At 59.9% G+C, this 57,103-nt stretch carries 53 protein-coding genes (2 of these 53 running past the window's edge); 22 read left to right on the forward strand and 31 right to left on the reverse strand.

Annotated elements, in window-relative coordinates:
• A protein-coding gene (locus D6201_RS04540; RefSeq protein WP_165853491.1) for a polysaccharide biosynthesis protein crosses the window boundary here: on the forward strand, positions 1–1,238 show its 3' portion. The gene continues 649 nt to the left of window position 1, outside the view; the window shows 1,238 of its 1,887 coding nt (coding positions 650–1,887); its start codon lies off the left edge, out of view; its stop codon occupies positions 1,236–1,238.
• Positions 1,239–1,286: 48 nt separating this feature from the next.
• Here D6201_RS04540 and D6201_RS04545 read toward each other — a convergent pair whose 3' ends face one another.
• The gene (locus D6201_RS04545; protein WP_120047735.1) at positions 1,287–2,549 is read right to left on the reverse strand and encodes a nucleotide sugar dehydrogenase; all 1,263 of its coding nucleotides are present in this window, start codon (positions 2,547–2,549) and stop codon (positions 1,287–1,289) included.
• A 180-nt stretch (positions 2,550–2,729) separates the two neighbouring features.
• Between D6201_RS04545 and D6201_RS04550 the strand changes: the two genes are divergently transcribed.
• Positions 2,730–3,905, forward strand: coding sequence for a glycosyltransferase (locus tag D6201_RS04550; RefSeq protein WP_120047736.1), 1,176 nt, complete (start codon positions 2,730–2,732; stop codon positions 3,903–3,905).
• On the opposite strand, the gene D6201_RS04555 is transcribed toward D6201_RS04550, so the two are convergent.
• Both D6201_RS04555 and D6201_RS04560 read right to left on the reverse strand, forming a co-directional pair.
• Positions 3,906–4,466: a sugar transferase gene (locus D6201_RS04555; RefSeq protein ID WP_120047737.1), complete on the reverse strand. Its 561-nt coding sequence runs from the start codon at positions 4,464–4,466 to the stop codon at positions 3,906–3,908.
• 50 nt (positions 4,467–4,516) lie between these two features.
• Complete coding sequence (locus D6201_RS04560) at positions 4,517–5,440, reverse strand: NAD-dependent epimerase/dehydratase family protein (protein ID WP_165853492.1); 924 nt, start codon at positions 5,438–5,440, stop codon at positions 4,517–4,519.
• Between the two features lie 179 nt (positions 5,441–5,619).
• On the opposite strand from D6201_RS04560, the gene D6201_RS04565 reads away from it, so the two are divergent.
• The 3 genes from D6201_RS04565 (at position 5,620) to D6201_RS04575 (ending at position 10,539) form a co-directional block, all read left to right on the forward strand.
• Positions 5,620–7,014 (forward strand): O-antigen ligase family protein, encoded by a 1,395-nt coding sequence (locus D6201_RS04565; RefSeq protein WP_165853493.1) that lies wholly within the window; start codon positions 5,620–5,622, stop codon positions 7,012–7,014.
• Between the two features lie 237 nt (positions 7,015–7,251).
• On the forward strand, positions 7,252–9,384 hold the full coding sequence (locus tag D6201_RS04570; protein WP_120047740.1) for a GumC family protein: 2,133 nt from the start codon (positions 7,252–7,254) through the stop codon (positions 9,382–9,384).
• A 6-nt stretch (positions 9,385–9,390) separates the two neighbouring features.
• Positions 9,391–10,539 (forward strand): hypothetical protein, encoded by a 1,149-nt coding sequence (locus tag D6201_RS04575; protein WP_120047741.1) that lies wholly within the window; start codon positions 9,391–9,393, stop codon positions 10,537–10,539.
• A gap of 22 nt (positions 10,540–10,561) precedes the next feature.
• On the opposite strand, the gene D6201_RS04580 is transcribed toward D6201_RS04575, so the two are convergent.
• Genes D6201_RS04580 through D6201_RS04590 form a run of 3 tightly spaced genes read right to left on the reverse strand, consistent with a single transcriptional unit; the run spans position 10,562 to position 14,543 of the window.
• Positions 10,562–11,818, reverse strand: coding sequence for a glycosyltransferase (locus tag D6201_RS04580; protein ID WP_133303940.1), 1,257 nt, complete (start codon positions 11,816–11,818; stop codon positions 10,562–10,564).
• Complete coding sequence (locus tag D6201_RS04585) at positions 11,815–13,395, reverse strand: O-antigen polymerase (RefSeq protein WP_133303941.1); 1,581 nt, start codon at positions 13,393–13,395, stop codon at positions 11,815–11,817. Before D6201_RS04585 ends, D6201_RS04580 begins: the two co-directional genes overlap by 4 nt.
• Before the next feature lie 14 nt (positions 13,396–13,409).
• Positions 13,410–14,543, reverse strand: coding sequence for a glycosyltransferase (locus tag D6201_RS04590; protein WP_120047744.1), 1,134 nt, complete (start codon positions 14,541–14,543; stop codon positions 13,410–13,412).
• Between the two features lie 507 nt (positions 14,544–15,050).
• Here D6201_RS04590 and D6201_RS04595 point away from each other — a divergent pair.
• The 5 genes from D6201_RS04595 to D6201_RS04615 all read left to right on the forward strand — a co-directional run bounded on the left by D6201_RS04595 (position 15,051) and on the right by D6201_RS04615 (position 20,447).
• Positions 15,051–16,352, forward strand: a complete 1,302-nt coding sequence (locus tag D6201_RS04595; RefSeq protein ID WP_199798174.1) for a UDP-N-acetylglucosamine 1-carboxyvinyltransferase — start codon at positions 15,051–15,053, stop codon at positions 16,350–16,352.
• The gene (gene murB / locus D6201_RS04600) at positions 16,349–17,341 is read left to right on the forward strand and encodes a UDP-N-acetylmuramate dehydrogenase (protein ID WP_120047745.1); all 993 of its coding nucleotides are present in this window, start codon (positions 16,349–16,351) and stop codon (positions 17,339–17,341) included. Before D6201_RS04595 ends, murB begins: the two co-directional genes overlap by 4 nt.
• Positions 17,338–18,459: a glycosyltransferase family 4 protein gene (locus D6201_RS04605; protein WP_120047746.1), complete on the forward strand. Its 1,122-nt coding sequence runs from the start codon at positions 17,338–17,340 to the stop codon at positions 18,457–18,459. Before murB ends, D6201_RS04605 begins: the two co-directional genes overlap by 4 nt.
• A gap of 79 nt (positions 18,460–18,538) precedes the next feature.
• Positions 18,539–19,513: a UDP-glucuronic acid decarboxylase family protein gene (locus D6201_RS04610; RefSeq protein WP_120047747.1), complete on the forward strand. Its 975-nt coding sequence runs from the start codon at positions 18,539–18,541 to the stop codon at positions 19,511–19,513.
• 130 nt (positions 19,514–19,643) lie between these two features.
• Positions 19,644–20,447, forward strand: a complete 804-nt coding sequence (locus D6201_RS04615; protein ID WP_133303942.1) for a hypothetical protein — start codon at positions 19,644–19,646, stop codon at positions 20,445–20,447.
• A 332-nt stretch (positions 20,448–20,779) separates the two neighbouring features.
• Here the strand turns inward: D6201_RS04615 and D6201_RS04620 are convergent, their stop codons facing one another.
• Entirely contained in the window at positions 20,780–21,685 is a 906-nt protein-coding gene (locus D6201_RS04620; RefSeq protein WP_120049202.1) for an IS1595 family transposase, read from the reverse strand.
• Between the two features lie 367 nt (positions 21,686–22,052).
• On the opposite strand from D6201_RS04620, the gene D6201_RS04630 reads away from it, so the two are divergent.
• On the forward strand, positions 22,053–22,469 hold the full coding sequence (locus tag D6201_RS04630) for a class I SAM-dependent methyltransferase (protein WP_120047750.1): 417 nt from the start codon (positions 22,053–22,055) through the stop codon (positions 22,467–22,469).
• Positions 22,470–22,538: 69 nt separating this feature from the next.
• Here the strand turns inward: D6201_RS04630 and D6201_RS04635 are convergent, their stop codons facing one another.
• From D6201_RS04635 to D6201_RS04650, 4 genes are all read right to left on the reverse strand, one after another.
• Complete coding sequence (locus tag D6201_RS04635) at positions 22,539–23,669, reverse strand: glycosyl hydrolase family 28-related protein (protein WP_120047751.1); 1,131 nt, start codon at positions 23,667–23,669, stop codon at positions 22,539–22,541.
• 81 nt (positions 23,670–23,750) lie between these two features.
• Complete coding sequence (locus D6201_RS04640; protein ID WP_120047752.1) at positions 23,751–24,254, reverse strand: serine O-acetyltransferase; 504 nt, start codon at positions 24,252–24,254, stop codon at positions 23,751–23,753.
• A gap of 35 nt (positions 24,255–24,289) precedes the next feature.
• Positions 24,290–25,318, reverse strand: coding sequence for an ATP-grasp domain-containing protein (locus D6201_RS04645; protein ID WP_120047753.1), 1,029 nt, complete (start codon positions 25,316–25,318; stop codon positions 24,290–24,292).
• 34 nt (positions 25,319–25,352) lie between these two features.
• Positions 25,353–26,657 (reverse strand): lipopolysaccharide biosynthesis protein, encoded by a 1,305-nt coding sequence (locus D6201_RS04650; RefSeq protein ID WP_120047754.1) that lies wholly within the window; start codon positions 26,655–26,657, stop codon positions 25,353–25,355.
• Positions 26,658–26,965: 308 nt separating this feature from the next.
• Between D6201_RS04650 and D6201_RS04655 the strand changes: the two genes are divergently transcribed.
• The 4 genes from D6201_RS04655 (at position 26,966) to D6201_RS04670 (ending at position 30,876) form a co-directional block, all read left to right on the forward strand.
• Positions 26,966–27,964, forward strand: a complete 999-nt coding sequence (locus D6201_RS04655) for an SDR family NAD(P)-dependent oxidoreductase (protein ID WP_120047755.1) — start codon at positions 26,966–26,968, stop codon at positions 27,962–27,964.
• Positions 27,965–28,198: 234 nt separating this feature from the next.
• On the forward strand, positions 28,199–29,689 hold the full coding sequence (gene purF / locus D6201_RS04660; protein ID WP_120047756.1) for an amidophosphoribosyltransferase: 1,491 nt from the start codon (positions 28,199–28,201) through the stop codon (positions 29,687–29,689).
• Position 29,690: 1 nt separating this feature from the next.
• Entirely contained in the window at positions 29,691–30,422 is a 732-nt protein-coding gene (locus D6201_RS04665; RefSeq protein WP_120047757.1) for an SDR family NAD(P)-dependent oxidoreductase, read from the forward strand.
• Between the two features lie 106 nt (positions 30,423–30,528).
• On the forward strand, positions 30,529–30,876 hold the full coding sequence (locus tag D6201_RS04670; RefSeq protein ID WP_120047758.1) for a PilZ domain-containing protein: 348 nt from the start codon (positions 30,529–30,531) through the stop codon (positions 30,874–30,876).
• A 17-nt stretch (positions 30,877–30,893) separates the two neighbouring features.
• Here the strand turns inward: D6201_RS04670 and wecC are convergent, their stop codons facing one another.
• Genes wecC through D6201_RS04705 form a run of 8 tightly spaced genes read right to left on the reverse strand, consistent with a single transcriptional unit; the run spans position 30,894 to position 41,236 of the window.
• On the reverse strand, positions 30,894–32,165 hold the full coding sequence (gene wecC / locus D6201_RS13015; protein ID WP_199798175.1) for a UDP-N-acetyl-D-mannosamine dehydrogenase: 1,272 nt from the start codon (positions 32,163–32,165) through the stop codon (positions 30,894–30,896).
• Complete coding sequence (wecB, locus tag D6201_RS13020) at positions 32,162–33,334, reverse strand: non-hydrolyzing UDP-N-acetylglucosamine 2-epimerase (protein WP_277949477.1); 1,173 nt, start codon at positions 33,332–33,334, stop codon at positions 32,162–32,164. Before wecB ends, wecC begins: the two co-directional genes overlap by 4 nt.
• Before the next feature lie 46 nt (positions 33,335–33,380).
• On the reverse strand, positions 33,381–34,622 hold the full coding sequence (locus D6201_RS04680; RefSeq protein ID WP_120047760.1) for a serine hydrolase domain-containing protein: 1,242 nt from the start codon (positions 34,620–34,622) through the stop codon (positions 33,381–33,383).
• On the reverse strand, positions 34,619–35,857 hold the full coding sequence (locus D6201_RS04685) for an SAM-dependent methyltransferase (RefSeq protein ID WP_120047761.1): 1,239 nt from the start codon (positions 35,855–35,857) through the stop codon (positions 34,619–34,621). Before D6201_RS04685 ends, D6201_RS04680 begins: the two co-directional genes overlap by 4 nt.
• 41 nt (positions 35,858–35,898) lie before the next feature.
• On the reverse strand, positions 35,899–37,299 hold the full coding sequence (locus D6201_RS04690) for a cryptochrome/photolyase family protein (protein WP_120049203.1): 1,401 nt from the start codon (positions 37,297–37,299) through the stop codon (positions 35,899–35,901).
• 31 nt (positions 37,300–37,330) lie between these two features.
• Complete coding sequence (locus D6201_RS04695) at positions 37,331–38,254, reverse strand: metal-dependent hydrolase (protein ID WP_120047762.1); 924 nt, start codon at positions 38,252–38,254, stop codon at positions 37,331–37,333.
• Positions 38,255–38,300: 46 nt separating this feature from the next.
• Complete coding sequence (locus D6201_RS04700; protein ID WP_120047763.1) at positions 38,301–39,317, reverse strand: 2-oxoacid:ferredoxin oxidoreductase subunit beta; 1,017 nt, start codon at positions 39,315–39,317, stop codon at positions 38,301–38,303.
• Between the two features lie 2 nt (positions 39,318–39,319).
• Entirely contained in the window at positions 39,320–41,236 is a 1,917-nt protein-coding gene (locus D6201_RS04705) for a 2-oxoacid:acceptor oxidoreductase subunit alpha (protein WP_120047764.1), read from the reverse strand.
• A gap of 157 nt (positions 41,237–41,393) precedes the next feature.
• On the opposite strand from D6201_RS04705, the gene D6201_RS04710 reads away from it, so the two are divergent.
• The gene (locus tag D6201_RS04710; protein WP_120047765.1) at positions 41,394–41,894 is read left to right on the forward strand and encodes an RNA pyrophosphohydrolase; all 501 of its coding nucleotides are present in this window, start codon (positions 41,394–41,396) and stop codon (positions 41,892–41,894) included.
• On the opposite strand, the gene D6201_RS04715 is transcribed toward D6201_RS04710, so the two are convergent.
• The 6 genes from D6201_RS04715 to D6201_RS04740 form a co-directional block, all read right to left on the reverse strand.
• A complete protein-coding gene (locus tag D6201_RS04715) occupies positions 41,837–42,268 on the reverse strand; it encodes a hypothetical protein (RefSeq protein WP_120047766.1) in 432 nt (143 codons plus the stop codon). The genes D6201_RS04710 and D6201_RS04715 overlap by 58 nt on opposite strands.
• Before the next feature lie 64 nt (positions 42,269–42,332).
• Positions 42,333–42,830, reverse strand: a complete 498-nt coding sequence (locus D6201_RS04720) for a tetratricopeptide repeat protein (RefSeq protein ID WP_242447424.1) — start codon at positions 42,828–42,830, stop codon at positions 42,333–42,335.
• 62 nt (positions 42,831–42,892) lie between these two features.
• Positions 42,893–44,071: an RsmB/NOP family class I SAM-dependent RNA methyltransferase gene (locus tag D6201_RS04725; protein ID WP_120047767.1), complete on the reverse strand. Its 1,179-nt coding sequence runs from the start codon at positions 44,069–44,071 to the stop codon at positions 42,893–42,895.
• Entirely contained in the window at positions 44,068–44,307 is a 240-nt protein-coding gene (locus D6201_RS04730; protein WP_120047768.1) for a hypothetical protein, read from the reverse strand. The genes D6201_RS04725 and D6201_RS04730 overlap by 4 nt, the downstream gene beginning before the upstream one ends.
• A 2-nt stretch (positions 44,308–44,309) precedes the next feature.
• Complete coding sequence (guaB, locus tag D6201_RS04735; RefSeq protein ID WP_120047769.1) at positions 44,310–45,785, reverse strand: IMP dehydrogenase; 1,476 nt, start codon at positions 45,783–45,785, stop codon at positions 44,310–44,312.
• Positions 45,786–45,862: 77 nt separating this feature from the next.
• Positions 45,863–46,618, reverse strand: a complete 756-nt coding sequence (locus D6201_RS04740) for a 3-hydroxybutyrate dehydrogenase (protein ID WP_120047770.1) — start codon at positions 46,616–46,618, stop codon at positions 45,863–45,865.
• 106 nt (positions 46,619–46,724) lie between these two features.
• On the opposite strand from D6201_RS04740, the gene ypfJ reads away from it, so the two are divergent.
• Positions 46,725–47,573 (forward strand): KPN_02809 family neutral zinc metallopeptidase, encoded by an 849-nt coding sequence (ypfJ, locus tag D6201_RS04745; RefSeq protein WP_120047771.1) that lies wholly within the window; start codon positions 46,725–46,727, stop codon positions 47,571–47,573.
• A gap of 12 nt (positions 47,574–47,585) precedes the next feature.
• On the opposite strand, the gene D6201_RS04750 is transcribed toward ypfJ, so the two are convergent.
• Both D6201_RS04750 and D6201_RS04755 read right to left on the reverse strand, forming a co-directional pair.
• On the reverse strand, positions 47,586–49,463 hold the full coding sequence (locus tag D6201_RS04750; protein ID WP_120047772.1) for a M56 family metallopeptidase: 1,878 nt from the start codon (positions 49,461–49,463) through the stop codon (positions 47,586–47,588).
• Positions 49,460–49,858: a BlaI/MecI/CopY family transcriptional regulator gene (locus D6201_RS04755; protein WP_120047773.1), complete on the reverse strand. Its 399-nt coding sequence runs from the start codon at positions 49,856–49,858 to the stop codon at positions 49,460–49,462. The genes D6201_RS04750 and D6201_RS04755 overlap by 4 nt, the downstream gene beginning before the upstream one ends.
• 124 nt (positions 49,859–49,982) lie before the next feature.
• Between D6201_RS04755 and D6201_RS04760 the strand changes: the two genes are divergently transcribed.
• Both D6201_RS04760 and D6201_RS04765 read left to right on the forward strand, forming a co-directional pair.
• Positions 49,983–50,522, forward strand: coding sequence for a sigma-70 family RNA polymerase sigma factor (locus D6201_RS04760; RefSeq protein ID WP_165853494.1), 540 nt, complete (start codon positions 49,983–49,985; stop codon positions 50,520–50,522).
• Positions 50,523–50,530: 8 nt separating this feature from the next.
• Positions 50,531–51,148 (forward strand): DUF1109 domain-containing protein, encoded by a 618-nt coding sequence (locus tag D6201_RS04765; protein WP_165853495.1) that lies wholly within the window; start codon positions 50,531–50,533, stop codon positions 51,146–51,148.
• Positions 51,149–51,204: 56 nt separating this feature from the next.
• On the opposite strand, the gene creD is transcribed toward D6201_RS04765, so the two are convergent.
• Positions 51,205–52,626 (reverse strand): cell envelope integrity protein CreD, encoded by a 1,422-nt coding sequence (creD, locus tag D6201_RS04770; protein WP_242447425.1) that lies wholly within the window; start codon positions 52,624–52,626, stop codon positions 51,205–51,207.
• Between the two features lie 90 nt (positions 52,627–52,716).
• On the opposite strand from creD, the gene D6201_RS04775 reads away from it, so the two are divergent.
• On the forward strand, positions 52,717–53,328 hold the full coding sequence (locus D6201_RS04775; protein ID WP_120047776.1) for a peptidylprolyl isomerase: 612 nt from the start codon (positions 52,717–52,719) through the stop codon (positions 53,326–53,328).
• Positions 53,329–53,356: 28 nt separating this feature from the next.
• Here D6201_RS04775 and D6201_RS04780 read toward each other — a convergent pair whose 3' ends face one another.
• Together D6201_RS04780 and D6201_RS04785 are read right to left on the reverse strand one after the other, a co-directional pair.
• Complete coding sequence (locus tag D6201_RS04780; protein ID WP_133303943.1) at positions 53,357–53,986, reverse strand: polysaccharide biosynthesis/export family protein; 630 nt, start codon at positions 53,984–53,986, stop codon at positions 53,357–53,359.
• A 246-nt stretch (positions 53,987–54,232) separates the two neighbouring features.
• On the reverse strand, positions 54,233–54,922 hold the full coding sequence (locus D6201_RS04785) for a DUF998 domain-containing protein (RefSeq protein WP_165853496.1): 690 nt from the start codon (positions 54,920–54,922) through the stop codon (positions 54,233–54,235).
• A 47-nt stretch (positions 54,923–54,969) separates the two neighbouring features.
• Here D6201_RS04785 and D6201_RS04790 point away from each other — a divergent pair, with 47 nt between their 5' ends.
• Entirely contained in the window at positions 54,970–55,257 is a 288-nt protein-coding gene (locus D6201_RS04790; RefSeq protein ID WP_242447426.1) for a type II toxin-antitoxin system ParD family antitoxin, read from the forward strand.
• On the forward strand, positions 55,257–55,562 hold the full coding sequence (locus D6201_RS04795; protein ID WP_120047780.1) for a type II toxin-antitoxin system RelE/ParE family toxin: 306 nt from the start codon (positions 55,257–55,259) through the stop codon (positions 55,560–55,562). The genes D6201_RS04790 and D6201_RS04795 overlap by 1 nt, the downstream gene beginning before the upstream one ends.
• A 4-nt stretch (positions 55,563–55,566) precedes the next feature.
• Here D6201_RS04795 and sdhA read toward each other — a convergent pair whose 3' ends face one another.
• On the reverse strand, positions 55,567–57,103 hold the 3' portion of the coding sequence (gene sdhA / locus D6201_RS04800) for a succinate dehydrogenase flavoprotein subunit (RefSeq protein WP_120047781.1). 293 nt of this gene lie beyond the right edge of the window; 1,537 of the gene's 1,830 nt are visible here — the last part of the coding sequence; its start codon lies beyond the right edge, outside the window — the gene reads right to left on this strand; it ends in the stop codon at positions 55,567–55,569.

The raw sequence follows: 57,103 nt of genomic DNA on the forward strand, positions 1-57,103 counted from the left end.
ACATTTTGCTGGCGATTCCTTCCGTCGGCCGAAGCCGTCGACGCCAGGTCGTAAGGGAGCTTGCCGGACTCGGCGTAAAGGTTAAGACGCTGCCGCCAGCACGGCACATCATTGATGGCCAAGTGTCTGTCGACGACATTCGGCCCCTGCAAATCGGTGATCTGCTCGGTCGTGATCCGGTCGCGCCCGATCAAAAGTTGCTGACGCGTACTGTGCTGGAAAAGACTGTCATGGTCACGGGCGCCGGCGGCTCTATCGGCAGCGAATTGTGCCGCCAAATCTGCCAAATCGGCGCCACCAAGCTTCTTCTCTTCGAAATGTCGGAATTTTCGCTGTACGCAATCGAGAGAGAACTCAAACTTTCTTCCGCAGCCAAAACATGCGAGATCGTACCATTGCTGGGATCGGTGCGCGATACAGAGAAATTGGCTGATACCTTCCGAGACCACCGCGTCGACACAGTTTTTCACGCTGCCGCCTACAAGCATGTTCCACTCGTCGAAGCCAACCCCCTGGAAGGGCTCAGAAACAATATAGTCGGAACTCATCATATAGCGACCGTCGCGGAGGAAGCCGGCGTCTCCGACTTTATCTTAATCTCCACCGATAAGGCAGTGCGGCCCACGAATGTGATGGGAGCGAGCAAACGCGTGGCCGAGCAAGTGGTCCAGGCGGCCGCTCATCGCAGTCGCGGGACGCGCTTCTCGATGGTCCGCTTTGGAAACGTGCTTGGTTCGAGTGGTTCCGTGGTTCCCTTATTTGACAAGCAGATTCGTGCCGGGGGGCCCATAACGGTGACGCACCAAGATGTTACTCGCTATTTCATGACCATTCCCGAAGCGGCAAATCTTGTCATTCAAGCGGGTGGCATGGCGAAGGGAGGCGAAGTGTTCGTACTAGACATGGGGAAGCCGGTGCGCATTGCTGACCTTGCGCGCACTATGATCCAATTGTCTGGTCTGACAGTTCGCAGTGAGAAAAACCCCGATGGCGATATCGAAATTCGGGAGGTAGGATTGCGTCCGGGCGAGAAGCTTTACGAAGAGCTTTTGATCGGGAACGCGCCATCGAAAACGCGTCACTCGCGGATCATGATGGCCAGTGAGCACTTTCTGGCGTGGGATGAAATGCGGCCGTTGCTAGAAGATTTAAAGATCTGCCGGGACCCGGCAGAAGCCTTTGTCATGCTGCAGACACTGGTACCCGAATTTGAGCATTGTCGAGACAATGAAGGCTAATGCGGCGCATCGTCACGCGCGGCCTACCTCTTATAGGCGCTATGACGGTCATAGCCTCCAGAAAGCGGGATGACGCAGCGCATTCTTGAGGTCGGCAGCGACACCGTGCTCGTTAATTAAGTCAAGAAGCCGATCGGCACCCATTTCGAGATATTCGCCATGCGGAACGGCGAGCAAAACCAGGTCGTAGGTGCGATCCAGCGCATGGTCATCAAGCTCCACGCCGTACTCGCGCATCGCTTCGGCTGGATCGGCGAGTGGATCATGCACCGTTACGTCTAGGCGATAGGATTTCAATTCAGAAATCAGATCCACCACCTTGCTGTTTCTGAGATCGGGTACGTTTTCCTTGAAAGTCATTCCGAGAACCAGGGCGTTGCGCGCGTCCTGCCCTGCCGCCTTTGACAATTGCGAAGCAATATAGCCCGGCATCGTGTCGTTCATCGTTCGTCCTGCGAGTATCACTGCCGGATCATGACCGACCTCGCGCGCGCGATGGGCAAGGTAATAAGGATCGACACCAATGCAGTGCCCGCCGACTAGACCAGGCGTAAATTCAAGAAAATTCCATTTGGTTTTTGCGGCATCGAGTACATCCCACACCGATAGGCCCATCATCCCGAAAATGCGTGTCACTTCGTTAATGAAGGCAATATTGATGTCGCGTTGTGCGTTCTCGATAACTTTGGCCGCTTCGGCTGCGCGGATGGAAGCAGCTCTGAAAGTGCCGCCACTAGTCACGCAATCATAAAGCCTCGCGACGGCGTCCAGAGTCTCTTCGGTATCGCCCGAAACGACTTTGGTAATTTTGTCGATAGTGTGTTCGCGATCACCCGGATTAATTCGCTCCGGGCTGTAGCCTACAAAGAAATCCTTTTTCCATGCCAAGCCTGACCGTTCGCTCAAAATGGGTGCGCAGATCCGTTCGGTTACGCTCGGATATACTGTGCTTTCAAACACAATTATCGGCTTTTTGCCCGCTTGCGCAGCATCCTTAAGCAGATCACCGACAGTCTCGCTCGCTTTGCGAACCAGCGAGAGATCAGGATTTTTCGCGTCGTCGATCGGTGTCGGAACAGTAACGATATAGAAATCCGCGGGCGGAATCTCAGCAATCGAACTGGTGCAGACGAGCGACGTATCGCGCATCCGTTCATCCTCGATTTCATTTGTCCGATCATAGCCTCCACGCAGTTCCTCGACACGTGACTGATCAACGTCGAAACCATAGGTTTCAAAGTTCTTCGACAAAGCTACGGCCAGCGGCAGACCAACATACCCTAAGCCGATCACACAAATCGTTTGTGACATCACTCATATTTCCGATAAGTTGGAGAAGGCTGCTGGCGGCGGATATATGGTGATGTAGGATCAATCAAGCGCTGCTCGCTAGACGAGCAGACCTTCCGCTCTGAAGCCACGCCTCTGTTTCGTTCATTCCGATCCTGCGCTACCGACAATGCATTTCTCGAGGGAAACTCGGCCAATTTGATGTCAAATAACAAAGCCATTGCCGTCGGTCTGCGCCGCAAGTCGCGGATCGCGCTGATTGTGACGGACGCCTATGCGTTTAACACGCTAAGCCGCGGACAACTCGAATATTTCCGCGATATCGGAATTGATCTCGATCTGTTCTGCTATGGAACTCGCAAGCAGCTTGACTTGCTACGAAGCCGGAATGTCGGGCGGGTGATCCCTGTCCCCTTCCGCCGACAACCGCACCCAGCGATGGATTTGGTGGCGCTGATCGTCGTGCTTTGGCACCTTCTGCAGCGCCGTTACACATCGGTGGTTTATTCAACACCGAAAGCCATGCTGATCGGCTCGATTGCGGCATTCATGTCTTTCCAGGCTCGAAGGATTTGCTTTGTGCGAGGTCGCGCTTACGAAACGATGAAGGGACGTATGCGCCGCATATTTCTGCTGATGGACCGCGTCAGCTTCCGGCTTTCTCATGAAGTCATCTTTCTCAGCCGATCGTTGGCCCAGGCCTACCGCGAAGACGGCGTCGATCTCGGAGAAAGATTCCGGGTACTCGGCCACGGGTCTTCGAATGGCGTTGATCTCGATCGGTTTCGCGTTCTTGATGAAGGGCAGCGGGCGGCTTTGCGCAAGACAGAAGGTGTGTCAGAAACAGACTTCGTTATCGTGATCGCCGGCCGCATCGTGCCCGACAAGGGCGTACATGAAGCGCTTGCACTGATCGAGCGGCTGAAGGATCGCTCGGACCTACATTGGTTTTTCATCGGATGGCCCGAGTCGGACGAACTGACAGCGGCGATAAAGGCGCTGGCCCATTACCGTGTATCCCACCTCGACCACTCGACGGATCTGCAGAATTGGCTGGGCATGGCCGACTTGTCTTTCTTGCCTAGCCATCGCGAAGGATTCGGTAATGTCGGCATCGAGGCCGCCGCGTGCGGTATACCAACGCTCGCTTTCGACGTTGTCGGGCTACGCGACAGTGTCGCGGAAGGACAAACCGGCACGCTCGTTGAATTTGGAGACCTCGAAGCCTGCGAAGCTTTCATCCGCGCCGCCGCCGCCGATCGAGCCGATTTCGCGTCTCGATATCCGGCAACCCGCGAATGGGTTGCGGAGCGATTTGAGAAGGAAACGGTATGGAGACGTTACGCCAACGCATTTCTTGGCGTCGATATAGCATGATTAATGAGCGATACCGTCGTTCCGCACTGCCCGATAAACTGTCAGAAAGAGGATTTTGAAATCGAAGAAGACTGATTGCCGTTCGAGATATTCACGCTCCAGCGCAACCTTGCGTTCAAGCGATAGTTCGTCTCGGCCATTGATTTGTGCCCAACCTGTAATTCCCGGTCGAAGACCAGCAACGCCCGCCTCCACACGCATCGCCATGAGATCATGTTGATTGAAGAGCGCGGGACGAGGGCCCACCAAACTCATGTCGCCTTTTAGAACGCTCCAGAGTTGCGGCAGCTCGTCAAGCGAAGTGCTGCGCAAAATCCGGCCCACCCTGGTGATGTAAGCCTTAGCGTCAGTCAGAAGATGCGTCGGCAACTCAGGCGTATCTGTCCGCATCGAGCGAAACTTCGGCATCGCGAATAATGATTGATCCCGACTGAAGCGTTTGGAAAAATGCAGTGCGGGACCCTCGCTGTCGAGGCGGACCAACAGACCCGCAACTAACATCAAAGGTAGCAGGGCGATCAGACCGGCGAGACTACCGGTAATATCGATAAGACGTTTCATGAGAGGCTAGTTGAAAAGGTTTCATCGCGATGGAAAGTGGCCGCGGGGTTTTAAATCGTCGCCATCATTTCGTCTACAGCGCGATTTATCGACATCGGCGGACGCCAGCCGGTTTCCGCTGCGAAGCGAGAGCCGTCATAAGCTGCATTGCCTAGAAGACTGTCCTTTCGCGCGCCGAGCGCCGCAGCAGCAGCGATCTCTAAGAACTTCTGAGGCACGCGCAAGGCCCGATCCCCGTAGCCGGCGCCACGCAGCATATCGCGGTAAAGTGTGCCTATGCTCATAGGCGAACTGTCGGTCACAATGTAAGCACCGCGCACACCGTGGGATAAAGCGATTAGGGTCGCATCGGCTAAATTGTGCACTGCCATAAAGCTGCGTGCGTTTTGAACGCCACCAATTGGCAGAGGCACACCATGAGCGGCTGCGCGCGCGAACTTGCGGATGAAACCAATCGGCTTCGGTCCAAGCAGCGCGGGCGGACGCAAGCAGGCGATCGTCATCTCTTCCTGGTCCTCGGCTATCAGTGCCTCATCGGCTTCCAGCTTGGATACGCCATATGTGCGATCGGGCTCGGGATCTGTCTCATCGTCAATCACTTCGCCCGGACCGGTAGTCGATCGGACCGCTGCGACGGAACTGATATGCACGTAGCGCGAAACGCCTGCCATTCGAGCCTGTGCGGCGAGTTCAATCGCGAGATCGTGATTGATCGAGCGAAACGCCTTCATCGACGCCTGAGGATCCTCCTTCGCCAGCACATGCGCGCGTCCGACGCAATTGACCGCCCAGTCACTGTCGCCGAAAAGATCCTCTGTATCGCCGAGGTCAGCGTGAATAAATTTCCGGACACCGGGCGATGTTTCCCAGTCTCGCCTGGCAACGGCGCGAACGCGGTGCCCGGCAGAAATCGCGGCATCACATAGCCTGCGCCCCACAAATCCATTTGCGCCCAAGATGGTGAGAGTCTTCACAAAATGGCCCAGTCTCTCACTTGATTGTGAACGATTTTTGCCCGCGCGCAGAGAGCTGCGAGCGGTTTAACGCGCAATATCACCGCCATATCTCGAGCACCCATCTAATTTCGATTTTTGATCTGTCATAAACAGAAGGCTCTGCCTATAGGGGCCGCATGCCGCGTACCGGGAGAAGCATGAGCGCTCAATCTCAGAAATTGGGCACTGACCTGCTCGCCCCCCGTCTGATGTTTGCGCTTTTCGTCCTATTCGCATTGTTCGGTGGTGCTTCACGCGGCGATGAGTTCGTTTTGGTCCTGCTACGGCCCGTGATTCTTGTCATGGCTGCCGTCGCACTTTGGACCTGGGAGATCGACCGCTTCAAGGTCGGTTGGCCCATTATTTCTCCAATAGTCGCGATCGCCTTTTTGTGCATCCTGCAATTGGTCCCCCTGCCGCCATCGATCTGGGCTGATTTGCCTGGGCGAGAGGCGATTGTTGGCATCGATCAATTGCTGTTCGACAATCTGCCTTGGCGACCGATCACCATGTCGCCGTCGGCAACATACAATGCACTGTTTTATAGCCTGACGATGGTTGGCGCATTCCTCGTTTTTAGCGCGGCCGCCAAAGATCGCGAGGCTACGATTCTTCGAGCCATTCTCGCCATTGCGACCATAAGCGTCGTGATTGCGTTGATCTCAGCGCAAATTGGCATGAGGCTTTATCGCCCCTATGACATCATGTCGGTCGGTCCAAGTGGTCTGTTTAGCAACGCCAACCATTTTGGGGTGTTTTGTTCGGTCGGGATGCTCGTCGCATTACGACTCGTGTCGATCGATCGGCTTGTGGGCGGTCAAGCGACGCAATGGATCGCATTTTCTGGTCTTGCCGTACTCATGCTCGTCGGAGCGGTGCTTTCGACTTCGCGATTGGCATTCGCCACCGCAGGAATCGCGGTGGCTTGCAGTTCACTGGTTTTTCTGCGTCACGTCGTTTTCGCGAGCGCTTCTGAACGAGGGTCGAGAGTTTTGAAAACGAAAAAACAGCAATGGATTATAGGCGGTTCGATCGTGATCGCTGCCGTATTGACGATAGCGCTATTCATTTATGTGGCATTCATTCAGCGCGAAGCTAGCCTGGGTAATTTTGAGGAAGTTGAATTGACAGAAAGCCTGCGCGTCCGGCTAGCGCCAATATTGTTGACGATGGCTGCCGATCAATGGCTGGCAGGCATCGGATTCGGCAGTTTTGCCGATTATTACGCTATAATCGAGCCGACTGAATTCGTCGGACCTCAATATGTGAATCAGGCACATAACGATCTGGCGCAGTTCTTCATCGAAGGCGGGATTCTGTCTGCATTCATCGCGCTTGCAGGCTTGGCGTGGTTAGCGTGGCGCGTGTTTGGTCTTTTCCGAGCTGGTTATGGCAACTGCGGGATTATCCTGATCGGCTTGCTGGTGATTGTCGCCCTTGGTTCTACGGTCGATTATGTGCTTCGCGTTCCGCTTTTTGCATATGTGACGGGGGCGTTGCTTATTGTGTGGCTTAATGCTGTGAACGGGAAACAGCATAAAGGCGCCATATAATGAGCAGTGGCACCGAGGGCGCTCGAATATGGGATCTATGTCTGTGAAGGCGTTGCTGATGATTTTTTTTGGTAGTGCATCGGTCCGTGCTTGGGCTATCCGCACCTCGATTGAGTGCAGCCCAAATGCCTCAGAGTAAACAGTTTTTCTTGATAGTTTACCTATCGAGCGATCACCTTACCGTATTTCAGAAGTTCCTTCTGATCGAGCGGCCTAGGTAATTTCAGGAAAGTTTTGATGAACACTGCTGCTTTGCCCCTCGCAAGCGACTATGGCGCGATCGGCCCAACTTCGGAGAATACGGTCAGCCCGCTGGAGCATTATTTCTATCTCGCGCGCCGTAAGTGGAAACTGATTGCGGCAATCTTGCTCGGTTTCCTAGTTCTCGGCCTCGTCGTGACGATGCTCACGACTCCGCAATATCGGTCCACCGCGCGGATAGAGATCAGCCAGATCGATACCAATGTCGCCGATGTGGAAGGGGTCGACAGGCAGCGCCCAATCATGGAGCGCGCCTATTTGCAGACGCAGTATGAGCTGCTGGAATCGCGCTCGCAAGCCGAGCGAGTTGCCCGTGCGGCTAGACTTCAAAGTGACCCGGCTTTCTTGGAGGCCTACGGGCTTTCACCGGAAGCGACAATTCCCATGGGAACGATCATAGCAATTCTGCGGCGCGATGTGACCATCGATCCAGTGGTTGGCTCAAACTTGGTGGACATCCGCTTCACTAGCCCCGACCGTGAGCTGTCAGCCAAGATCGCCAACACATGGGCGCAGCAATTTATCACCTCGAATTTCGATCGTCTATTTGGCTCAAACGTGCAGGCCAGAGAATATCTCTCGGAACGTTTGAGCGAGGTGCGGGAAAGCTTGGAAGAGAGCGAGAGCGAGCTGATCGACTACGCCACCAGTCGGCAAATCGTTCAGATCGGCAATGGCGGCAATGGAACCGAGGGTGATGGTGTTTCCAGAACATTGGTTTCGGACGAGCTCGAGACACTTAATTCTCAGCTCGCAAACGCGACAGCTGCAAGGATCGAAGCAGAAAGCTCAAGCCTAAGCCCGCGTTCCGCATCATCAGAAACGCTTGGCTCCGTCGCTGCATTCAGGCGTCAGCTGGCATCCGCACGCGCGGAACTGGCCGACGTTTCGTCAAGATTAGGAGACCAGCACCCGGCGGTTATCGCGTTGCGTTCCCAAATCGAAGAGCTCGAAAGCGCGATTGCGACCGAGACGCGGCGCGCAAGCAGTGAATCTCAAAGAAACGTCGCGAGCGCGCGCGCGAACGAAAGGGCTCTCCGTCAGCGAATTGCTAGCTTGAAGAGCGAGTTCCTGCGGGAGCAGCAAGCTGGTGTCCAGTTTGCCATTCTTGATCGGGACGTTCGTACCAATCGTGAATTATATGATGCGCTCCTTCAACAATACAAAAATCTGGGCGCGGCGGGTGTCGGACGCAACAACATGGCCATGGTTGATGCGGCGGAAGTGGCTAACAATCCCGTGGAACCCAATCTGCTTTCCAACCTGCTGATCTTTCTCGCCATGGGCACGCTGGCATCTCTTGGAATGCTCTACGCGATTGAGTCAGTCGACAACGGATTTACGGACACCGCGCAGGTCGAAAGCGAGCTCGGCCTGCCCTTGCTCGGCGCGATTCCTCGCACGTCCGGGATATCGCCGGCGGAAGAGTTGGAGATGCGCAGTTCCGAACTATACGAGTCTTATACGACCGCGCGTTCGAACCTCTCCTTCCTGACAAATCAGGGGATCCCCAAAACCCTGATGCTGACAAGCAGCCGCGCCGCCGAAGGTAAAAGCCTATCCGCTTTCGCACTGAGCAAACTTACGGCAGAGCAAGGTAAGCGAGTCCTTCTAATTGATGGAGACATGCGCAACAGCGGGTTGGGCAAATACATTGATGTCGAGAACACCGTAGGATTGAGCAATCTTTTGGCCGGCGAGGAGCTTGAAGCGGACGGCATTATTTCACTGAGCGAAGATAAATTTGACGTTTTGCCCTCGGGCCGCGTTCCGCCTAACGCCGCAGAGCTCTTGGCGGGTCCAGCACTTTCTGCACTTATGCAGAAATTTCGCTCACGCTACGATCATGTCATCATCGATGGACCGCCCGTACTAGGTTTGGCCGATGTCCAAGAGATGGGACGAGTGCTAGATGGCGTGGTGATGATTATCGAAGCTGGCGGTAGCAAACAGCGGGCAGTCCGTCAGGCGCTCAAGCGGGTCCAGAAGAACGGTACACGTGTCTATGGCGCGCTGATGACGAAGGTGACCGATGACGGTCTGCACTATGGCTATGGATACGGTTACGGCTATGGATCGCAGCAGAGTGAAAAGTCCGAACCGGCCTGATTTCATATGGTTTTCCGTCGCTTTCTCGCTTTTCTGTTTCTGTCGACAGCCGCGCTGTCTGGCTTGGCGTCGCTGACCGTATCTCGAGGCGACCAGGCGCCCACTATTGCCAGTCTTGGAGAGATCTTCGACGCTACCACTAACGCTAGGTCGTTGCGCAAACAGGTAAGCTTGTGGCGAGACGAGGAAGCTGAACGATCACAGACAATCGCGGAGCCCTCCGCGCTCGTCAATTCGTTGCAGGAGACGATCCTCAATGAGCCGTTGAATGCGCCCGCATTCACGGCGCTCGCGCTCATTATGCAGGAGACCGGCGACTCGCGTTTTCCGGATTTTATCGACGCCGCCACGGATGCTTCCCCGCGCACGCCTTCACTGATTGCTCTTCAGCTCGAACGCGCAGCTCAGCGCTCCGACCAGATGGCTGCTTTGAGATTGCTAGATCGAGCAATGCGTTTGCGCCCAGCCAGAATGCGCGAATTCATGCCACAATTTGTTGCAAGAATCGCGAACGACCCGGACGCATTTGCGCTGGAGGAAGGTCTTTTAATGGAGCCTCTCTGGGCGCGGCAATTCCTGAGTCTCGCGGCCGACGAACCAAACTTGCTTCCACGAATCGCCCAAGTGCGTGTGGAAAATCCGTCTGCTGCTATCAGCAATGAAGCGGTTGACGCCAAGCTCGCGAGGCGGTCCGCCGAAGCGGGAGATTATATGACCGCTTGGCGTATTTTTCGCCTAAACCGGCAGTCACAGCCCGGCACGCTGCAGTTCGACACTCAATTCATACCTTTCGACTGGTCACTTACCGCGGACGCAGCCCAAACAGCATTGTTGCGGGAGAAAGGAACGCTTGAGATCGATTTTTTGACGGGCGGAGGAGAAGCGGCTGCGCAGGTTGTACCACTTCGACAAATGCCCTCTCGTTTGACGGCTGAAATCCGGCGAGAAGGCGAAGGCGATAACGACATCACGGTGATAGCGGCGTGCGTGTCCGGAGGCGAAGCGGAAACCAGCGTCCTGATTGCGCCCGATGCGAAGGCGTTGTCGCTCTCCATGCCGCAGCCATGCCGCTTCGCGAGGATCGCCATTTCAACCGAGCGGCGATATTCGACGACTCCTACGGTCGTCACTCTCGATAACCTGTCGATCCGGTAAGTAATCAGCCGTAAATCGTCCTTCAAAGCTGACCGAGAGACTGCGCCTGGACTTTTCTGAAGAACGCTTCGCGCCGCTCTGCAAGCGTGGGCGAGAGATAGGCATGCGCTGTTTTGAAATTTCGCATGGCTTGCCGCGCCATCTCATCGCTGTCAGCCATGAGCGCCAAAATTCTTTGCAGCAGCGCATCAACGTCACGCATCGGGACGACCATTCGCTCATCGAGCAATTCAGGAATCCCCGCGCAGTTTGATCCGATCGCAGGGCATCCGCGGCTCATCGCTTCTATCAGCGCGCGGGGCAGGCCTTCCTGAAGCGATGGCTGCAGATAGATATCGATGTGATCTAGCCAATCGAACACTGCCTGGCCTTCCGGAAGGCTACCATGAAATGTGACAAGATCGGCCACGCCGTGCCTCTTTGCCTCCTCGATCCACGGTCGTGCATCTCCTGCGCCCAGAACATGAAAACTAAATGGCCGGTCACACCTTTTGAGCGATTTGAGCGCCGGCAGAACGAATTGGATGCCTTTGGAGCGAACCCGCAAACTGCCCACAAGGCCGAGCCGCAACTCGCCCTGCACGGCGCATTCAATCCGCTTTAGGCGTTTCGTGAGTGTCGCGCGATCGAGGGTTGGTTGGCCTTCGATAATATCGCTAGGCGGCAGCTCCACATTTGACGCATTCGAAATATTTTGCGCGCGCGTCGGATAGCGATCTTGGAGAAAATTCTCCGTCACGTATATCACATTGTCCGCGCGTCCTACGGCCTTGCGCATCTGCCTCCAATGTATCGGAGCAAACGCTTTTCCAGCCGCTGAGCCATGATCCCACATCGCGCTCCAAGCGCAGCCAACCGCTTCGACCGCCACCGGTTTGCCCATCCTACGTGCGATGGAGATCGCCATCAGGCCGAGCACGCTAGGAACTCTCGCAATTACAACGTCGTGCGTTGCAATCACCTGCTCTAGAATGACGCGAGCTTCGGCGAAAGCCCGAAGCCTCGCCAGGCCTCTTCCCCGATCCGGCAAAAGGCGGAATTCGACGCTTTCACGAGACGATACAATCAGCTCCTCGCGCGGTGCGGGCGCGCCCTCGCGTCCGATAACCGTGATCGCGTCACAGTAAGGGAGATAGCGCTCCCATAATTTCGCTCCGAAGCCGCTGCGCGATCCAATGAAATCATCGCAGGGGACAAAGTGGTGATCATGAACGAATAACCAGCGCGAGACGGCTGGGTCTTCAGCCGTAGAAGCGCCACTTTCTTCGAAGGTGGTCACATCCGTCCTTGCTGTCCCGCCAAGGTAGTGACGTGGTTTTCGCCATCTTCCAAAGGAACACTCGCAATCATCTTCAGTCCAAAAAATGCAAGCTTCAGCAGCACGAAGAGCTGGAGGAAAGGCACGATTTGGTCGGTCGCCACGTCGGCCATTGAGACAACCGAGAGCAAAAGTAGCACGACGGCCTCTACGTCTTGAGGCCGCTCTGTTACACGCAAGGCAACAAATTTATGGAACACTCCAAACAAAGCGTAGATCGCCACGATGCCGAACCAGCCGAAATTCCAGAAAGCTTCCGTGGGTCCGCCCACCGGATAAGCGGCGCCTTCAAAACCCTCAACAGTGTCCTTCTTCAAAAACAGCAGCGCATTCGCGGTCGCACCCACGCCTCGCGGCTTCTCATTCCAAACCGAACGAGGAACCCAGAAAAGCACGGCGGCGACATAAGTCTGTCCGAAAAGGTGCGCGTTCTCGCGAGGAACCAAAGCTGCGATCGCAACGCCAGCTTGTCGCCAATTCCTTTCGGCGACCTCTTCGTCATTTCTTTGAAGAATTTCCGTTACATCCATTGAAAGCACAGAGGTCGTTTCCAGATCGCCCTCGATTTGGCGCGCGTCAGTTCGGATTTGCCCGAGGATAGCCAGTGTTAAAATCGCGACAAAAATTCCAATGGCGCCGGCCAGGGCAGGAATTCTGCGATTGCGGTATATCCACCCTGCCGTAAGGACGACCATTGGTATCAGCACGGAAGAGCGGCTTCCGTCGGCAGCAAATTGCAGCGCCAAGGCAAAAATCAACATCGCCCAAAAGATGGGAGTGCGAAAAATCTCCGGGCGAAGGAGATACCAAATTACCAAAAGATAGGGCATGAAGCCGATTGAAACCAACAACACGCCTGTGTTTTCTCGAACACCGAAGCGACCCAGTGCCAGATTGGAAAAATGGGTGGCGAGGCCACCGCTCAGAGCGATCAAAATGACGAAGGCCAGAGTGAGAAGGCCGAAGATAATTACAAAGTATAGGTGCGGAGCTTCCCGGACCAGGGTCCGCTTGGATTTGCGACGAGTCTGGAAAAGGAAAAAGCCGAGATGATATGCGAGAAGGGAAATCGCACCCATCGCAGCAATCTTGAATTCCAGGGACTGAATAGCATCGAGGCTCCAGTAAGTCAGCAGCTCGTGTTCGAGAGGCACTGGTTCACGCAGCCATATGACCAGCGGTTCAACGATGTGAATCGGCCGTTGGATTACGGTTTTCACGATCGTTATGGCGCTCGCAAGCGCGAGTGGGTTCAGCCAGCCCATCGGCATGCCGCCGAAGCTCTTCACCAAGAAGGGAAGCATCGCGAAACCGATCGCTAGCAAATTGAAAAAGAGATTGAGGCCCAGCACCGTGCTCGTACTCGCCTCGCTTCGTAAGGCTAGTACGACTTCAGGCAAGATCCGCCAGAAGACAAAATATATGAGCAAGACGCTTCGATAGACGTCCGATATCTCGAAAAACGGATTGTCTGCTCGGCTTTGCGCTGCCCTCGGATCGGATTCAGAAGCTGGGAGGGTGAGGGTCGCAGAGGCCATCGGTTGCTTCCTTATCACTTCGATGCGGCGATTTGACGCAGTGTTTGCGCATATTGCCTGGCGATCGCCTCCACGCCAAAGTCTTCTGCACGCTCTTTGCCCGCGGCGGCAAGCCTTTCCAAGACTGCACGATCGGCCAGCAAGCTGTCGATTGCGTGTGCGAGACCTGCACTGTCGCGAACCGGGACAAGCTTGCCGTTGACATCGGACGTGATAATTTCGGAGGGACCGTGCGGACAATCAGTCGCAACGACGGCGGTACCCATCGCCATCGCCTCGACGATTACATTAGCAAACCCTTCCCAGCGAGACGACAGCACGAAAAGATCGGCGGCGCGCATATGCGCAAGTACATCATTACGGAAGCCTAAAAACTCAATCCGATCCTCAAGCCCTTTAGATCGAACCAAATCGCGTAAACCGTTTTCATCCTCCCCGGTGCCGAGGACGCGCAATAGGGGCGTTGGCCGTGTCTCCAACATTTGCATCGCCGCGAACATTGTAGGATAGTCTTTCTGTTCGGTAAGCCTTCCAACAGCAATCAGCACGGCGCGATCATCAGGGCGATCCGGGCGGGTGTCCCTTACGCGCTCCATTTCTCGCGACATTGGCTTACCGCAATTGTGGATCACATGCAGGAGGTCAGCCGCGTCGGGCACATGACGCGCAATATCATCGGCCACGCCATGGGACAGGGCAATGATCCCATCGACCTTTGGCCAAAGACGCGGAACAATTGCGCGTTGCGCCAGCGCGATCGGCGTGCGCCTAGCGAACACCTGAGTACCGAGCGCGTTCTGAATACTCAGCACGATCTTCGGCTTGTGGGAGGAATGGCGACAAGCGAGAATTGCGGGAATGGTCGTGAGCGTAAGCACCGGACAGACAATATCCGGCTTCAACTCGTCGATCACGCGAGCCAAAGGCTTGATCGCCGCAGCCAATTTGCGAACGGTCGAACCGCCATCGCCTTCGAATAAAACACGATGCTCGATACCTTCATCAAGCAGCGTCTCATAATCACCTTGACCACGGATCGTTACAAAAATTGGTTCGATAGTATTTTCGCGCAGCGCGCTCGCCATGCGCACGAAGTGCATTTCCGCGCCGCCGCCACCAAGCACATTCAGGAAAAACAGGACACGCATGGATATCTTACCTAGGCATCGCCAATTTCTGCTATCGCGCACTGCATTGTTTGCTCAGACATGAGCAGTGTGTCCGCGCATCCCTGGTCTCGCCGATCTTGCGATGAAAACGCTTTTCGCTTCACCGAGCATGTCGCCGCGCAACATAAGTGTCGAAGGACATTGATCAAACCCCGATGGCCATACCGTCAATCATGACGCGCGCAACCCCTTCGTTAGACAAAGCGCCGTCCACATCGCCCGCGCACTCCCGAAATGGGTGGGCAAAAGACCCGAAACCTCTCTCTAGACTGCGGTCCATGTGAGATCCGCACGGATCAGCATGAACGAGCAGGGAGTACGATATCCAGCCGCCAGCGTAATCCTTCGACCGGCTATTTATCTCAGCAGGTCAAATGGGTATGAGCGCGCTGTCGGCCCTTGCCGGCTCCGGCCAATGGCCGGCTTCGCTAAATATCGATCGCGGGCCCAGCCTTGCGATTGCAACGCATCGAGCCTCCAAATCCCATGTCCGATCAAATTCTTATCGCCGAAGACACCGATCACTTGAGTGTGACTATGGACGGTCGCCCTTGCACCGGGCGCATTGAACTGGCGGGCGCAAAGAACAGCGCGCTTCGCCTGCTCGCGGCGACTTTGCTGACCAGTGAGCCGGTGCGGCTGACGAACTATCCGTCACAGCTTCTCGACGCTAAAATCCATGTTGGCATGCTTGAGCGGCTCGGCAAAAGCCCGAGCCTTGAAGGTGAAGATGCAATTGTCATCACAGAGGCTAAAACTCCCCCAGCTCAGCTTGAATGGCCAGGCCGGTCGATCCGCAACACGCTCTTGATCCTAGGCTGCCTGCTGACTCGTATGGGCGAAGGACGCGTACCGCTTCCCGGAGGCTGCAAGCTGGGCGAGCGCAAGTACGATATCCACGTCGGTATCTTCGAGAAGCTCGGCGCTCGCGTCTGGGAAGAAGGTGACGATCTATGCGCAAAGACCGATGAGAGGCTTGTGGGAGCCGATATCCACCTGCCGATCCGATCCACTGGCGCTACCGAGAATGCAATCCTGTGCGGGACGCTTGCCAAAGGCGTGACACGGGTATGGAATCCCCATGTCCGCCCGGAAATTCTCGATCTGGTGGGCATGCTGCGCTCGATGGGTGCGAAGATTGAGGTATTCGGGCAAGAACATATTCGTATCGATGGCGTTGAAACGCTAAGTGGGTGCGACCACCGCGTAATTCCCGACAATATGGAAGCAATCACGTGGCTGGTCGCCGCGGTAATCACCGGCGGCGATGTCGAGATTGCGGACTTCCCCTACGCCGACCTGGAAGTCGTGCTCGCGCATCTGACAGCTGCTGGTGCTCGACTTTTCCGGAGCGAAAACTCTCTGATCGTGCGCGGAGGACGTCCCTACCCACTCGAAATCAGCACCGGCCCCCACCCGGGCATCAATTCGGACGTACAACCGATCCTTGCCGCTTGGGCAGCTGCGGCCCTTGGTGAATCGCGCATCGTCGATCTGCGCTTTCCAGGCCGTTATGCCTATGCAGCCGAGATGCAGAAGCTTGGTGTGCAATATGCGGTCGAAGGTGATTTGCTCACAATCAATGGTGCAGGCATCGCTTTGAAGGGAGGCCGAACGAAGGCTCTCGATCTGCGTGCGGGGGCAGCATTGGCTCTTTGTGGCCTGATCGCGAAAGGCACCACGACGATTGAAGACGCTTGGCAGATAGGCCGTGGGTACGTCAATTTTGGTCAAAAGCTGCGGTCTCTCGGTGTCGAAGTTGAACTCGGGCGTAGCGCGGCTTCATGATAAGATTCGATGACGGTGTCATCAGGCAGGTCGAACGCATCTGCCCTTCAGGTGTGATGCGAAATTTTGATTTTGCGTCACGTTCGTGGTGGCGCATCGGCGGCACCGCGCCTCTGGCAGCGCGCCCGCGCACAAGAAGCGATATTGTAGCGCTGCGCAGATTTTCTCAAAATGTGGATCTACCCACACTTGTGATTGGCGAGATGAGCAACCTCCTGTTTGCCGACGAGCGCGTCGACGCGCTCGTTTTGCAGCTAGGCGCAGAATTCTCGCGACCAACGCTTGTGGACGCCACAACCGTCCGGATTGAAGCAGGGGCTTGGGTGCCCGGTGTAGCGCGGTTCCTGCAACAACACGGCATGTCCGGACTCGAACATATCTGCGGAATCCCCGGCACGCTTGGCGGGCTTGTGATGATGAATGGTGGCAGCCTGCGCCGATCCATTGGTGAGCATGTGGTCACGGTTACAAGCGTCGATGCAAATGGCGACACGATTGAGCGCACGCGCGATGAGTGCGATTTCGCTTATCGGCATTCCGTCTTCGCCGATCTCGATGAAGTCATCGTGGACGTGACGCTGCGCTTGGAAAAGGGCGACCCGGTTAGAATGCGACAGACGATGCGCGACATCCTCCGCTCTCGGAGGCTGAAATTTCCGCGAAAACTTCCAAATTGCGGATCGGTGTTCAAGAGCAATCCTGCATGCTACGCGGAATTCGGCCCTCCCGGTGCGATGATCGAGCGAGCCGGATGGAAAGGGATGATCCGTGGGGGGGCGCAGGTCTCGCCGCTGCACGCAAACTTCATCGTGAACCGCGGCGGCGCGCAGGCCGTCGACGTCCTTTCGCTGATTGGCGACATTCGTCAGTCGGTCCACGATCAAACCGGCCACCTGCTCGAGCCGGAGATACGCTATGTCGACAATGACGGTAAAGTGTGGACTGCCGACGAAGCGCACAGCCGTTTCATTGCAAACGCATCAGGATGACGCAGCACGATAGACCAAAAACCGCAATCGTGGTGGCAACTGAAAGTTTGTCGGGCGCACAAAATCGCGCAATTAAGATCTACCGCGCTCTGAAGAACGACGGTTATCCTGTCGAACTCTGGCTGAACCCTGCGCTAAAGCGGCTAATAGCCGCCGATTATCCAGCCGAGGCCGACGATGCGATTGAATATCGTGCGGGCGGACCGATCCATCGGCTGCTCCGGCCATTACAGCGGTCCAAACGGCTGTGGGCGATGCTCGAAAACTCGGGCCTGCCTGCGCTTGTCGGTGAACCGAGGTTCGAACGTCTCGCCACGCAACGCGGCATTGAGCTCGCCCATATTTTTCTCGATTTACAAATCGGCCACGTGCGCAATCTGCCCACGATCTTTGAACTCACTAGTCCCGACATCGCAGACACGATGGGAAGCCAACCGCTTGCTCGCCGCCGTTCGCACACACTCTATCATGCCGTAAGCCCAAGCGTCGCCAGGCGCTTTTCGGCACTCAGTCCAAACACGTCAATGGTTGAAGCAAACGGCCCATTCTTTTCACGTCGTGTCGAGCCGATCACAGTCATCAAGGAAAACACGGTGGTGTTCGCGCACCGCTTCATTCCGAGAAAGAACGCCGTTCTCTTCGCGCGAGTTGCACGGCGTTTCGTCGACAGGCGTCCGGACTGGCGCGTGCAGATCCTCGGACGGGGTAGCATGGAGGAGGAAGTCCGCTCCGCTATTAAGGGTGTCGCTGATAAAGTCGAAGTGGCTTTTACTTCAGATCTGGCAGCCGCCTTGTCGCAAAGCCGCGTTTTCGTGAGTCTGATACAGCCGGACAATTACCCATCGCAATCAGTCCTGGAAGCGATGTCGCTTGGCAACGCACTGCTGCTGTCTGACACTGGCGATAGTGTTTCGAAGTTTCTCGGCGGAAATGGTGTGGCGACCGATCTGAATGAGGATGCCATCCTGCACAATCTGCTCGAACTGGTTTCCGACGAGGCCGAGCTTGACCGAATGGCGGATCGCTCACGCGAATTGGTCGACGAGCGGTTTTCAGCGCGCGCCTATCTAGACCATCTCAGATCGCTTTACGCTACAACGGTGGAAATTGGCAGCTGACACTCGGTTGCACCCGCGCGCCGGTCCGCTTAAGCAACGTCGCTTTCAACTTAGCGCTTATTCTCAAGAGAGTTCATTCATGCCGAGCATCACTGGCAATAAATTCGGCCGCCGGCGCATATTGGTGACCGGTGGCGCGGGGTTTCTCGGCTCGCATCTAATCGATCGCTTGCTCAAGCGCGGTGATGAAGTGCTCTGCGTCGATAATCTCTTCACCGGCAACAAGGCCAATATCGACCATCTAGCGAACGAGCCTCGTTTCGAATTCATGCGCCACGACATCTGCTTCCCGCTTTATGTGGAGGTGGATGAGATCTGGAACTTGGCCTGCCCTGCCTCGCCTATCCATTATCAGCACGATCCAGTGCAGACGACCAAAACAAGTGTGCACGGCGCTATCAATATGCTCGGCTTGGCTAAGCGGCTCGATTGTCGGATTTTCCAGGCCTCGACGAGCGAAGTTTACGGCGATCCTGCGGTGCATCCACAAACCGAGTCATATTGGGGAAACGTCAATCCGATTGGCATCCGAAGCTGTTACGACGAGGGCAAACGATGCGCAGAAACACTGTTTTTCGATTATCATCGCCAGCATGATCTCGACATCAAAGTGGCGCGAATTTTCAACACCTATGGCCCGCGGATGCACCCCGCCGATGGGCGCGTCGTTTCGAACTTCATCATGCAGGCGCTCGCTGGTGAACCGATCACCGTATATGGTAAGGGCGAACAAACGCGCAGTTTCTGTTATGCCGACGACCTGATCGATGGCTGGCTCAAGTTTATGGACACCGAAAAGGGATTCACCGGCCCGGTTAATATCGGCAATCCGCACGAGTTTACCATTCGTGAACTTGCTGAGAAAATCATCACAATGACTGGTTCCTCATCAGCGCTCGAATTCAAGCCGCTTCCGCAGGACGATCCAATCCAACGCAAGCCCGATATATCGCTGGCGATTGAAAAGCTCGATTGGCAGCCGTGTATCGAGCTCGACGAGGGGCTGGAAAAAACCATTTCCTATTTCAAAACTGTAACCCAATTATCCCCTTAACGCATGTGACCTAAAGCTCAGAGTGTTCGCCCCTCGTTCCGGTCACACGGCATCACTTTCCACAGTCAATTTCATCTCGCCCCACTTTTCGGTTGTGACACCTCATGAATGGGTCTACCGAGGTGAAGCTATGACTGATTCCACCCCTTCGACCTTTAGCTTGTCGGCCAGCGAAATTTCGCATTGGCGGGAGGAGTGCGCCGAGATTGATCGCAAGATTGAGCAGCTTCGCAAGAAGAAGGGCGACATAGAGGAGCGGCTTTCGGCTGCGCAGTTGCTGGCTCCTTCGCTTTTCGTGGCCTCAGAACCTGAGAAGGGCAAGGGACGCGGGCAGGCTAAGATGCGCAAGGGCCTTATGACTTGGCCCCATATTATCGAAGAGGCCGTGAGGAATTCAGAAACCGGTCTTCGGCAGCGCGACTTGCTCGAAAGCATCCGTAGTGGTCGGCACGGAAAGCGTCTGACTGAAAGTGAATCCGCCTACTATAATGCGATCCAGAAGGTGCTGAAGCGCAAGATCGTCATCAAGAGAGGTGAATGGCTTTTCACACCTGCGCAGCACGATGAATACCTGAGAAAGGTTGACGCTGGCGAGGTCAAGGATGTGGCCGAAGTCGAAGAATACGGCTCGCCAAGTGCAGCCGAGGCTGTGCGATTTGTGACCGCATCGCCCGGTAGGAAGTCAATCGATGTAATCAAGCATATCTGGGCAACACAGGACGCCGACAAAAAGCAGCGCCAAAGCAAGACGAGCCTCTACAACGTGCTCGCACGTTTGGTTGAGCAGCAAAAGTTGTCGAAAGATGATGAGGGGCTTTTTTACCCCTTCAACGAGAATGAGGCCCCGTCGGACGAACCGACCGGGGCCTCAGAAACCGGGGAAGTTGCAGCTTCCTCATCCGATACTTCACCGCTCTTTCGAGTGGTGAAGTGAACCTTGCTCTACCCGAGCAGCCGACCGGGGGCGGTTCAGTCCCCCGGAGAAGGGACCAGGCAATGCTAACTACAGGTTTGATCGCACTGGGGGCCATGGCCCTAATCGCGATCCTGTTAATATAGCGTTGTCGGCCACGGCGGGGTTTGGGCCCCGCCGTGCGTCGTCACATAGCATTGACAATAAATCTCGTCTATAGGGAAGAGCGATGACCAAGCTTTCTCTAGCGGACGCGCTCGCGTCCAACCGATTAGACGAGTTCGTTGCACAAGCCGAGGCCGATGGCGTCGGTCCCGCCGATCGCGCTCAATTCGAAGTCCTAGTAGGGACGCTCACAGCGCCCCAACCAGAAGGTCAAACATCCCGTTCACGCGGTGGCGGTTCGAAGCGCGGAAAGTGAATTCGTCCAGATAGCGCTGCATGTGCTTTCCGCTGATCTGCACGTGCGTTGACCGCACCGAAGCCTTGAACAGCTTCCAGAAGCCCTCAACCGTGTTGACGTGGAAGTTCTCGCCACGCTGATAGTCATACCACACATATTCCTTGCGACCGTGCTTCACAGCGCCGTGCGAGTAGCCATCGAAGGTCAGTAAATTGTAGCTGTAGAGTTCGTCCGTCGAGACGGTAGCGCCCGCCTCCACGTTTTGCAGCACCACATCGCGCAGCGTGTTTTTCTTCACATCGGGAATGACTACAGCGCGCATACGGCCTTCGCGCTCCGCAAGGCCCATGACAATCGTTTTGCCGGGAGCGCCGCGACCGCGCTTGCCATCAGAGCGGCGACCGCCGACGTAGGCCTCGTCCAGCTCGATGTGGCCAGTCAGGAGCGCGTCAAAGCCCTGCGCCTTGCTCATAAGATCGCGGATTTGCTGGCCGATGCGATAGGCAGTCTTATAGGTCACGCCAAGCTGGCGTTGCAGTTCCTTGCCGCTCACACCGTGGCGCGTCGTGCAGAACAGATAGATTGCATAGAACCACGAAACGAGCGGTGTGCGAGTGTTCTCTAGGATGGTGCCAGCGGTGGGGTTCACATGGTGGCCGCAAGAAGCGCAAACGTAGGTGCGGCGCTTTTGCAGCTTGTGGAACGTGCTTTCGACGGTGCCGCATTTCGGGCAGTCAAAGCGGGTGCCGCCGAAACGAACGGCCATGATGTGCTCAAGGCAAGCGTCTTCATCGGGGAAGCGCTGGAAGAACTCGCGGACACTGAAATCAGGGGAGGCAGATGGGCTTTTCGTCATGACCATTATATAGCGCACTCACCACACATGCGCCAAGGGGATAAACGGGAACTGTAATGAGTTAACGCTGCCAATCGAGCTATGCGAAATAATGAAGCACGAGCTACTAGTAGAATCATTAGCGAATTGCCTGATGCAGATCTCGATCCATTCCTGAATTTGGGATCCTCGACCCGTCAGTTTAGAACGGAGGCGCAGCCGCATATCGATCAGCACATCTTCGCGCCCCTGCGAGAGCGTGACATCACTGTGATCCACGCTGACATTTGGGCGGCGCCGGGCGTCGATTTGGTTGGCGATGTGTACGACCCCGGAGTATCGCGCGCACATTTTGCAGCTGTCGCCTGCTCTTGTGCTTTGCTCAAATATGCTTGAGCACCTTGATGACCGAGAGGGCTTTGTCGTCATGTGCGACGAAATGCTGTTACCGGGTGGCTTAATCCTTTTCACGGTTCCACTGGACTATCCGCTGCATCTGGATCCTATCGATAAGTATTATCGCCCGAAACCAGCGGACATTGCACGTCTCTTGCCAAATTACGAAACTGTCTGGTCCGAGGTCGTTTCCGATACTTGTTTCAAAGATGACTTTGCGAAATTGCCCTTCAAGAAAAAGGCCTTGCAAATTGCCGCTTTTGCCAAAGCGCCTTATCTGTATCTAGTTGATCGACAGCGGTTTCTCGGCCGGTATCATCGCTGGCGGTGGTGGAACCGCCCTTACCGCGTGTCTTGCGCGCTTTTGCGCAAGCCCGGCGGAAACGCGCCGAGGCTATCAGCAAGCTAGCGAAGAAAAACGATGCTTGGGGCGGCGGCCCGGTCACGATTGTGATCGATCCGGCGACTGAAGCATAAATTAGCAGCGATCGGTCGTCACGATATCGCGATTCTCGTCACTCGCAGCGATGAGCGGTCTCGACGTTTGCATCCGATTGTCCGCAAGACGTGCGCCGAAGACGCGCTGCAGCCAGACGCCGCGGCCCACATTGCGAGCGGCATTGGAACATATGCGCACATCACTGAAGCGCCGCGTGCCTCTACCGTGATCGTCTAGCAAACGGATTGCGATCGGCTCCGCCGACCCACGGCCGTCTATCTCATTTCCAGTGATCGTCACCGACGACATTCCATCGATCGGAGCCCGCAGGAAAATGCCATACGTGTACCGATTACGAAATCCGGTTATCCGATTGTTTGCAATCGTTATGTTGCTGAATCGACCGCCCGCCGCCGAAGGTTGGTCAGGGCCGATAAACACTCCGATCGCGGTTGGCGTTTCAATAGTGTTGTTGGTGATCGCGATGTCGCGGAATTCGACACGATCGCCGAGCGTCGAAATGGCAATAGCGTTCGCGCGCGCGTTAATGACACGATTATAGGCAATCCGCGCACCAATCACTCCGGCCCCGCCGCCCGCGGTCAACTGCACATTGCCGCGGACTTCATTTCCCGTGATCGTGATGTTGCGGCTCGGCGAGTCAGTAGCGGAAAGTTCGATTGCCCAGCGATCGCCACGTCCGCCGCGAAAATTGCGTTCGAAAAAACAATTGTCAGACACCGTGATATTCGATGATCCGCGTCCACGAAACCCGATGGCACGGTAGAATTGCGGCGCGCCGTTATACGAAAATTCGATTCCGCGAACTGCGGCGCTCTGGACACCTTCGAATCGAAACATGATCTGACCGGACTGACCTGTGCGCCGCAATACCGATCTGCCGCATCCCTGCCCCGCGAGCGTGACGCCAGAAGACATACGAACTGCCCTTGATACGTCGAAAACACCTGTGGGGATCCTGACCGTGTCGCCCGGACGAGCTCGTCGCAAGGCGCGCTCTATCGCGGCGCTATCGTCGCGGCCGTCATCCGCGCGCGCACCGAATTCGCGAATGTCGAGCTGCGCGGCCAGTGTGGGTGACGATTGAAACGCCGTCGCGAGCAGGGTTGCGGCAAATGCCGTACGAAAGTTTCTGTCGAAAATGACCATAGCTCGGCGTTAAGAAAAATAGCCTTTCTGATGAATGAACCATCGCGCCAGATCAGAAGGTCTGTAGCATTACCGGGTTACTCACGGGCCCCGTCCGGATTTGACAATCACTCTCGCTGGGTTCCCTGCAACGGTTGTGTGAGAGGGGACGCTTTTCGTTACGACACTGTTCGCGCCGATGATGCAATTTTCGCCGATCTCGATATTGCCGATGACGATGCTGCTCGAGTACAATATGCTGCCTGACCCAATCTTCGGACAAGCTTCCTTTTTTCTTCCTATCGTAACGTTCTGGAAGATTTTTACGTTGTCGCCGATTTCTGCCCCTCTCCCGATAACGACGCCGATAGGATGAGGCATCTGCAGGTTCTTGCCGATGCGAGCCTCCGCTGAGATGGCCACTCCGAACCGCAGTTCGACGCATTTCTGTATGCGCCGCGCCTTTCCATACCGACCCGCAGAAATATGGCGCTGCATGCGTTCTATGGCATGCGCGAGCCTCGCTTCCCGATCGCCCAAATAGCGACGGTATATCGATGACAGAAGCGGGGACGCCTCGACGAAGCTGCTGAGCAGAGATTTCATGGTAGCTTGACTTCGCTACCGAATTTTCGCCGCCGTCAAGGCGTTTTCAGGTCGGGAAGTTCCAAAAAATCGACCAGTTGATACCATTGCGGGGGGCGATTGTCGTGCGACACAAATTTGCCCTCCGGTGTGAAGTAGCCCGGCGCGCCAGCAATCGCAGCGCCAACGGCGGCATAGTTCATTTCGACAAGCATCGGGCGTGGCTGTGTCAGGTAATCATACGCCATCATTGAAAAGCCGAAGCGCTTCGAAATCTCGAAAGATTTTGCAATCAATTCCTTGTCCGCTTTGTCCGGGTCGTAATCGAAAATACCACTCCCGCTCGCGCGAAAATCGCCCGGGCGGTTGCTGCGCTTAAAGTAAAATGCACGATCACCAATGGTTGTTACCCGGTGATCGCCATCATTGCCGGGAGCGAATTCCTGAAGGAGCAGCCCCGTGTTTGGTACGGCAGGACGACGAAGCAGTGCATCCTCGAGTATTTGAGTGACACCCGGATCCATCCGCCCATCGACCATACGCGCCGTAAACAGGCGCTCTGCAATACGGTCAAGTTGCGCAGCATCGTGGATCATCTCAACATTAATTGACGATGCACCGTGACGCAGCTTGCCGACAACGGGAAAGAAGCCGCGTTCGGCTTTCCAGCGCTCGACGTCTTCCATGCTGAACACAGCATCGGTGCGCGGCGCATCGATATCGTTGGCAGCATAAAATGCCGCGATGCGCAATTTATCTCCGCAAAACCGGAAGCCATCATACTCAGGCAAACACTTCACCCCAGCCGCTTCAAGCGGCGGAAGGATCGAATGGCCGATGCTGAGGTCCGGCTCGTAACCCTTGAAACGGGCGATGAAATGAGTTGCGGAAAGCGCCTGCTCCCAGAAATCCTCCTGCCCGAACCGCACCGTCTGAAACGGGATAGCGTTCTCGCTCAGGATCTTTTCGTACATCTCGACGTAGGAAAGGCCAGTCCGCGTGCCGCCTGCCCATTCCTTCTTTTCGCTGTCGAGCTTGAGGATGATTATTTTCACGCGTCCACCACCATCATCAATCGCGACCATTCGATTGGCGCAGGTAACGCAGCAAAGAGCGACGTCAAGACGCGCTCGCCGCGCGTCGTTGCGTGTGGACGTTGAGCCGATGCAGAACAGTCACCACACTCACCGACTGCAGCAGGAACATCGCACAGGAATAGGCCAGCACGGTATCGTAGAGATCGAAACCAATTTCCGGCAGCGCGATGAAGATTGCGCATATGATAGTAAGGCGTGAGCCGTTAATCACTAGCAACAGCCATTGCTCGCGCAGCAGATCGAGCAGCCGCATGATCGGAGACGCGACGAGCCCAGAGAAGAGGTAGACTGACAGCAATTCGCTTATGCGCCCCGCTGCTGCCCAGCGGTCTCCAAACAAGATCACAGCCACTTCTTCGCCCAGCAGCATCAGTGCCAGCGCAAATGGCGCGCCTGTAAGTGCAAGGCGCTTGATCGTATGCCGGGTAATCTCGCGGATCTCGGCCACTCGCTTCAAGCCCATTGCGGCGACTTCTCCGTAAAACGCCTGGCTCAATCCGCGCACGAGGAATGTCATCGGCACGGCGACGAGTGTGAGAGCAAGACCGAACTGACCTGCCGTCGCCGCATCGTATCGCGCCGCGATGAACAGCACCGGTGACTGTATAGCTGCCGCAAGCAATATCTGAGCGGGCAAGCGATACAGCGCGAAAGAACTGTAGAGCTTTGCTGCCTTGCCTATGCGCAACTGCCCTACACGCCTGAATTCGGCGGTATAGCGCATTGCCAAAGTGCCCAATCCGCCGCCGATAGCCAGAATCTGACCGAGCAATAGGCCAATCGGACCGGCCGCCAAAAAGCCCATTCCCACCTTTACGACAGCGCTCGACAGCGATTGCTGCACGGAAGTCCTGGCGATGAGCTTGAAGTCTTTCTTGCGCGTCCCCCATGATGACAACGTTTCATAAGATGCCGAAGCCATGATTCCCACCGCAACGAGCCACCAATATGGTATTAGCGCCTCCATCGAGAAATGAGGCAAAAGCACCGGAGCGGCCAAGTAAAGCGTCACGGCAGCTAACGCGCCGATGACCGAGATGAGTCCGAAGCAAAGAGCGACCAGGCTGACGGCCATTCGACTGCTGCGGGGAAGCGGTATCGCCACGGGAAAACGCAATGCCATGAATGGGCCGACCAGCATCACGAGGGCGGTGTAGACCGACAAGACGCCAAAATCCGCCGGATCATAGATCCGGGTTAGGATGGGTATCGCGATTAGCCCGATAATACGTCCGAAAACCAAGCCACCGGTCAGGGTCGCCATTCCGCGGAAGACATCTCCGGACGCACCGGAAAAGGCGCGCTCACCAATTTTCCCCCAGTTCATCGCGGTCCCCTAGCACCCCATCGACCGCGCGTCATCCAACCTTTGCGGGCCTGCTCGAGAGATGCACCCCCCGGCTACGGGGCAGCGCATAAGCTGTACTTCTCGGTTTGCCCTTCGCGGCGCGGCCCGCTAATCGCTCGCAATTAGATACGAAGAAGGCCAGGCGATCGATCGCATCCCCGAGCCAGTCGGCTGCTCGGGGATGTTTCGAATTTTCAGAACTGATGCGTGTCGGCGCGCAGTCGGCAGACTGCGGGATATTTCTCGATTGACGCCGTAACTGGCTGCGAAAAAATGGAGCAAATCGAATGCGCGTTCTGATTACCGGGGCAGCTGGCTTCATCGGCTATAGCGTCGCGCGCCGACTGATGGAGCGCGGTGATGACGTGCTCGGCATCGACATCATGAATGACTATTACGATCCGTCGCTAAAGGAAGCGCGCATCTCGCAGCTGCGACAGGATTTCGATGATAAATTCGAATTCGTGAAATCGGATTTTTCGGACATGGCGGCGCTAACCGGCGCGCTTAATGGGCAGCACTTCGACCGCATCGTTCATTTAGGTGCGCAGGCCGGCGTCCGCTATTCCATCGAAAATCCACATGCATATCTGTCGGCAAACCTCGCAGGCCATCTTAACCTGCTGGAGATCGCGCGCCACCGCGAGTGCGAACACATGGTCTATGCCAGTTCCAGCAGCGTCTATGGAGGCAATACCAAGCTGCCTTTCTCGGTCGACGACCGGGTCGATCACCCGGTAAGCCTTTATGCCGCCACCAAGCGCGGAAACGAGTTGATGAGCGAATGCTACGCCCATCTCTATCGCCTCCCGCAGACAGGATTGCGCTTCTTCACGGTCTACGGCCCCTGGGGCCGACCGGACATGATGATGTGGATATTCACCCGAAAGATTCTCGCGGGTGAGCCGATACCCGTTTTCAACAATGGCGATATGTGGCGAGACTTCACGTTTATCGACGATATCGTCTCCGGCGTGGTCGCGTGTCTCGACAATCCGCCGACCGATAATGGCGAAGCGAAGGCTGGTGGCAGCACGAAGCCGCACCGATTGTACAATATCGGCAATCACCGGTCGGAACATCTGATGAAAGTCGTCGAAATCCTGCAGGACGAGCTCGGCCGGAAGGCCGAAATCGATCTGCTGCCGATGCAGCCCGGAGACGTGCGGCAGAGCTTTGCCGACATCGACGCAATCCGGGACGATCTCGGTTATGAACCGACGACAAGTGTCGAAAGCGGTGTGCCAAAATTCGTGGCTTGGTATCGCGATTACCACGGCGAATGAGGCTTTCTGGGCACTTCCACTGGGATGCTACTTGTTTTGAGTATGCAACGCGCATTCGAGAGACTCGAACGTGGCGCGGAACATACCCAAGGGTTCTCGGACCCTGAAAACGTCACAAGCATGGTCAGGATTGCGCCCGCTTTCATCCGTCAAGAGCTAAGGGAACGATCTCTTGTAATCAGATCGCTACGTTGCCATTGCAGCGTGAATTGCCACCTCAGTCCGATGGGAAGTATGAGCAACCGCAACCCCCTTCCCCTCGACGAGGACGGCGACGACAAGCTGCATGAAGAATGCGGCGTATTCGGTATTATCGGCGGAGACGAAGCTGCTGCCGTCACCGCGCTCGGCCTCCATGCCTTGCAGCATCGCGGGCAGGAAGCGGTCGGCATTTCCGCCTTCGACGGTACGGATTTCGTAACCCGGCGCGGCCTGGGCCACGTGGCCGACAACTTCTCGACCGGCGATTCGATCGCCGAACTGCCCGGCCACATGGCTGCAGGGCACGTCCGATATTCGACCACGGGCGGCGCGGGCCTGCGCAATGTGCAGCCGCTTTATGCCGATCTCGCCAGCGGCGGCTTCGCGGTGGCGCATAACGGCAATATCTCCAACGCCAGCGCGCTGAAGGCGGAGCTGGTGCAGAAGGGGGCCATCTTCCAGTCGACCTCCGACACCGAAGTCATCATTCACCTGGTCGCCACCAGCCGCTATCCAACCATGTTGGACAAGCTGGTCGATGCGCTGCGGCTGGTCGAGGGTGCATATGCCCTGATCGTGATGACGCCGCGCGGCATGGCCGCCTGCCGCGATCCTCTCGGCATTCGCCCGCTCGTGATGGGCAAGCTCGGCGATGCCGTCGTCTTCGCCAGCGAAAGCGTCGCGCTCGATGTGGTTGGCGCGGAATTCACGCGGCAGGTCGAACCGGGCGAACTGATCGAGGTCGATTTCGATGGCACGGTCCGCTCGCACCGCCCCTTCGGCGATCCCCCTGCCCGGCCCTGCATCTTTGAACATGTCTATTTCAGCCGACCGGATTCGATCTTCAACGAACGCTCGGTCTATGAAAGCCGCAAGCATATCGGGATCGAGCTGGCCAAAGAGGCGCCCTGCGATGCCGAACTGGTGGTGCCCGTGCCCGATAGCGGCGTGCCCGCAGCCATTGGCTACTCCCAGCAATCGGGCATTCCTTTCGAACTCGGCATCATCCGCTCGCATTATGTCGGGCGGACCTTCATCCAGCCGAGTGACGGCGCCCGCCATGCCGGGGTGAAACGCAAGCACAACGCCAACCGCATGCTGGTGGAGGGCAAGAAGATCGTCCTGATCGACGATTCCATCGTGCGCGGCACGACCAGCATGAAGATCGTCCAGATCATGCGCGATGCGGGAGCGGCCGAAGTGCATTTCCGCGTCGCCAGCCCGCCGACCGGGCATGGCTGCTATTACGGCGTCGACACGCCGGAACGCTCCAAGCTGCTGGCGGGCCGGATGGATCTTGCCGCCATGCGCGAATTCATCAAGGCGGACAGCCTGGCCTTCGTCACAATCGACGGGCTCTACCGCGCGGTCGGACTCGCCAAGCGCGACAATGCCTGCCCGCAATATTGCGATGCGTGCTTTACCGGCGAATATCCGACCGCGCTGACCGATCTCGCTCGCAGGCACGAACGCGATGCGCAGCTTGTCCTGCCGGTTAGCAAACCCGTCCACAAGGTAGCCTGACATGTCCGACACCGCCCCAGACCGGCCCCTTGCCGGCCAGATCGCGCTCGTCACCGGTGCAAGCCGGGGGATCGGCGCTGCAACGGCGAAAGCCCTCGCCGCAAAGGGCGCACACGTCGTGCTCACCGCGCGCAAGGCGAAAGACCTGGAATCGGTCGAGGAAAGCATCCACGATGCGGGCGGCACGGCCACCATCGCGCCGATGGACCTAACCGAAAGCGAAAGCGTCGGTCGCCTCGCGCAGGCCATCGCCGAACGGTGGGAAAAGCTCGATATCCTGGTGATTTGCGCAGCGCAATTGCCGGTCCTCACACCCGTCACCCAGATCGATGCAAAGCAATTCAACCAAGCGTTGACCCTCAATGTCCTGGCAACGCAGGCGCTTCTGGCAGCGTTCGATCCCTTGCTGAAGCGCTCCGATCATGCTCGCATCGTCGGCCTCACAAGTTCGCTGGCGCGGGATTCCCGCCCCTTTTGGGGTGCCTATGGCGCGACCAAGGCGGCGTTCGAAAACCTGCTGGAAAGCCACGCCATGGAAGTCGAGCGGATTTCGGAAATCCGCGTCGCCATCATCGATCCCGGCGCGACGCGCACGGCCATGCGGGAGCGGGCGTATCCTGGCGAAGACCCGCAAAGCGTAAAGCCGCCGGAAGTCGTCGGGACGCGCGTCGCAGACCTTCTGGCGGAGGGTTTCGCCAATCTGCACCGCGAGCGGATAGAAAAACCGAATTAACCACTTTCGGAGAGCTCCCGGTAAGCAATTTCGGAGCATTGATGCCTTTCGCGGCCTCGCAACGGGCCGGGTTGGGGACCGTCAACGCTTGCATGGGAACTGCGCGATGAGCTTGCAGAATACGACAGGACGTTACGAAACCGCCGCGCAGGAGGACCGTTCGGCCCCGCGCCACCGCATCATGATTCCCGCCCAGCTGCGCGCTTCGGGCAATCGCGCTTTCCAGACCGTCGTTAACGACCTGTCGCTATCGGGATTTTCGGCAACCGCGGTCAACCGCATGCATCCCGGTGCCGTGTGCTGGCTCACCCTGCCCGGCCTGGAATCGCTGCAGGCCGAAGTCGTATGGTGGGAAAACGGCGTTGCCGGGTGTGCGTTCTCCAACCTGCTGTCGCCCATCGTGCACGACAACATTCTCGCCCGCTTTCGCAGCGATGGCAGCTTCCGGCCGTAAAGGCAGCGTCGGGGGCCTTAGTCTCGCTCCACCGCCTTCGCCTTGCGGGTGGAGAACATGCCGGTCGTGTCCACTACCGCTTTCGACAGATAGCTGTCCGCTTCAAGCCGTTTGAACTGGCGATGGCCGACCAGGAAGGTGACGATGTCCGCCGCTTCGCGCGCTTCGTCGCTGGTGGCGTGGCGGACGTTTTCGCGGCCAGCGAGTGACGCTGGCAGGGCATCGAGGTTCGGCTCCACGACCAACACCTGCGCGCCATCCAACTCGGCGACGGCCTCCACGATTTCGAGCGCGGGACTCTCGCGCACATCATCGACATCGGGTTTGTAAGTGATGCCGTAGCAGGCGATGGTCGGCGACTTGAAGCGGTCCGCCAGCGCCGCGATCGATTGCACGACGCGGCGCGGCTTGTCGTCATTCACCTCGCGCGCGGTGCGGATCAGGCGGGCCTCGTCCGGCGCGCTGGACACGATGAACCAGGGATCGACGGCAATGCAGTGACCGCCAACGCCCGCCCCCGGCATTAGGATATTCACGCGCGGATGCTGGTTCGCCAGCTCGCGCACCTGCCAGATATCGGTGCCGAGTGTGTCGCAGATCACCGACAGCTCATTGGCGAAAGCGATGTTCACGTCGCGATAGGCGTTTTCGGAAAGCTTGCAGAGCTCTGCCACCCGGCTGTCGGTGACATAGCACGTCCCCATCACGAAGCTTTGATAGAGCCGCGCAGCCTTGTTAGCGCAAGCTGTCGTCAGCCCGCCGATGATACGATCGTTGCTGACAAGCTCGCGCAGCATCTGTCCGGGCAAGATGCGCTCGGGGCAGTGGCACAGCGCCACATCCGCATCCCGGTCCTCGTCGCGATAGCGCGGGAAGACTAGGTCCGGGCGCTCCTCTGCGAAGATATCCGCTAGCCGCTCGGTGCTGCCGACAGGGGACGTACTCTCGAGGATGACCACATTGCCCTTCTCCAGCACCGGCGCGATGGTGCGCGCAGCGGCCTCGACGAAAGACATGTCCGGACCATTGCCTTCCACCAGCGGCGTCGGCACCGCAATCAGGAAGAATTCGGCGGACTCGGCGTTGGTCGTTGCGCGCAGGCGTCCGGTCTCGACCGAGGCCGAAAGCAGCATCTGCAAGTCCGGCTCCTGAAAATGGGCCTGTCCCGCATTCACCGCATCGACCACGCTTTCATTCACGTCGAGACCGACGACTTCGTGCCCGCGGCTCGCCAGCATGGCGGCGGTGGGCAGGCCGATATAGCCGAGGCCGACGGTGCAGATTTTCACTGTGCGCGCTCCATCAGGAAAGCGGAAATGCTCGCCGCAATCTTCTTCGAGGCGGTGCCATCGCCATAGGGGAAGACCTTCTGGGCACAACGCGCGTAATGCTTCGGCTCGTCCAGCAGGCGCGCGGCTGCAGCAAGAATGGTGTCGATGTCGGTGCCGACGATCTGCGCGACGCCGGTCTCGACCGCCTCGGGCCGTTCCGTCACTTCGCGCATCACCAGCACCGGCTTGCCCAGAGCAGGCGCTTCTTCCTGGATGCCGCCGCTGTCGGTCAGCACGAAATGCGCCGCCTGCATCAGCGCTACCATCTGCACGTAGTCGACCGGAGGGATGAGATGAATCGCATCGGTATCGCCCAGCCGAGCTTCGACCACGTTCTTCACCTGCGGATTGAGGTGCACGGGATAGACGATCTGCAAATCGCCCCGATCGGCCAGTGCGCGCAAGGCATCGCAAATGCGCGCGAAGCCATCGCCGAAACTCTCGCGCCGATGGCCCGTCACCAGCACGAGCTTGCGGGCGGGATCGAGCGATATGGGCAGCGTGTCCAGTCCTTCGCCCGCCAATCGTCCCGCGACGTGAAGCAGCGCGTCGATGCCGGAATTGCCTGTCACCTCGATCTGGCGACCACCCTGTTTCACGGGGCGCTCGCGACGCAGGTTTTCCGCGGCGATTTTCGTCGGCGCCCACAAAAGGTCCGCAACGGCATCGATGGCGATGCGATTGAACTCCTCGGGCCATGGCCGTTGGATATCGTGGCTGCGAAGCCCCGCCTCGACGTGACCGACCGGAACACGCGCGTAGAATGCCGCCTGTGCCGCCGCCATGGCCGATGTAGTGTCGCCGTGCACCAGCACGAGACCGGGCTTGTACCGTTCGATCTGAATGGTCATCGCGTCGAGCACACGGGCGCTGATCTCGGCCAGTGTCTGGCCCGGCGTCATCAGGTCGAGGTCGATATCCGGCGTCTCTTCGAAAACCGCGAACACCTGATCGAGCATCTGACGGTGCTGCCCGGTGGTGATGACTTTCAGTTCGACCTCCGGAACCTGGCGCAATGCGCGGACCACGGGAAGCATCTTGATCGCCTCTGGACGCGTGCCGATCACGAGCAGAACCGGCGTCACCTGATGCGCGCCGACAAGGGGTTGGGGATTGAACTCGACCACGCGGCAGGCCTACCGATTTCGCGTAAAAATAGTCCTACCGACGCGTTCACCTTACCATCGGCTCGGCCGGCTCTCCGACCCGGACGCCCTCGCGCCCGCGCCGCGCATCCACGGCAGCCTGCACTGCGGCGTAGAAGCGATTGCGCTCCGCCCCAGCGCCATTGCTTCCGGTCGATTGTCGCCAGTTGGAATTGGTCGCGATGACGAGATTGCGCTCCGGATCGACGAATATGCCCTGCCCGAACAGACCGCTCGCCGCATACGCACCACCGGGATAGGTCCACCACTGATAAGCGTAACCGCGATCGAACCGACCCGTGGGAAAGGCAGGCTGCGTTGCTTCCTCGAACCAGCCCTCAGGTACCACGCGCTCGCCCCCGGCCATGCCACCGCCCAGCGCGAACAAGCCGAACCGCGCCATGTCTCGCGTGCTTGCCTGAATGCAGCAGCCGGAGATTTCGCTGCCGCTGCTGGAGAGGATCCAGGTCGCATCCTGCGCCATGCCAAAGGGCTGCCAGACCTTCTCGGAAAGATAATCCGCCAGCGTCTTGCCGGTCGCTTCGCGCACCAGAACACCGATCAAGTTCGTTTCGCCCGTATTGTACTGCCAGCGCGTTCCCGGCTCCGCCTCGCGCGGTAGCTGCCGCATGTAATCGACCAGCGCATCGACGCCCTCAACTTGCGGAACATGCTCGTTGAAGCGCGCCACATCGCTTTCCGGATCGGTATAGTCCTCGTTCCAGCGCACGCCGCTCGACATCGTGAGCAAGTGACGGATCGTCACGTCGTCATAGGCGGAGCCGCGCATGTCCGGCAGATATTTGCTCACCGGATCTTCGAGACTATCGATATGACCGTCCTTTAGCGCCGCGCCGACCAGCGTCGAGGTCAGGCTCTTGGCGACCGAGAAACTCGTCCATTTGCCATCGGCGGAGAAATCGAGCCCGTAGCGCTCAAGCACCACGGCTCCGTCATGCACGACGACCACGGCAGCGGCATTCTGGCTCTGCATGAAGCCGTCGAGATCGAAGCCGGGCAGATCGAGCGGCTCTCCCTCGGGCAGCGGGTGGGTCGCGTCGCCCGCTTCGATCACTCGCGCATCGGCGAGCGCCGGGAAAGCGTCGAGGGCGCGGAAAGCTGCATTGCGCTGGTCGACAGACCAGAACAACACGTTGCGGTCGGTCGGCATGTTGGCGAGAAGGGCGCGCTGATCCCGATCAAGCGCAAAGAAGACGATGCCGCTGATCGCGACGAGCACGAGCACGATGCCGATCAGCCACTTTTTCATGCGCCGCCCTTTGCCAAAGTGACCTGGCTGACAGTGATGCCGCCACCGCGAAACCCGCCTTCGCAATACATCAGGTAGAAGCGCCAGAGGTCTTGAAACTTGCGGTCGAAACCGGCGGGCAGTTCGCCTGCCTCCGCCGCCTCATCGAAGCTTTCCCGCCAGATTTTCAGTGTTTCCGCGTAGTCCAGGCCGAAGTCCTCCTGGTCCGTCCATGAGAGTCCACGCGCTTCGGCGAGGCGGCGGAATTCGCTGGTGCGGATGAGGATGCCGCCGGGGAAAACGTAGGCCTGAATGAAATCGGCGGTCTTGGCATAGGCATCGTAAAGATCGTCGTGCAGGGCGATGAACTGGATCGCAGCGCGCCCGCCCGGTTTCAGATTGCGAGCGATGCAGTCCATGAAGGTCGGCCAATATTCGCGGCCCAGCGCCTCGACCATTTCGACACTGACAATGGCATCGAACTGCCCCGCCGTGTCGCGATAGTCCTGTTTGAGGAATTGCACGCCCGCATGATGCTCGCGCGCCCAGTCCAGCTGTTCATCGGACAGGCTGACGGCATCGACGCGCGCGCCCTGCGCCGCAAAATGCGCGGAAAGCGCGCCCCAGCCGCAGCCGATCTCCAGCAGGGTCTCGGGCTCGCCCACCCGTTCGGCAAGGCGCTGCCACTTGCGATGCTGGGAGACTTCGAGCGTGCCTTGTTCCAGCAGATAGCCGGAGGAATAGCTCATCGTCGGATCGAGCCATGCGGCGTAGAAATCGTTGCCGAGATCGTAATGCGCGTGAATGTTCTTTTCGGCCTGGGCCCTGGTGTTGCGGTTCAGCGCATGAAGCGCCCTTGCCGCCCAGCGCCATGGGCCTTTGGCACGCGCCGTGTCGCCCAGGGCGCGGGCATTGTCGACGAACAGCGCGAAGAAGCTGACCGGGTCGTCGCTCGACCACTCAGCCGCTTCCCACGCCTGATACAGCCCGACGGAGCCTCCCGTCGCCACACGGAGCAGACCACGCCAGTCATGTAGGTGCACTTCGCATTCGAAGCCGGGCGCGCGGCCGCCGAGCGTGCGCCGCGTGCCGTCCGGCAGAATGCCCCGCAGCGTCCCGCGTGCAAGGCCCGCATCGATCCGGTCGAGCAGTCTGGAAGCAGCGGGAGCGAAAAGGCGCGCAAATATGCCCGGATCGGACCTGTAACGCCGCCCGCTTTCGAGCAGGCTCCCTCCCCTCGCCTGATTTGCCTCCATCCGGCCCCTATGCCGCCGCCACCGGCGCGGGGCAAGCGCCGCTAATCCTTGGAGTTGCGATAGGCCTCCAACGCTCGCTCGCGCGCTTCCTTATGGCCGATCAGCTTGTCGGGATAATCGTCGGGCCGGTGCTCGTCATCGGGATCGTGGATGTGTTCGTCATCGAGATCGGCAAGCTCGGGCACATATTCTCGGATATAGCCAGCGGCATCGAACTTCTCGCTTTGGCTTAGCGGCGCCATGATGCGGCTGAACATGTTGCTGTCCACGCCCGTGCCACTGACCCACTGCCAGTTGGTGCCATTGCTGGCATAATCGCCATCGACAAGCGTATCCCAGAACCATCGCTCGCCGTGGCGCCAGTCGATGAGGAGGTGCTTGATGAGAAAACTCGCGGCGATCATCCGGACGCGGTTGTGCATCCAGCCGGTCTTCCAGAGCTGGCGCATGCCCGCATCAACGATGGGATAGCCCGTGCGGCCGTGCTGCCACGCCTCCATCTCGGACTGAATCTGGTCGCTGCGGCTTGGGTTCCGCCACAGTGTGCGCTCGTCGTAATCGCGATAACTTTCGCGCGGATAGTCGGGGAATTGGTAGATCACGTTCTGCGCATAATCGCGCCAGATGATTTCCTCCTCATAGGTCTGCCAGCCGTCGGAGCGCTTGTCCTTCAACCGGTGCCAGATGGTGATCGGTGAGATCTCACCCCAGTGCAGGTGCGGCGACATCTGCGACGTCGCATCCTTGCTCGGCAGGTTCCGTCCGTCGTCATAGCCAGAGACCTCATCCGCCCACCAGTCGAGCCGCTTATGCGCGGCATCCTCGCCCACGGTCCAGAATTCGCGCAGGCCGCCCGCCCAGTCTGGCTTGGTCGGCAGCAGATCCCAATCGTCGAGATCGTCGCTCTCGGGCAGGCTGGAGGGCTGCGACAGCGTTTCCGGTTCGGGCAATTCGTCGCGCGGTGGCAGCAGATCTTTCACCGCCTTCTTGAACGGAGTGTAGATCTTGTAGGGATCGCCGCTGCCTGTGGTCGCCGTACCGGGCGGGAAGAGGTAGTTCCCGTGATGCAGCTCCAGCTCGCAATCCATGTCCTTCAGCGCGTCGTGAAGGTCTTCTTCGGCCTGCTTGTGCCACGGCTCGTAATGGTGATTGGCATGGATTGCCGCCGCGCCGGTCTCCTCCGCGAGCTTGGCGAGGATATCGACGCTGTCCCCACGTCGCAGCACGATTTTCGCGTTGCGCCGCCCGAAGCTTTTGCTGAGATCCTCCAGCGAGTGGTGCAGCCACCAACGATGCGCGCCGCCGATCTTGCGGTCGCCGGGACGCTCGTCGTCAAGGATGTAGACCGGGATGACCGGTCCCTCCTGCGCCGCGGCATGCAGCGCGGGCTGGTCCTTTATCCTGAGGTCGCGGCGGAGCCAGACGATCTGCGGCTGAGCGATGGCATTTCTCCCTTTCGAGAGGCCAACGGGCCTATCGCGCGCCCGGTTCCGAGCAGAACTGAGCGGGCACCTCGACGCTGAACCTTTCACGCGAGAGCGGCTCATAAAACCGCGCATCGCCAAGCACGAAGCTGCCGTCATCCAGCAGGTCGAGAACGGGTGTGCGACTCCAGAAAAGAAACGCCTCGACTTCGCTATCCGCGAGCCGAGCCGCATCGAGATCGCAGGCAGATAACGGCATGTTGCCGATACGCTCCATGCCGAGCGCCGCGCCCTCCTCGCTGCTCCAGAAAACCATGTCTCGGTTCAGCGACCAAAGCGGAGGCGGGCTAGCGATTACTATGTCGGGTCTGATGGGCGCGTCGGAAACGGTCCGCTCTTTGTCGTTTGTCACGCCTGATTGCACGCCGATATAGATAAGCACCAAGGCAAGTGCCTGCCGACCGGTGCGCCGCCAGTCTCTGCCGCGCTTCTCCTGTCGCAGGGACCACCAAACGGCAAAACCCATCAATCCCCAGAGCCAGACGTCGATTATGAAAAGCGTATCGCCGTAGAACCACTCGCTCGAAAACGGCTCGAGCAGGCGAATGCCGTAGACGTTGAGCCAGTCGAGCGCCGGGTGGGTCAGGCAACCGAGAAAAGCGAGGCCGTAGAGCCAGCCGATATGCACGGGCAGCCTCTCCTTCGGCCGCTTGCCGCGCGAGGCCTGCCATCGGTCAAATCCCCATAACAATCCGGCCAGTATCAAGGGCAGTAGAACCAGCGCAGGCGGCCCGTGGGTGATACCGCGGCGCAAGCCGAGATGCTCGACGCCCTCCAGCCAGAAAAAGCACGCGGCATCCACATCGGGCAGGTTTGCGCCGATGATCAGCGCGGGCATCGCGAGGCCTGTTTTCTTCTTGAGTCCGGTCTGCCCGATCAGCGCGCCGACCAGCGAGTGAGTTAGATTGTCCAAGTGTAAGGACTCACGGAAACGGCATCCGAAGTCTGCTCAACCATGCTCACCCCTCGACCGTCCAGGTCTGTCCCTTGGCGAGAAGAGCGGCGAGATCGGGCGTTTTGCCTTCGCTCATCCGCGCATTGTCCTCCACCACCTGCTCTTCGAAGGAGGGGCGCGGGTCGTCGTACAGCACGCCGAGAGCCTTGGGGAACGGGCCGAACGGCAGTTTGACCAGCATATGCGCGATCGGGCGATTGGTGACATCGTGGCGGATGACGCCCGCCGCTTCCCAATCGCCATCGACGACATCGACCACTTCGAGCCGGAGCGTATCGCGATCGAGCGTCAGCCCCTTTTCGCCCTTGGCAAACAGCATCGGCTCGCCATGCTCTAACCAGAGCTGGTTCTCCTCCGCACCCTTGGGCGCGGCGAAGGCGTTGAACACGTCCTTGTTGTAGACGATGCAGTTCTGGAAGATCTCGATGAAGGCCGCGCCCTTGTGCGCATGCGCCGCTTTGAGCACTTCGGGCAGTTTCTTCGACACATCGAAGCCGCGCGCGACGAACCGCGCGCCAGAGCCGAGCGCGAAGGCGCAGGGTTCGGCGGGCTGGTCGATGGAGCCGCCGGGCGTAGAAGGGCTCGGCGTACCGATGCGGCTGGTAGGCGAGGCCTGACCCTTGGTAAGGCCGTAAATCTCGTTGTTGAACAGCATGATCTGCATGTTCACGTTCCGGCGCAGCACATGCATCATGTGGTTGCCGCCGATGGAAAGCCCGTCTCCATCACCAGTCACCAGCCACACATCCAGATCGGGATTGGCCAGCTTTACACCCGTCGCCACCGCTGGCGCGCGGCCATGGATCGTGTGGAAGCCGTAGCTCTCGATATAATAGGGAAAGCGGCTGGAGCACCCGATGCCGCTGATGAAGACGGTGTTCGCCGGGTCGCAACCGAGTTGCGGCAGCGTGCGCTGGACAGCCTTCAGGATCGCATAATCCCCGCAACCCGGGCACCAGCGAACCTCTTGGTCGGTTTCCCAGTCCTTTAAGGTGGTTTCGATCTTGGTCGGAGCATTCATGTCTATTCTCCCACCGGGCTGGGCAGCTGGCGGTCGTTCACGGCGACGCGGCCGCCGCAATATTCGTCGAGGCAATTGCCGATGGCCTCTTCCAGCTCTGCGATCTGGAATGGCTGGCCACTGGTCTTCGTCAAGGATTGCGCGGCGATCAGATATTGGTCGCGCAGCACGGTCTTGAACTGACCGGTATTCATTTCGGGCACGAGCACGTGGTCGAAGCTTTCCAGCAAGGGGCCGAGATTGGACGGCAAGGGCCAGATGTGGCGCACGTGGATATGGCTGACGTCCTCGCCGCGAGCCCGCGCGCGGCTCACCGCCTGATGGATCGGGCCATAGGTGGAACCCCAGCCGACCACTGCCAGCTTGCCGCCCGCTTCGCCGAGTTCGAGCTGCTGTTCCGGCACATCGACGCCTAGCACCTTGTCACGGCGGATTTCGGTCATCTTCTGGTGGTTGTCCGGCGAGTAGTCGATGTGGCCCGTATCCGCCGCCTTCTCGATACCGCCGATGCGATGCATCATGCCGGGTGTGCCGGGCTTGATCCAAGGACGCGCGCCGCGATCGTCTCTCTTGTAGGGAAGCAGCGTCTCGCCGCGCGGCTCGGTGAGGAACTGGGCCGGGAAGGCTTCGAAATCATCGGGATCGGGCACTTGCCACGGTTCGCTGGCATTGGCGATGTAGCCGTCGGTCAGCAGCATGACCGGCGTCATGTACTGCACGGCGATGCGGCATGCCTCGATCGCGCATTCGAACGCATCGCCGGGGCTGCGCGCGGCGATGACCGGCATCGGCGCATCGCCATTGCGGCCATAGACCGCCTGGTAGAGATCGCTCTGTTCGGTCTTGGTCGGCAGACCTGTAGAAGGCCCGCCGCGCTGGCTGTTGACGATCACCAGCGGCAGCTCGGTCATGATGCCGAGGCCCATAGCCTCAGTCTTCAGCGCAATGCCCGGACCGCTTGACGAGGTAACGCCCAGCGATCCGGCGTAGCTCGCCCCGATGGCGGCGCAGATCGCGGCGATCTCATCCTCCGCCTGGAAGGTGGTGACGCCGAATTCCTTCAGCCGCGCAAGGTGATGCAGGATCGCACTGGCGGGCGTGATCGGATATCCGCCGAAGAACATCTTGAGATCGAGCAGCCGCGCGCCCGCGACCAGGCCGAGCGAAATCGCCTCCGCCCCGGTGACCGTGCGATAGAGGCCCGGCGCAGTCGGTACCGGATCGAGATGCACCTGCCGCAGCGGCCCGGCGAGTTCCGCCGTCTCGCCATAAGCGTGGCCTGCATCAAGCGCAGCGATGTTCGCTTCGGCAATGTCGGGCTTGTTCTTGAACTTGCCCTTCAGCCAGTCCTTCAGCGGGCCCCGTGGACGATCGAACATCCACAGCGCCAGGCCCAGCGTCCACATGTTCTTGCAGCGCAGCGCTTCCTTATTGCCAAGACCGAAGGGCTTCACCGCTTCCAGCGTCATCGCGCTGATATCGAGCTTCAGCGTGTCGAATTTCGCCAGCGTGTCGTCGTCAAGCGGACTGCTATCGTATTTCGCCTTGTCGAGATTGCGCTTGGTAAACTCGCCTGTGTCGACGATCACCAGCCCGCCGGGCTTCAGCGCGGGCAGGTTCACCTTCAGTGCCGCCGGGTTCATCGCCACGAGCACGTCGGGCGCATCGCCTGCCGTATCGATCTGCCGCGCGCCGAAATTGATCTGAAAGGCGGAAACGCCGAACAGTGTGCCCTGCGGGGCGCGGATTTCGGCAGGGAAATCGGGAAAAGTGGCGAGATCGTTCCCAGCCAGCGCGGTGGAGAGCGTGAACTGCCCGCCCGTCAATTGCATACCGTCGCCGCTATCCCCGGCGAAGCGGACGGTGACCGCATCCTGCTGCGAAAGGTCGGCCTTCGGTTCGGCCGTCTGCGTTGCCATATCTCTGTCCTGCCGCGCGCCGCTCCGGCGTCGCCATATGTCGCTGAGTATCGTTGGCCCGAGACCTAGGTTCCGAATTGCTGCCGCACAATCAAGATTTTCTGTCCGCCGCGCAATAGCTGGCTTTCGCCGCTCCACCGGATTAGGGCGCCGTCCCATGACACGCGAAGATCACCTGCAATACCGCCCATGCGTCGGCACGATGCTCGTCAACGCCGATGGAGAGGCCTTCGTCGGCAAACGGATCGACAACAAGGAAGGCGACTGGTGGCAGATGCCGCAGGGCGGCGTCGACGATGGCGAGGATCTGGACGAAGCCATGCTGCGCGAGCTCGGTGAGGAAACGGGCATTGCGGGCAAGCATCTGCAAATCATCCATCGCATGCAGAACGAGGTCTATTACGACCTCCCGCCGGAATTGCAGGGCAAGCTATGGGGTGGAAAGTACAAGGGTCAGCGCCAGCACTGGTATCTCGTGCGCTTTACCGGCGATGATAGCGACATCGACCTCGACGCGCACAAGCACCCCGAATTCTGTGAATGGAAATGGGTCGCGCCCAGCCTGTTGCCCGAGCTGATCGTGCCATTCAAACGCGAGATTTACGAGCGGATCGTTTCGGCCTTTGCGCCGTTAATTTCGGCCGGAACCTCGCGATAGCCGATCCGCGCGGCCAGGCCGCTGATCGCTCCGAAGACGAGCAGCACCAGATGGACCGATGGGAAGTCGAACAGGTCTTCCCTGAATATCGCGCCGAACAACCAAGCCGTCGGCACCGCTGCCAGCAGACCGCCTACGGCCCATTTCCACGGCGCGAGCATATCGCCGACATCGCGGTGGATGCCGGTTATCGTAAATACGAGCGCGAGCGCGCTGGGAACGGTGAAAAGCAGCCCGAGCATGAGCACACCTGGGGCCGCGTAGGAAATCGCAACGACCGAGCCCTGCGCCCCTTCGCCGTACCAAGGCTGCCCGTAGGATACGAAACCGAGCCCGACGAGGACGACGCCGCAGCCCAGCGCTATGCCGGCCATGACCGCGTAGAGAACCGCACGTGTTCGAGATCGCTGCATGTCTGCCGACATAAGGCTACCTGCCTTAATTCTGCGTAATCGGCTCGTCCGAGGAGGAAGCCTCCGCCGTCATCACGGGTGGGCCGGACTGGATCGCGGCAGCGAGTTCCATCGTTTCCGCGCAGCCATCGCCGCACAGGCTCTGCAATGTCTGCAGGTTCGCGCGCGCGGCGTTGAGCGCGCCTTTTTCTACCAGCGCCTCACCCTCGCCCGCAATCGCGGCAAGATTGTCGGGATCGCGCTCGCGCGCTTCGCGGTAATAGCGGATCGCCTTGCCTTGCAGCCCATCGGCGCGCGCCGCCTCGGCCAGATCGAGATAGATGGCGGTGTAGCCCGGATCGATCACCAGCGCCGCTTCGAAACTGTCGATCGCCGCCTGCGTGTCGCCGGATGCCAGCATGGCGCGCCCTTCGGCCACCAGCGCGTCGGCGCGCGGATCGGGGTTGTACGGCGCGGCGTTGCCGACACTCGCGCTCACCGCGACGAACAGGGAAAGAGCGGCAGCTGCGGGTCCGAAACGCATGAGGAATTCCTTGATACCAGACGGAGAAGAGGCGGTTTTGGCGTCCATCTTCTCGCGGCGTATCACGGCTTACATATACGCGCGATGAAAAATCCGTCCGTGCCGTCATGGGCGGGCGATAGGCGGATGCCCTGCCCGTGCGCCGTGCCGAGCGGGAGCTCCGGCAAGTCGGCGCGCCAGCCGGTATTGCGAGCGAGGAAATCGTCGATCTGGCCAGCGCCTTCCTCGTCCAGCAGGGAACAGGTGACATAGCTGATATGCCCGCCAGTCTTCACGAGCGTCGCGGCGAGATCGAGCAGCCTGGCCTGCAACGCGGTCAGCTTCTCGAGCTCTTCGGGAGTGAGCCGCCAGCGCGCCTCCGGATTGCGCCGCCATGTGCCGGTGCCCGAGCACGGCGCGTCGACAAGCACGTGATCCGCCCTGCCCTGCCACTCGGCCAGCGCCTCCGCCTCGCGTCCCGGATCGAGCAGCAGCGTCTGCGCAACGGTGACGCCTGCGCGTTCAGCACGCGGGCCCAGCTGCGACAGACGGCGGCGATCCGTATCGCTGGCCAGCAGCGTGCCGTCATTGGCCATGGCGGCGGCGAGCGCGAGGCTCTTGCCGCCAGCACCGGCGCACAGGTCGATCACCGTCTGGCCCGGCTGCGCGCCGACAGCGAGACAGGCCGTCTGGCTGCCGGCATCCTGCACCTCTATCGCGCCGCTGGCGTAGGCGTCCCAATCCTCGACGCGCGTTCCTGTCGGCACGCGCAGCGCATGCGGCGGCGCGAGCGGTTCTGCATCCAGCGGCAGTTCGAGCGCATCGCGCTGCGCCTTCAGCGTGTTGACCCGCAGGTCCAGCGGCGCGCGCGAAAGCAGCGCTTCGGCTTCTTCCTGCCCGACACCGGATGCGATCAGGCGATCTTCCAGCCATTCAGGCGCGATACCACCCTGCGCGACCGGTTCGTCCGCCTCGATCGGCATCGGGCCATACCCCTCGCCGGTGAACAGCGCGCGCAATTCCTCGCGCTCTTCCGCCAGTCCGAGCACCGCCGCGCGGCCGCTTTGCGGCACGGGGCCGCAGGCGCGGATCGTGTCATAGACCAGCTCGCGAATGGCGCGCTTGTCCTTCGATCCGGCGAAGCGATGGCCCTTGAACCATTGCGCGATCAGCCGGTCGGCAGGTGGCCCCTGATTGCGCGCGGCGTGAATGATGCCGTCGAGGATCTCGATAGCGGCCTGAACCCGTGCGGCGGGGGTCATTCGGACGGCGCGATCGGGCGATAAACCTCGATGTCGGTGATCTGCTCCTCACACCGCCACACGAATTCGCGGCCCGGTACGCCGTGCTGCGCGACCGCCTCCTCGCGCTCCCGCCCGGCGGCGAGGCACGTCTCTTCATCGATGTAGACGCGCTGCGTCACCTGCATGGATCCTTGCGGATCATCGGGGCTCCAGCTCATCAGGATGAGGACGAAGGGAACGAAGACTTCGACCATTATCAGCGCGTCGGGTAGTTGGGCGCTTCGCGCGTGATGCTGACATCGTGCACGTGGCTTTCGGAAAGGCCCGCATTGGTGATGCGGATGAACTGCGCGCGGGTCTTCAGATCGGCGATAGTGGCGCTGCCGGTATAGCCCATCGCCGCCTTCACGCCGCCGACCAGCTGGTGAACGATATCGCGCGCCGGGCCCTTATAGGGGACCTGCCCCTCGATCCCCTCGGGCACCAGCTTCATCGAGTCTTTGATGTCCTGCTGGAAATACCGATCCGCGCTGCCGCGCGCCATCGCGCCGACGCTGCCCATGCCGCGATAGGCCTTGTAGCTACGGCCCTGATAGAGGAATGTCTCGCCAGGCGCCTCTTCCGTGCCAGCAAGCAGACTGCCGACCATGACGGTGCTCGCGCCTGCCGCGAGCGCCTTTGCCGCATCGCCGCTGGTGCGAAGGCCGCCATCGGCGATGATCGGCACGTCGCCAGCCGCGCTGGAGCTTTCCATGATTGCAGTCAGCTGTGGCACGCCGACGCCCGCGACGATGCGCGTGGTGCAGATGCTGCCTGGCCCGATGCCGACCTTCACCGCATCCGCGCCCGCATCGACCAATGCCTTGGTCGCTTCCGCCGTGGCGACATTGCCCGCCACGATCTGGACGTGATTGGACAGCTTCTTCGCGCGGCTCACCGCCTCCGCCACGGCCTTGTTGTGCCCATGCGCGGTGTCGATGATGATGACGTCGCATTCGGCATCGACCAGCGCTTCGGTCCGCTCGAAACCCTTGTCGCCCACTGTGGTCGCGGCGGCGACGCGCAGGCGGCCGCCCTGGTCCTTCGTAGCATTCGGGTTGAGGACCGCCTTCTCGATATCCTTGACGGTGATGAGGCCGACGCAGCGATGCGCGTCATCGACCACCAGCAGTTTCTCAATGCGCCGCTGGTGGAGGATCTTGCGCGCCTGTTCCTGCGTCACGCCTTCGCTAACGGTGGCAAGGTTCTCGCTCGTCATCAATTCCTTCACCGGCTGGCGCGGATTGTCGGCGAAGCGCACGTCGCGATTGGTGAGGATGCCGCACAGCTTACCGTCGCGGTCGGTGACCGGAATGCCGCTGATGCGGTGCTTGTCCATCAGCGCCTGCGCCTCGCCCAGCGTGGCATCGGGCGCGATGGTGATGGGGTTGACCACCATTCCGCTTTCGAAGCGCTTGACCCGGCGCACTGCATCGCACTGCTCCTCGACCGTCAGGTTGCGATGGAGCACGCCGATTCCACCCATCTGCGCCATCACGATGGCCATTTCCGCCTCCGTCACCGTATCCATCGCAGCGGAGAGGATGGGAATGTTGAGCGCGATGTCGCGTGTCAGCTGCGTCTTGGTGCTGGCCTGGCTGGGCAGGATATCGCTTTCGGCCGGGCGCAGGAGCACGTCGTCGAAAGTCAGGCCGGTGGGAATGGAGCCGGTGTCGGCAGAGATGTGAGCCATCCGGCCCTCTGTCACATCGCAAGGCGATTCGCCAAGGGGGCAAATGCTGCGCTGCGGTGGAAATTTCCGCGGTTGCGCTACTGCGCCGTCCAGCCGCCATCGATCTCGTAATTCGCGCCGGTGATGTTCTGCGCCGCGTCCCGGCACAGGAACACCGCCAGCGCGCCGACATCTTCGGGCTTGACGAATTTCTTTGTCGGTTGGCGTTCGAGCAGGACATCGTTGATGACCTGTTGGCGCGTCAGGCCACGGCTTTTCATCGTGTCGGGAATCTGCCCCTCGACCAGCGGCGTCCAGACATAGGCGGGGCTGATCGCATTGGCGGTGACATTGTGCTCGGCCAGCTCCAGCGCCAGCACCTTGGTCAGCCCGGCGATGCCGTGCTTGGCCGCGACATAGGCGCTCTTGAACGGGCTGGCCGTGGTCGAATGCGCGCTGGCCGTGTTGATGATCCGGCCCCAGCCCGCCTTTTTCATATACGGCACGGCAAGGCGCGCGGTGTGGAAGGCGGCGGTGAGATTGAGCGCGATAATCGCATCCCACTTCGCGGTCGGAAATTCCTCCACCGGCGCGACATGCTGCATGCCGGCATTGTTGACGAGGATGTCCACGCCGCCAGCTGCCGCCATCATCGCCTCGATCGCGGCAGGATCGGTCAGGTCCGCGCCCGAATAGCTGGCCTCCATTTCCTCGCACAGGGCCGCGATCTCGCTTTCATCGCCGAAGCCGTTGAGCACGATGTCCGCGCCTTCCGCCCGCAGCGCCCGCGCGATGGCGAGGCCGATGCCGGAGGTGGAGCCGGTGACGAGGGCGCGCTTGCCGCTGAGGAACATTGGAAACTCCGGTCGGTTGGATTTTGCAGCCGGTCCTAAAGCCGCTATCCGGGCGGTCCAGCGAAAAAGCGCGGCGAGGCAGGCAGCGACATGAGAGGGGAGCGCGATGAGGCTTAATCCGTTCAACACCGGCAACATCAAGGTTCGATCCAGCGGCGGAGGTGGCCGCGCGGGCGGCATCGGCTGCGGCGCGATCGTGATAGCGGCTCTCGGCTATTTCATCTTCGGCGCCGATCCCATGCAGACCATCGGCATGGTCGAAGGCGCACAGCAGCAAAGCGGCCCCGCCACCAGCGCCAATCAGAACGAGCAGGAAATCTGCTCTTCCAGCGCCTATGCCACCGAAGCCTGCAACGGCCTGCAGTCGCTCAACCAGACCTGGGCCGCGATCTTCCAGGAAAAGGGTGTTGGCGGGTTCGAGACTCCCTATCTCGTCCTGCCCTCGACCAGCACCTGGCGCACCGCCTGCGGCACCGGCCAGGCGGCCATGGGGCCGTTCTACTGCCCGGGCGACCAGACGATCTATATCGACACCGGCTTTTACGACCAGCTGGCGCGCATGGCGGGCGAAGGCGGCGATTTCGCGCGGCTCTACGTGCTTGCCCATGAATATGCGCATCACGTGCAGACGATCACCGGACTATCGGGGCAGATCCGCAGCGCGCAGCAGCAGAATCCGCGCCGCGCCAATCAGCTGAACGTGTTGATGGAGCTGCATGCCGATTGCTATGCCGGCGTGTGGGCGGGCAAGAACCGCAACCTGATCGAATTCGGCGATTTCGAAGAAGGCATGAACGCCGCCGCCGCCATTGGCGACGACACGATCACGGGCGGGCGGGTCAGCGCAGAGAACTTCACCCACGGCACCAGCCAGCAGCGCATGGCGGCGCTGCGGCTGGGGATCGAAAGCGGCGACGACACGCGCTGCGATGCCGAGATTCTCGGCAATGGATAGGCGCGGACCCGTCTAGGCGTGGGTGCTTGCGCTTTCCGCGCAATCGTCATCGCGGGTATGTATCATTGCCCGTCCAAAGATCGATGGTCTCATCTGGATGAAGCGCGCTTCCGTGCGAAGCATCACCGCGCCAGAGTGCGGTGTCAGGGGAGCGGTCAGCCGCGCGCCGACACGCGGCGGGGTCGGCGGCGTCGGAGGCACCATCCTGCCCTGTCGCCCGAAGGAAGCTGCGCGCATTTCCTCCAGCTCCTCGATAGCATCCTCGATAGCCTCGATCGCGTCCTCGCGCGCTTCTGGCGGGATGCCGGGGTTGTCGCGCATCGCTTCAAGCGCAGCGCGCATGCCTTCGATCTGCGCCGCGTTGATGCCGCTTTGGCAGATCATGATGGCGCGGCGACCATCGGATAGCTGACGCTCCACGGTAACATCCTCGCCATTGCATTCGAGTTCATCGGCGAATTCTCCGGTAACGACGGCGAGGCGGCTCGCCTCCATCGCGGTGCGGCGGGCCTGCGCGCCGATGCGCCGCCCGTGTTCGCCCATGCGCCGACCATATTCGCCCATCGCGCGCCCATGGGCGGCGGCGACACGTGCTTCCTCGGCAGCCTCGCGCGCTTCCCGCGCGCTTTCGACAGCCTGCTCGCTCAAATGCTCGGTACGTTCGCGAAGTCGTTCGGAGCGCTCGATTGCGCGGTCCGCCGCCTCGCCTTCGAGCACCTGCGTTTCGCCACCATTGCGGCGAATGATGCGGCGGATCACTTCGCGCTCACCATCCTCGTCCTGAATGACGCGGACGATGACGCGCTCCTCGCCGTCCTGCATGTCGTCGACGACCACTTCCTGCGTCTGTTGCCAATCCTGGTCGGCGACCGTTTCGACCACCGGCGTTGCCTCGGCATACGCATCGGATTCGCTCGGCTCCGGCAGGTCCGGCGCGGCGTAGCTGATCGACGCGGTCAACGGCAGAGCCAGCGCGGTGGTGGCGAGGGCGGCGATGCCGATGCGGCGGCGGCGGGGAGAAATATCGGTCATGGTGAGGCTCCGTAATCTGTGGATGATGGACTTCTCGCCCAGCACCGGACAGGCCATCGGAGCCGCCAGCGCGAGATGCTCACCGGCAGCGAAACCGGCGATAACCTCCGCATAACGGGCTCTTTCCGACCGCGCCTGGCCAGCGACGACACGCGCATCACACGCCGCCTCCTGATCCCTGCGCATCGCTCGCCAGCCCCACCAGGCGAGTGGATTGAACCAGTGCAAGGCCAATAGCGGCTGGGCCGCAATATTGGCGAGAAGATCGTGACCGCGATGATGCTCCAGCTCATGCGCAATCGCCATGTCGCGGGCTTGCACATCGATGCGGTCCATGAATTCGAGCGGCAGAGCGACGACGCGGTCGATTATGCCGAAAGCAACCGGCGCGCGCACGGCGGGGATTTCGACGAGGCGCACCTTGCCCGCCTCCCCCACCGGCCGCGCATCTGCCAGCAGATCGCGGCGCATGCGCACATAGTCGCGAGCCCGCCACGCCATGAATACGGTCGCACCGCCCAGCCACAGTGGCAGCAGAAGGTCCGTCACTCCGATCCCTACAGCGGGCGCGGCGATCGCCGCATCGGCAGCAGCGGGATCGGAAATAAGCACCATCAGCGGCTCATTCGCAGCGCCAGCGCCTTGCCCTGCCTCCGCCGGACGCATCCAGGCGGGCAGTACGATCGGCGGCATGATCAGGCGCAGCAGCGGCAGCGCCCATAGCGCATAGGCGATCTGCGGCCCGAAATGGCGCGCGACGGGCTTGCGAACGAGCAGCACCAGCGCGATCAGCACGCCGGTGTAGACAAAGGTGTCGACCATCCAGTCCGACAGCGAAGCTCCAGCCAGCCCGTTCATTTCTTCATCTCCGCCAGCAGCCTCTCGATCTCGGCGATATCCTCGGGCGTCAGAGCCTCGCTTTGCACGAGGTGTGCGAACAGTGGCGCCGCGCGGCCGCCGAACAGCCGCTCGACCAGGCGCTTGCTTTCGGTGCCGACATAATCGGCGCGTTCGATGCGCGGGGTGTAGAGGAAGCGGCGGCCATCCGGCTTGGTACCCAGCGCGCCCTTGGAAACAAGGCGGGAGAGCAGCGTCTTAACGGTCGGCATGGACCAGCCGCGCTGCTTGCATACCGCATCGCAGACATCGGCGGCGCTTTGCGGGCTCCTCTGCCACAGCACTTCCATCACCGCATGCTCGGCTTCGCTGATGCGCTCCGGCGCGCCTGAGGTCTCATCCCTATTCGCAGTCATCGCGGCCTCCCTGACCGGCTTGCTTGTCGGTCGCTACGACTACGCTTGTAATCTGAATGGCGATTGAATGCAAATCTGTCGAAATTTTCCGCAAAGCGTGTAACCATGCCTTCGGATGGGACGAATGGACGATCAGACAGATGCCCCGGCAGACACGCTCGACCGCCTGATGGCGGCGGCGCGTGACGGTGACGGGGCAGCCTATCGGCAGTTTCTTGCCGAGGCTACCGGCAGAATTCGCGCCATGCTGGTGCGAAAGACCGCAGGCGATAGTGAACTGGAGGACGTGTTGCAGGAATGCCTGATCGCCTTGCATGAAAAGCGCCACACGCTCGATCCCGGGCGGCCGGTGGGGCCGTGGATGTACGCGATCGCCAATTACAAGCTCATCGATTTCTGGCGCAAGCGCGGGCGCAGCCCGATCGTGCTGGATGACGAGGCCGATATGGACGTCGCGGCGGAAAGCTTCGCCCATGTCGATGTCGCCGCCTTGCTGGGCGAGCTTTCGGACGATCAGGCGCAGGCGATCCGCATGACGCATATTGAAGGCATGACCAACCGCGAGGCGGCCGAACGTATCGGCATCGGCACATCGGCGATGAAGCTGCGCGTGCATCGTGGAATGCTGCGCCTCAAGGACATTGCGGACGAACAGAAATTATGACGACGAACATGGACAATATTCTCGATCAGCTCGCCAGCGAGGGCGCAGCGCCTGCGCGCGGTGTGAGCTGGCGCTTTGCCGCGCCGATGTTCGGCGTGATCGCCGCGTGCGGGTTGGGCGTGGGACTGGCGCTGGACGGGGCGTTTGCCTCTGTCGAGACGGACGGTATGGGGCCGCTTACGGTAAAATGGGGATTCTCCCTCACCCTGCTGCTGCTGGCCGCCGCCGCGCTGTTCGTGCTGGGCAAGCCCGGTCGTCCGACAACCATGGCCCTGCTTGGCGTGGCCGCGCCCTTCGTGCCGATCGCCGCGCTGTTCCTCTACGAAACCGTCGCTTTCGGCCCGCAGGTTGCGGGGGATACCTGGGCGCAGTGCCTTGCCGCCATGCTTTTGATGAGCCCCATTGCCTTTATCGGCGCGGTGCTCGGTATGCGCGCCTTCGCCCCCACGAATTTGCGGCGCGCCGGGCTTGTGGCAGGCCTGTTCGGCGGAGCGGTAGCGATGACGGCCTACGCGCCCTTCTGCCCGGAGCGCGGCATGGGATATATGGCGCTGTTCTACATCCTGCCGATCCTGGCCATGGCTGGTCTCGGCTGGCTGCTCGGCCCGCGCCTGCTGCGCTGGTAACAGAACGGGCCGGAGCGCTCTCGCGCCCCGGCCCGCCTTTGCGCTCGGATTGCCGCTCAGACGGTGTAGCCCTCGCGCGGATCCTCGTCGCTACGGCGTACGGCCGACCAGTCGATGTTGCGGGTGGCATACATGATGCCAGCCAATGCCGCGAAGAGCAGCAGCGAACCGATGACCAGCGAATAGGTCTCGAGGTTCAGCAGCACGAAGAGCAGCGCATAAAGGCCCGCCAGCATCGCACCGATAAATCCGGCGCGCCGCCACGTGCCGAGCACTGCCGCGCTGTAGGCGGTTACCAGTCCGATGATCGCACCCGCCGCCACGATATAGGCCCAGGCGAAGCCGATCACCTCGGCAAAGGCCAGCAGCATGACGAAGAACAGCACGAGGCCCGTGCCTGTCAGCAGATATTCCGCCGCCGACACCCGTGCGCCGCCCACCACATCGAACATGAAGAAGGTCGCGAAAGTGAAGCCGATGAACAGAAAACCGTATTTCACCGCGCGATCGACCTGGCTGTAGAGATCGACCGGATCGACCAGTCCGATCACCACCGGACTGGCGTTCTGTCCGGCAGCGCGCATCTCGCGGGCATAGGACTCGTCATAAGCGGCGGCCTCTACCGCCATCGCCATGCCCGGATTGCCGCCATCGCTGAGCGAAAGCAGCCGCTGGCCTAGCGCGAGATTGGTAATGCCCGGATAGGTGGCGGTAAAGCCGTCCGCGCCCACTTCCGGCTCCTGCGGCATGAAACTACCGGTGAAGCTGGGATGCGGCCAGGGCGATGTCACCTGCCACGCCGTTTCCCCGCCGCGCGGGACGAGCGCTAATGACCGGCTGCCGCGCAGGCCATACTGGAAGGCGACAGAGAGCGGTGCCTCCGCATCCCATTCGACCGGCGCGGAAAAGCCCGAGCCACCCGTAGCGGCGGGCCCGTTGCCGGGGCTGAGCTGGATGGTCTCTCCGCCCGCCCGCACGCTTGCGCCATCGGTCAGGCCGCGCGGATCAGAGATGCCGAAGCGCAGTTCCGCCTGGTCGAGCAGGAGGCTGTCACGCTCTACGCCGAGCCGCTCGAGATCGCCATCGAGCGCGAAACGCGCCGTGCCGGTGATCTCGGCCTCGTAGACAACGCTTTCATAAATTGCGTATCCGCGGCGTTCGGGATCGATCCGGGTTTCGATGTCCTGCTCGGTCGGGGAAACGAAAAGCTCGCGCCGGACATTGCGCGTGCGCTGCTGCGCGACGCCGTTGACCGTCTCTGTCTCCGTCACCTCGCCGTTATAAGGAATGACCAGCAGCGGACCCGTGATTGTCTGCGCGCCGCCCCAGCCCGCTGTGACCTGCGTCTGCGCCTGGTTGGACTGGTTTTCCCGGTCCCATATCAACGCATAGACCATCATCAGCGGCACGATCAGCACTGCGGCGACCACGCCCGTCAGGAACAGCTTCATTCCCGGGCTTCGCTCCCTTGCCATCATTCATCTCCTCATTTTTTAGCGATGAAACGTGCCTTGTGAGCGACGAACTGAATTTGTTGTGAACGCCGGTGAGCGCGATTAGGATGGGCCATGCTTCGATTTCTTGCACACTTCGCCGCGCTGCTCCCATCGCCTCTCGCCGCGCAGGACGCGGAGCATGAGACCACTGACGTGGTGCTGGAAACGACGATGGGCGACATCGTCATCGCGCTGGAGACGGAGCGTGCGCCGATCACCGCAGGCAATTTCCTTCGCTATGTCGAGGAAGACCGGTTCGACGGCACCGTCTTCTACCGCGCCATGTCGCTCGATTGGGGCGCGCAGCCCAACGAATTGATCCAGGCCGGGGCGCAGCGGGATCCGGACCGGGTGCTGCCGCAGATCGCGCATGAGCCGACCACGCTCACGGGCTTAAGTCACACGCGCGGCGCGCTTTCCATGGCGATGGGCGAGCCGGGAACGGCCAATGGCGACTTCACGATCCTTCTGCAGGACATGACCGGCATGGACGCGCAGCCCGATCACGAGAATCCGGCTCGCCACGCAGACTATGCCGTGTTCGGCCATGTGGTAGACGGCATGGATGTCGTTGAGACGATCCACGCCGCGCCCGTCGATCCCCATGCGGGCGAAGGCTGGATGAACGGCGAGATGCTGGCCGAGCCGGTAATGATCTTGGAAGCGCGCGTGCTCCTGGCCTGAACCGACGAAAAGCCGAAGAGACCCTTTATCAGCGTAAAACGCGTTCTAGCAGAATGAGCGGGCTCGTAATCGAGCTCACAATTCCGACGACTCGCTGAACTCGTGCGAGCGCTTCATTCTCACCGACCATCACGATGTCATTAGGATAAACCATTGGATCTGGATAATTGCCGCGCTGAATGCCGCTGACATTGTAAATGCCGATATACCGCTCGCCATCCACTTCACGGAAAATAAGCAGTTCTCGGCGGTTGGCCTCGGGCGTAATACCACCGCCGAGCGCGAGCGCTTCCAGAAGGGTCACCGGCGCTTCGACGGGAAAGCGACCCGGCCTTTCTATCTGTCCACCAACCGTGATCAACTGCTCCGCACGCTCGATGATCCGAGACGTTACATCCGGATTGCGCACGTAAGTGGAGCGCAGCCGGTCCTCCAATTCCGCGGACACCTGCGTCGTCGTCATGCCAGCGGCAGGGACTTCGCCCGCCAGCGGATAATCGAGCACGCCATCAGCGCCGACCTGCACTGTAAGTGACAGGTCTTCAACGCCGAACACGCTCACCTCGATTACATCGAGCGGACGCACGGCTTGCGTGGTTGGCTCCGCCATGAAGTCCACGGCCTGCGGCGCAGGCAAGGTGCCCACAGCGACATCCACGCCGGGTGCCCCGCCGATTGGAGTATTGGACGCGCACGCAGCCAGTAGAGGGGTTAAAACAAGGGCAACGATTTTCTGTGGTTTGGGCACAGAGAGAGCCTTTCAATTGGGTTTAAAACTTTCGCAGAAGCCTATGCCCGCCAATGCCTTTAAGCAACCTGTCAAATGCCGAGCGCCCCAATGGCTGAGGGGAAACGCTCGCTCGCGGGCATGCACGTCAAACAGGTCGGTAGCCAAACGGCACAGTCACTCCATCACGCAGGCTGCCAGCACCTCACCCACGCTGCCGTCGATCAGCTTGCTGTATTCGAAGCTCTTGGTGAACCAGTAGAGCGCGAAGGCGTAGAGCGCCGCGCTCTCTATCCAGAAAATGACATTGCCTTCGGCCTTGTCCATGCCAGCGATCATCAGCGCGCCGATCGGCAACGCAATCATCGACCAACCTGCGAAGAGGTAAAGCATGGCGAGCCGCCGGCGCAGCCGCTCGTCCTCGACAAGGCCAAGTCGGTTGCGGGAAAAGAACACCGCAACCACGAACAGGCAGAGGAAGAAGAGCACGGCGGCGGCCACATGCCCAATAGAGCGGGAGAGATCGCCGCTTTCGTCCACCGGCACCAGCGCGACGACGATGACGGACACACCTGCCAGCGACAAGATCACGTTCTCCCACCGCGAGAGGCCCTGGAACAGCACGAGAAATACGCCGGTCGCGCAGAGCATCCCCACCAGCAGATCACGCGCATCGTCGTTCCAGTAATACTGGCTGATCGAGGTGTCCGGCCCGCCGGTTAGCCGCAGCACGATTGGCACCGCGACCGCCACCGCGCCGATGCCGAAGCACAGAAACACGAACGCGCGGCTGGCGCGGCGCGCAAAGGCGTTGTGGGCAGCGCGCGAAGATGAGGAATGCGCGTGTCGTGCTTGCAAGTCCGGCATGCTTTTCTCCAGAAGTACGCGCGCTGATTCCATTAAGATGGAGCGGATTGATCGAGTTACCAAAACTTGGTAACATACGAACCATGGGAAAGAACACCTCGATTTCGCTTGGCGATCACTACGAAGACTATGCCCGGCGCAAGGTCGCTTCCGGTGAATTCGCCTCCGTCAGCGAGGTGATCCGAGATGCTTTGCGCCGTTCGGAAGAGAGAGATGCGAAGATCGCCGCGCTGGATGTCGCGCTTCAGGATGGCTTGGATAGCGGTCCCGCCGAACCCTTCGACTTCGATCATTTTCTGAAAGAAATGAGAGCGAACTACAAGGCAGAGGGCTAGTGCCCTTTCGTCTTCGCAGCGCAGCGCGCCGCGACCTCAGCACTATCTGGCTGGCCACGGCAGAAGAACGCGGCGTCGATCAGGCAGAGGACTATGTGAGGGGCATCGAGGATACGATTGCCAACTTGCAACGCTTTCCGAATCGTGCGCCATCGTTCCGAACACGTATCGGCGACTTTCGCAAAGCGGCTAGCGGAAGCCACCTGATTTTCTACATGTTGCAGGATGGCTCGATCGACGTCGTGCGCATATTGCATAAGCGGATGGACATCGACCGCGCACTAACGGGCGACGGCGAGCTTTAGCCCATCAATAAACCCGCTTCTTCGGCTCGATATAGGTCGCGTCGTCGGTCAGCGTGTATTCGTGGACCGGGCGGTAGTCGATTTTCACATCGCCGCTGGTGCCGCCCCAGCCTTCGAACCAGGCGGCGGTGTGCTTCATCCAGTTGGCGTCGTCGCGATCGGGATAGTCCTCATGCGCATGGGCGCCGCGGCTTTCCTTGCGGTTTTCCGCGCTGTGCATCGTCACCACAGCCTGCGCCATGAGGTTGTCGAGCTCCAGCGTCTCGATGAGGTCGCTGTTCCAGATCAGCGAGCGATCGTGGACCTTCACGTCCTGAAGCTTGGTGTTGGTCTCGGTCAGCTGGCGCACGCCTTCGCTCATAAGCTCGCTGTCCCGGAAGACGGCGGCATGCTTCTGCATGGTCTGCTGCATTTCGGTGCGCAGCGAGGCGGTGGTGGAACCGCCATCGGCGTGACGGAAATGGTCGAGCCGGGTGAGCGCGAATTCGGCGCTGTCGGCGGGCAGCTCGTCATGGCTGGCACCGGGCTTGATCAGTTCCTTCAGCCGGAAACCGGTGGCGCGGCCGAAGACGACGAGGTCGATCAGCGAGTTGGAGCCGAGACGATTAGCGCCGTGGACCGACACACATGCCGCCTCCCCCACCGCGAACAGGCCGGGCACGACGGTGTCAGGGCCGTCCGCGCCCACAGTCACGACTTCGCCGTGATAGTTACACGGAATGCCGCCCATATTGTAATGCACAGTCGGCGTCACGGGCAGCGGCTGGCGCGTCAGGTCGACACCGGCGAAAATCTTGCCGCTTTCGGTGATGCCCGGCAGGCGCGCGGCGAGCACGTCCGGGTCGATGTGGTCGAGGTGCAGATAGATGTGGTCGCCATTGTCGCCCACCCCGCGCCCTTCGCGCATTTCCAGCGCCATGGAGCGGGAGACGACGTCGCGGCTGGCCAGATCCTTCGCGGATGGAGCGTAGCGTTCCATGAACCGCTCGCCTTCGGAGTTCGTGAGGTAGCCGCCCTCGCCCCGCGCGCCTTCGGTAATCAGCACGCCCGCGCCGTAAATGCCGGTCGGGTGGAACTGCACGAATTCCATGTCCTGCAACGGCAGGCCTGCGCGCAGCACCATGCCGCCGCCATCCCCCGTGCAGGTATGCGCGCTGGTGGCGGTGTAGTAGCAGCGACCATAGCCGCCGGTCGCCAGCACCACGCCGTGCGAACGGAAGCGGTGAATCGATCCGTCATCGAGGCACATGGCGATAACGCCGACGCAGGTGCCTTCCTTCATGATCAGGTCGATGGCAAAATATTCGATGAAGAAATCGGCGTCGTATTTCAGGCTCTGCTGATAGAGCGCGTGGAGCATGGCATGCCCTGTGCGGTCCGCCGCGGCGCAGGTGCGCTGCACGGGCGGGCCTTCGCCCAGATTCTGCATGTGGCCGCCGAATGGCCGCTGGTAGATCGTGCCGTCCTCGTTGCGGCTGAAAGGCACTCCAGCATGCTCCAGCTCGTACACTGCCTGAGGCGCCTCTCGCGCCAGATATTCG

The sequence above is a fragment of the Aurantiacibacter aquimixticola genome (assembly GCF_003605475.1).
Taxonomy (GTDB): Bacteria; Pseudomonadota; Alphaproteobacteria; order Sphingomonadales; family Sphingomonadaceae; genus Alteraurantiacibacter; species Alteraurantiacibacter aquimixticola_B.

Excerpts from the sequence above, each read along its gene's own strand:
- D6201_RS04630 (WP_120047750.1), top strand. The coding sequence starts at position 22,053 with ATGCTTGAGCACCTTGATGACCGAGAGGGCTTTGTCGTCATGTGCGAC.
- D6201_RS04740 (WP_120047770.1), bottom strand. The coding sequence starts at position 46,618 with ATGTTCCTCAGCGGCAAGCGCGCCCTCGTCACCGGCTCCACCTCCGGC.
- guaB (WP_120047769.1), bottom strand. The coding sequence starts at position 45,785 with ATGGCTCACATCTCTGCCGACACCGGCTCCATTCCCACCGGCCTGACT.
- D6201_RS04550 (WP_120047736.1), top strand. The coding sequence starts at position 2,730 with ATGTCAAATAACAAAGCCATTGCCGTCGGTCTGCGCCGCAAGTCGCGG.
- D6201_RS04670 (WP_120047758.1), top strand. The coding sequence starts at position 30,529 with ATGAGCTTGCAGAATACGACAGGACGTTACGAAACCGCCGCGCAGGAG.
- D6201_RS04605 (WP_120047746.1), top strand. The coding sequence starts at position 17,338 with ATGACGCAGCACGATAGACCAAAAACCGCAATCGTGGTGGCAACTGAA.
- D6201_RS04640 (WP_120047752.1), bottom strand. The coding sequence starts at position 24,254 with ATGAAATCTCTGCTCAGCAGCTTCGTCGAGGCGTCCCCGCTTCTGTCA.
- D6201_RS04615 (WP_133303942.1), top strand. The coding sequence starts at position 19,644 with ATGACTGATTCCACCCCTTCGACCTTTAGCTTGTCGGCCAGCGAAATT.
- D6201_RS04645 (WP_120047753.1), bottom strand. The coding sequence starts at position 25,318 with ATGGTCGCGATTGATGATGGTGGTGGACGCGTGAAAATAATCATCCTC.
- D6201_RS04575 (WP_120047741.1), top strand. The coding sequence starts at position 9,391 with ATGGTTTTCCGTCGCTTTCTCGCTTTTCTGTTTCTGTCGACAGCCGCG.
- creD (WP_242447425.1), bottom strand. The coding sequence starts at position 52,626 with ATGATGGCAAGGGAGCGAAGCCCGGGAATGAAGCTGTTCCTGACGGGC.
- D6201_RS04585 (WP_133303941.1), bottom strand. The coding sequence starts at position 13,395 with ATGGCCTCTGCGACCCTCACCCTCCCAGCTTCTGAATCCGATCCGAGG.
- D6201_RS04545 (WP_120047735.1), bottom strand. The coding sequence starts at position 2,549 with ATGTCACAAACGATTTGTGTGATCGGCTTAGGGTATGTTGGTCTGCCG.
- ypfJ (WP_120047771.1), top strand. The coding sequence starts at position 46,725 with ATGAGGCTTAATCCGTTCAACACCGGCAACATCAAGGTTCGATCCAGC.
- D6201_RS04555 (WP_120047737.1), bottom strand. The coding sequence starts at position 4,466 with ATGAAACGTCTTATCGATATTACCGGTAGTCTCGCCGGTCTGATCGCC.
- D6201_RS04760 (WP_165853494.1), top strand. The coding sequence starts at position 49,983 with ATGGACGATCAGACAGATGCCCCGGCAGACACGCTCGACCGCCTGATG.
- D6201_RS04755 (WP_120047773.1), bottom strand. The coding sequence starts at position 49,858 with ATGACTGCGAATAGGGATGAGACCTCAGGCGCGCCGGAGCGCATCAGC.
- D6201_RS04700 (WP_120047763.1), bottom strand. The coding sequence starts at position 39,317 with ATGAATGCTCCGACCAAGATCGAAACCACCTTAAAGGACTGGGAAACC.
- D6201_RS04635 (WP_120047751.1), bottom strand. The coding sequence starts at position 23,669 with ATGGTCATTTTCGACAGAAACTTTCGTACGGCATTTGCCGCAACCCTG.
- D6201_RS04730 (WP_120047768.1), bottom strand. The coding sequence starts at position 44,307 with ATGGTCGAAGTCTTCGTTCCCTTCGTCCTCATCCTGATGAGCTGGAGC.
- D6201_RS04655 (WP_120047755.1), top strand. The coding sequence starts at position 26,966 with ATGCGCGTTCTGATTACCGGGGCAGCTGGCTTCATCGGCTATAGCGTC.
- D6201_RS04665 (WP_120047757.1), top strand. The coding sequence starts at position 29,691 with ATGTCCGACACCGCCCCAGACCGGCCCCTTGCCGGCCAGATCGCGCTC.
- D6201_RS04565 (WP_165853493.1), top strand. The coding sequence starts at position 5,620 with ATGAGCGCTCAATCTCAGAAATTGGGCACTGACCTGCTCGCCCCCCGT.
- D6201_RS04680 (WP_120047760.1), bottom strand. The coding sequence starts at position 34,622 with ATGAAAAAGTGGCTGATCGGCATCGTGCTCGTGCTCGTCGCGATCAGC.
- D6201_RS04620 (WP_120049202.1), bottom strand. The coding sequence starts at position 21,685 with ATGACGAAAAGCCCATCTGCCTCCCCTGATTTCAGTGTCCGCGAGTTC.
- D6201_RS04610 (WP_120047747.1), top strand. The coding sequence starts at position 18,539 with ATGCCGAGCATCACTGGCAATAAATTCGGCCGCCGGCGCATATTGGTG.
- D6201_RS04785 (WP_165853496.1), bottom strand. The coding sequence starts at position 54,922 with ATGCCGGACTTGCAAGCACGACACGCGCATTCCTCATCTTCGCGCGCT.
- D6201_RS04570 (WP_120047740.1), top strand. The coding sequence starts at position 7,252 with ATGAACACTGCTGCTTTGCCCCTCGCAAGCGACTATGGCGCGATCGGC.
- D6201_RS04705 (WP_120047764.1), bottom strand. The coding sequence starts at position 41,236 with ATGGCAACGCAGACGGCCGAACCGAAGGCCGACCTTTCGCAGCAGGAT.
- D6201_RS04685 (WP_120047761.1), bottom strand. The coding sequence starts at position 35,857 with ATGGAGGCAAATCAGGCGAGGGGAGGGAGCCTGCTCGAAAGCGGGCGG.
- D6201_RS04715 (WP_120047766.1), bottom strand. The coding sequence starts at position 42,268 with ATGGCCGGCATAGCGCTGGGCTGCGGCGTCGTCCTCGTCGGGCTCGGT.
- D6201_RS04750 (WP_120047772.1), bottom strand. The coding sequence starts at position 49,463 with ATGAACGGGCTGGCTGGAGCTTCGCTGTCGGACTGGATGGTCGACACC.
- D6201_RS04590 (WP_120047744.1), bottom strand. The coding sequence starts at position 14,543 with ATGCGTGTCCTGTTTTTCCTGAATGTGCTTGGTGGCGGCGGCGCGGAA.
- D6201_RS04720 (WP_242447424.1), bottom strand. The coding sequence starts at position 42,830 with ATGCGTTTCGGACCCGCAGCTGCCGCTCTTTCCCTGTTCGTCGCGGTG.
- murB (WP_120047745.1), top strand. The coding sequence starts at position 16,349 with ATGATAAGATTCGATGACGGTGTCATCAGGCAGGTCGAACGCATCTGC.
- D6201_RS04775 (WP_120047776.1), top strand. The coding sequence starts at position 52,717 with ATGCTTCGATTTCTTGCACACTTCGCCGCGCTGCTCCCATCGCCTCTC.
- D6201_RS04650 (WP_120047754.1), bottom strand. The coding sequence starts at position 26,657 with ATGAACTGGGGGAAAATTGGTGAGCGCGCCTTTTCCGGTGCGTCCGGA.
- D6201_RS04595 (WP_199798174.1), top strand. The coding sequence starts at position 15,051 with ATGTCCGATCAAATTCTTATCGCCGAAGACACCGATCACTTGAGTGTG.
- D6201_RS04765 (WP_165853495.1), top strand. The coding sequence starts at position 50,531 with ATGGACAATATTCTCGATCAGCTCGCCAGCGAGGGCGCAGCGCCTGCG.
- D6201_RS04710 (WP_120047765.1), top strand. The coding sequence starts at position 41,394 with ATGACACGCGAAGATCACCTGCAATACCGCCCATGCGTCGGCACGATG.
- D6201_RS04725 (WP_120047767.1), bottom strand. The coding sequence starts at position 44,071 with ATGACCCCCGCCGCACGGGTTCAGGCCGCTATCGAGATCCTCGACGGC.
- purF (WP_120047756.1), top strand. The coding sequence starts at position 28,199 with ATGAGCAACCGCAACCCCCTTCCCCTCGACGAGGACGGCGACGACAAG.